This is a genomic window from Plesiomonas sp. PI-19, assembly GCF_021368255.1.
Lineage (GTDB): Bacteria > Pseudomonadota > Gammaproteobacteria > Enterobacterales > CAMTGL01 > Plesiomonas > Plesiomonas shigelloides.
Genome location: NZ_JAJNMQ010000001.1, coordinates 2,166,541 through 2,224,211, shown reverse-complemented (window position 1 = coordinate 2,224,211; position 57,671 = coordinate 2,166,541). Strand labels below are relative to the sequence as shown.

The 57,671-nt window shown below is 47.2% G+C and carries 46 protein-coding genes and 3 pseudogenes (2 of these 49 only partly in view); 15 read left to right on the top strand and 34 right to left on the bottom strand.

The genetic code is table 11. The features are described from left to right. Positions 1-2,674, top strand: the 3' portion of a protein-coding gene (locus LQ901_RS09930; RefSeq protein WP_064977371.1) for an efflux RND transporter permease subunit. It extends 479 nt beyond the left edge of the window; the window shows 2,674 of its 3,153 coding nt (coding positions 480-3,153); its start codon lies beyond the left edge, outside the window; its stop codon occupies positions 2,672-2,674. Positions 2,675-2,842: 168 nt separating this feature from the next. Here LQ901_RS09930 and LQ901_RS09925 read toward each other — a convergent pair whose 3' ends face one another. Both LQ901_RS09925 and LQ901_RS09920 read right to left on the bottom strand, forming a co-directional pair. Then, a complete protein-coding gene (locus tag LQ901_RS09925) occupies positions 2,843-3,808 on the bottom strand; it encodes an acyltransferase (protein ID WP_010862252.1) in 966 nt (321 codons plus the stop codon). 572 nt (positions 3,809-4,380) lie between these two features. Beyond that, positions 4,381-5,274 carry a LysR family transcriptional regulator gene (locus tag LQ901_RS09920; RefSeq protein WP_064977372.1) on the bottom strand — a complete coding sequence of 298 codons (894 nt, stop codon included), beginning with the start codon at positions 5,272-5,274 and terminating at the stop codon, positions 4,381-4,383. 98 nt (positions 5,275-5,372) lie between these two features. On the opposite strand from LQ901_RS09920, the gene LQ901_RS09915 reads away from it, so the two are divergent. Both LQ901_RS09915 and caiF read left to right on the top strand, forming a co-directional pair. Continuing rightward, positions 5,373-5,870: a lactoylglutathione lyase family protein gene (locus tag LQ901_RS09915; RefSeq protein WP_010862250.1), complete on the top strand. Its 498-nt coding sequence runs from the start codon at positions 5,373-5,375 to the stop codon at positions 5,868-5,870. Between the two features lie 507 nt (positions 5,871-6,377). Continuing rightward, positions 6,378-6,767, top strand: a complete 390-nt coding sequence (caiF, locus tag LQ901_RS09910; protein ID WP_152136068.1) for a carnitine metabolism transcriptional regulator CaiF — start codon at positions 6,378-6,380, stop codon at positions 6,765-6,767. Positions 6,768-6,883: 116 nt separating this feature from the next. Here caiF and caiE read toward each other — a convergent pair whose 3' ends face one another. The 6 genes and pseudogenes from caiE to caiT all read right to left on the bottom strand — a co-directional run. Next, positions 6,884-7,480: a carnitine operon protein CaiE gene (caiE, locus tag LQ901_RS09905; protein WP_152136067.1), complete on the bottom strand. Its 597-nt coding sequence runs from the start codon at positions 7,478-7,480 to the stop codon at positions 6,884-6,886. 6 nt (positions 7,481-7,486) lie between these two features. Further along, positions 7,487-8,272 (bottom strand): crotonobetainyl-CoA hydratase, encoded by a 786-nt coding sequence (gene caiD / locus LQ901_RS09900; RefSeq protein ID WP_152136066.1) that lies wholly within the window; start codon positions 8,270-8,272, stop codon positions 7,487-7,489. 75 nt (positions 8,273-8,347) lie between these two features. Beyond that, positions 8,348-9,901 (bottom strand): crotonobetaine/carnitine-CoA ligase, encoded by a 1,554-nt coding sequence (gene caiC, locus LQ901_RS09895; RefSeq protein WP_233672230.1) that lies wholly within the window; start codon positions 9,899-9,901, stop codon positions 8,348-8,350. Between the two features lie 64 nt (positions 9,902-9,965). Further along, entirely contained in the window at positions 9,966-11,186 is a 1,221-nt protein-coding gene (gene caiB / locus LQ901_RS09890; protein ID WP_112866523.1) for an L-carnitine CoA-transferase, read from the bottom strand. A gap of 66 nt (positions 11,187-11,252) precedes the next feature. After that, a complete protein-coding gene (gene caiA, locus LQ901_RS09885; protein ID WP_152136064.1) occupies positions 11,253-12,395 on the bottom strand; it encodes a crotonobetainyl-CoA dehydrogenase in 1,143 nt (380 codons plus the stop codon). A gap of 132 nt (positions 12,396-12,527) precedes the next feature. Further along, positions 12,528-14,039: pseudogene (caiT, locus tag LQ901_RS09880) on the bottom strand (L-carnitine/gamma-butyrobetaine antiporter); the annotation flags it as partial. 425 nt (positions 14,040-14,464) lie between these two features. Between caiT and LQ901_RS09875 the strand changes: the two are divergent. The 6 genes from LQ901_RS09875 to LQ901_RS09850 all read left to right on the top strand — a co-directional run bounded on the left by LQ901_RS09875 (position 14,465) and on the right by LQ901_RS09850 (position 19,673). After that, complete coding sequence (locus LQ901_RS09875; RefSeq protein ID WP_152136063.1) at positions 14,465-15,238, top strand: electron transfer flavoprotein FixA; 774 nt, start codon at positions 14,465-14,467, stop codon at positions 15,236-15,238. A 13-nt stretch (positions 15,239-15,251) separates the two neighbouring features. After that, positions 15,252-16,193, top strand: coding sequence for an electron transfer flavoprotein subunit alpha/FixB family protein (locus LQ901_RS09870; protein ID WP_112866526.1), 942 nt, complete (start codon positions 15,252-15,254; stop codon positions 16,191-16,193). A gap of 53 nt (positions 16,194-16,246) precedes the next feature. After that, complete coding sequence (locus tag LQ901_RS09865; protein ID WP_152136062.1) at positions 16,247-17,533, top strand: FAD-dependent oxidoreductase; 1,287 nt, start codon at positions 16,247-16,249, stop codon at positions 17,531-17,533. Next, positions 17,530-17,817 carry a ferredoxin-like protein FixX gene (gene fixX, locus LQ901_RS09860; protein WP_112866528.1) on the top strand — a complete coding sequence of 96 codons (288 nt, stop codon included), beginning with the start codon at positions 17,530-17,532 and terminating at the stop codon, positions 17,815-17,817. Before LQ901_RS09865 ends, fixX begins: the two co-directional genes overlap by 4 nt. Before the next feature lie 70 nt (positions 17,818-17,887). Further along, the gene (locus LQ901_RS09855) at positions 17,888-19,249 is read left to right on the top strand and encodes an MFS transporter (protein ID WP_152136061.1); all 1,362 of its coding nucleotides are present in this window, start codon (positions 17,888-17,890) and stop codon (positions 19,247-19,249) included. A gap of 109 nt (positions 19,250-19,358) precedes the next feature. Then, positions 19,359-19,673 carry a hypothetical protein gene (locus LQ901_RS09850; RefSeq protein WP_152136060.1) on the top strand — a complete coding sequence of 105 codons (315 nt, stop codon included), beginning with the start codon at positions 19,359-19,361 and terminating at the stop codon, positions 19,671-19,673. 109 nt (positions 19,674-19,782) lie between these two features. Here the strand turns inward: LQ901_RS09850 and LQ901_RS09845 are convergent, their stop codons facing one another. Further along, positions 19,783-20,304 carry a cysteine hydrolase family protein gene (locus LQ901_RS09845; protein ID WP_152136059.1) on the bottom strand — a complete coding sequence of 174 codons (522 nt, stop codon included), beginning with the start codon at positions 20,302-20,304 and terminating at the stop codon, positions 19,783-19,785. A 190-nt stretch (positions 20,305-20,494) separates the two neighbouring features. On the opposite strand from LQ901_RS09845, the gene LQ901_RS09840 reads away from it, so the two are divergent. Further along, positions 20,495-21,400: a GlxA family transcriptional regulator gene (locus tag LQ901_RS09840; RefSeq protein ID WP_152136058.1), complete on the top strand. Its 906-nt coding sequence runs from the start codon at positions 20,495-20,497 to the stop codon at positions 21,398-21,400. 371 nt (positions 21,401-21,771) lie between these two features. After that, entirely contained in the window at positions 21,772-23,037 is a 1,266-nt protein-coding gene (locus tag LQ901_RS09835; RefSeq protein ID WP_233672229.1) for a site-specific integrase, read from the top strand. 170 nt (positions 23,038-23,207) lie between these two features. Here the strand turns inward: LQ901_RS09835 and LQ901_RS09830 are convergent, their stop codons facing one another. From LQ901_RS09830 to ltnD, 5 genes are all read right to left on the bottom strand, one after another. After that, positions 23,208-24,674 carry a GntP family permease gene (locus LQ901_RS09830; RefSeq protein ID WP_152106771.1) on the bottom strand — a complete coding sequence of 489 codons (1,467 nt, stop codon included), beginning with the start codon at positions 24,672-24,674 and terminating at the stop codon, positions 23,208-23,210. Positions 24,675-24,769: 95 nt separating this feature from the next. Then, positions 24,770-25,546 (bottom strand): 2-oxo-tetronate isomerase, encoded by a 777-nt coding sequence (gene otnI / locus LQ901_RS09825; protein WP_233672228.1) that lies wholly within the window; start codon positions 25,544-25,546, stop codon positions 24,770-24,772. 2 nt (positions 25,547-25,548) lie between these two features. Beyond that, entirely contained in the window at positions 25,549-26,181 is a 633-nt protein-coding gene (locus LQ901_RS09820; RefSeq protein WP_233672227.1) for an aldolase, read from the bottom strand. Then, positions 26,174-27,433: a 3-oxo-tetronate kinase gene (gene otnK, locus LQ901_RS09815; RefSeq protein WP_233672226.1), complete on the bottom strand. Its 1,260-nt coding sequence runs from the start codon at positions 27,431-27,433 to the stop codon at positions 26,174-26,176. The genes LQ901_RS09820 and otnK overlap by 8 nt, the downstream gene beginning before the upstream one ends. 2 nt (positions 27,434-27,435) lie before the next feature. Further along, positions 27,436-28,341, bottom strand: coding sequence for an L-threonate dehydrogenase (gene ltnD, locus LQ901_RS09810; protein ID WP_152106767.1), 906 nt, complete (start codon positions 28,339-28,341; stop codon positions 27,436-27,438). 266 nt (positions 28,342-28,607) lie between these two features. On the opposite strand from ltnD, the gene LQ901_RS09805 reads away from it, so the two are divergent. Continuing rightward, on the top strand, positions 28,608-29,372 hold the full coding sequence (locus tag LQ901_RS09805) for a DeoR/GlpR family DNA-binding transcription regulator (protein WP_172534547.1): 765 nt from the start codon (positions 28,608-28,610) through the stop codon (positions 29,370-29,372). A gap of 226 nt (positions 29,373-29,598) precedes the next feature. Here LQ901_RS09805 and LQ901_RS09800 read toward each other — a convergent pair whose 3' ends face one another. The 7 genes and pseudogenes from LQ901_RS09800 to LQ901_RS09770 all read right to left on the bottom strand — a co-directional run. Then, on the bottom strand, positions 29,599-32,040 hold the full coding sequence (locus LQ901_RS09800; RefSeq protein ID WP_233672225.1) for a DEAD/DEAH box helicase family protein: 2,442 nt from the start codon (positions 32,038-32,040) through the stop codon (positions 29,599-29,601). 5 nt (positions 32,041-32,045) lie between these two features. Next, a complete protein-coding gene (locus tag LQ901_RS09795) occupies positions 32,046-32,624 on the bottom strand; it encodes a bifunctional 2-polyprenyl-6-hydroxyphenol methylase/3-demethylubiquinol 3-O-methyltransferase UbiG (RefSeq protein WP_233672224.1) in 579 nt (192 codons plus the stop codon). A 267-nt stretch (positions 32,625-32,891) separates the two neighbouring features. Beyond that, complete coding sequence (locus LQ901_RS09790; protein WP_233672223.1) at positions 32,892-34,253, bottom strand: esterase-like activity of phytase family protein; 1,362 nt, start codon at positions 34,251-34,253, stop codon at positions 32,892-32,894. Positions 34,254-34,480: 227 nt separating this feature from the next. Next, positions 34,481-35,671, bottom strand: a complete 1,191-nt coding sequence (locus tag LQ901_RS09785) for a hypothetical protein (RefSeq protein WP_233672222.1) — start codon at positions 35,669-35,671, stop codon at positions 34,481-34,483. Between the two features lie 810 nt (positions 35,672-36,481). Next, positions 36,482-37,753: a translesion error-prone DNA polymerase V subunit UmuC gene (umuC, locus tag LQ901_RS09780; protein WP_233672221.1), complete on the bottom strand. Its 1,272-nt coding sequence runs from the start codon at positions 37,751-37,753 to the stop codon at positions 36,482-36,484. Positions 37,754-37,756: 3 nt separating this feature from the next. Beyond that, complete coding sequence (umuD, locus tag LQ901_RS09775) at positions 37,757-38,179, bottom strand: translesion error-prone DNA polymerase V autoproteolytic subunit (protein ID WP_233672220.1); 423 nt, start codon at positions 38,177-38,179, stop codon at positions 37,757-37,759. 190 nt (positions 38,180-38,369) lie between these two features. Further along, positions 38,370-38,624: pseudogene (locus tag LQ901_RS09770) on the bottom strand (transposase); the annotation flags it as partial. A 133-nt stretch (positions 38,625-38,757) separates the two neighbouring features. Between LQ901_RS09770 and LQ901_RS09765 the strand changes: the two are divergent. From LQ901_RS09765 to LQ901_RS09755, 3 genes are all read left to right on the top strand, one after another. Then, positions 38,758-39,321 carry a cyclase family protein gene (locus LQ901_RS09765; protein WP_112866549.1) on the top strand — a complete coding sequence of 188 codons (564 nt, stop codon included), beginning with the start codon at positions 38,758-38,760 and terminating at the stop codon, positions 39,319-39,321. Positions 39,322-39,330: 9 nt separating this feature from the next. Continuing rightward, on the top strand, positions 39,331-40,050 hold the full coding sequence (locus tag LQ901_RS09760) for a hypothetical protein (RefSeq protein WP_233672219.1): 720 nt from the start codon (positions 39,331-39,333) through the stop codon (positions 40,048-40,050). A gap of 157 nt (positions 40,051-40,207) precedes the next feature. Next, a complete protein-coding gene (locus LQ901_RS09755; RefSeq protein ID WP_233672218.1) occupies positions 40,208-40,975 on the top strand; it encodes a helix-turn-helix domain-containing protein in 768 nt (255 codons plus the stop codon). Positions 40,976-41,271: 296 nt separating this feature from the next. On the opposite strand, the gene umuD (LQ901_RS09750) is transcribed toward LQ901_RS09755, so the two are convergent. The 13 genes and pseudogenes from umuD (LQ901_RS09750) to LQ901_RS09690 form a co-directional block, all read right to left on the bottom strand. Further along, entirely contained in the window at positions 41,272-41,625 is a 354-nt protein-coding gene (umuD, locus tag LQ901_RS09750; protein ID WP_233672217.1) for a translesion error-prone DNA polymerase V autoproteolytic subunit, read from the bottom strand. 240 nt (positions 41,626-41,865) lie between these two features. Continuing rightward, a complete protein-coding gene (gene dbpA / locus LQ901_RS09745; protein WP_255698317.1) occupies positions 41,866-43,269 on the bottom strand; it encodes an ATP-dependent RNA helicase DbpA in 1,404 nt (467 codons plus the stop codon). Between the two features lie 253 nt (positions 43,270-43,522). Next, entirely contained in the window at positions 43,523-44,263 is a 741-nt protein-coding gene (locus LQ901_RS09740; RefSeq protein ID WP_172534556.1) for an SDR family NAD(P)-dependent oxidoreductase, read from the bottom strand. Then, complete coding sequence (locus LQ901_RS09735; RefSeq protein WP_233672216.1) at positions 44,260-45,138, bottom strand: NAD(P)-dependent oxidoreductase; 879 nt, start codon at positions 45,136-45,138, stop codon at positions 44,260-44,262. The genes LQ901_RS09740 and LQ901_RS09735 overlap by 4 nt, the downstream gene beginning before the upstream one ends. Positions 45,139-45,639: 501 nt before the next feature. Next, positions 45,640-45,961 (bottom strand): annotated as a pseudogene (locus LQ901_RS09730) (IS1 family transposase); the annotation flags it as partial. Positions 45,962-46,216: 255 nt separating this feature from the next. Next, positions 46,217-49,420, bottom strand: a complete 3,204-nt coding sequence (locus LQ901_RS09725) for a hypothetical protein (RefSeq protein ID WP_233672215.1) — start codon at positions 49,418-49,420, stop codon at positions 46,217-46,219. Positions 49,421-49,432: 12 nt separating this feature from the next. Next, positions 49,433-50,257, bottom strand: a complete 825-nt coding sequence (locus LQ901_RS09720; protein ID WP_233672214.1) for an ATP F0F1 synthase synthase — start codon at positions 50,255-50,257, stop codon at positions 49,433-49,435. A gap of 14 nt (positions 50,258-50,271) precedes the next feature. After that, the gene (locus LQ901_RS09715) at positions 50,272-50,832 is read right to left on the bottom strand and encodes a hypothetical protein (protein ID WP_233672213.1); all 561 of its coding nucleotides are present in this window, start codon (positions 50,830-50,832) and stop codon (positions 50,272-50,274) included. Continuing rightward, positions 50,829-52,049 carry a restriction endonuclease subunit S gene (locus LQ901_RS09710; protein WP_233672212.1) on the bottom strand — a complete coding sequence of 407 codons (1,221 nt, stop codon included), beginning with the start codon at positions 52,047-52,049 and terminating at the stop codon, positions 50,829-50,831. The genes LQ901_RS09715 and LQ901_RS09710 overlap by 4 nt, the downstream gene beginning before the upstream one ends. Then, on the bottom strand, positions 52,039-53,676 hold the full coding sequence (locus tag LQ901_RS09705; protein WP_233672211.1) for a class I SAM-dependent DNA methyltransferase: 1,638 nt from the start codon (positions 53,674-53,676) through the stop codon (positions 52,039-52,041). Before LQ901_RS09705 ends, LQ901_RS09710 begins: the two co-directional genes overlap by 11 nt. 20 nt (positions 53,677-53,696) lie before the next feature. Beyond that, a complete protein-coding gene (locus tag LQ901_RS09700) occupies positions 53,697-56,879 on the bottom strand; it encodes a type I restriction endonuclease subunit R (protein ID WP_233672210.1) in 3,183 nt (1,060 codons plus the stop codon). Positions 56,880-56,891: 12 nt separating this feature from the next. Continuing rightward, positions 56,892-57,095, bottom strand: coding sequence for a helix-turn-helix transcriptional regulator (locus LQ901_RS09695; RefSeq protein ID WP_111901748.1), 204 nt, complete (start codon positions 57,093-57,095; stop codon positions 56,892-56,894). A gap of 411 nt (positions 57,096-57,506) precedes the next feature. Beyond that, a protein-coding gene (locus LQ901_RS09690; protein WP_233672209.1) for a hypothetical protein crosses the window boundary here: on the bottom strand, positions 57,507-57,671 show its 3' portion. It continues 54 nt past the right edge of the window; only the last 165 of its 219 coding nucleotides appear in the window; its start codon lies beyond the right edge, outside the window; its stop codon occupies positions 57,507-57,509.

The following is a 57,671-nucleotide window of genomic DNA, read 5'->3' as shown; positions in this document are numbered from 1 at the left end:
AACCTTGCGCCGCGAGCTGGTGGTGATCCCAGGGGTGGGCAAGGTGGTGATCTCTGGGATTATTCCGGAAGAGATCCAAATTGAAGTCTCGCGCGCCAAAATGGCGTCGTTCAATATCACGCCGCAGCGTTTGCATGCCATTTTGAGCCAGCAAAACGTGGTGTCTAATGCCGGTAATGTGCTGGTGGGCAACAAGAAGATCCGCCTCAATCCGACCGGTGAATTTAGCAGTGTGCAGGAGTTGAGCACGGTGGTGATCAGCGAGCCGGGTGCACCAAAAAGTGTGTATTTGCGCGATATTGCCACCATCACGCAAGGGGTAACGCACGCGCCTAACAATATTTACCGCGCTAACGGTATGTCGGCGGTGGTGCTCGGGGTGTCTTTTGCGCCCAATGTCAGCGTGATTAATGTCGGTAATCTGGTTAAGGAAAAACTCAACGAGCTGGAAAGCGAACGTCCTGCCGGGATGGAGATGAGCCTGTTCTACGATCAGGCCTCTGAAGTAGAAACGGCAGTAAATGGCTTTATCGCCAACTTTCTGATTTCGCTATTGATTGTTATCGGGATCTTGCTGCTCTTTATGGGAGCGAAAAGCGGGATTGTGATTGCGTTGTCGCTGGCACTGAACGTGCTGGGGACCTTGTTTATCATGAAAATGCTGGATATTGAGCTGCAGCGGATCTCGCTCGGGGCGCTGGTGATCTCGCTCAGTATGCTGGTTGATAACTCGATAGTGATTGTGGAAGGGGTATTGATTGCCGGTAAGCAGGGTAAATCGTTGCTGGCGGCAATCCGGTATGCGGTGGGCAAAACCATGCTGCCGCTACTGGGGGCGACCATTATCGCCATTCTGGCGTTTGCGCCGATTGGTCTGTCGAATGATTCCACCGGTGAATATTGTAAGTCGCTCTTTCAGGTTCTGCTGATCTCTTTGATGCTGAGTTGGTTTATTGCACTCACGATCACGCCGGTACTGATGAAGTGGATTTTCAAAGATCACGGTGAGGGAACCCTTACAGAGGTCAGTACGGTAGACGAGAAGGCCGCGGATGCGACCGTTAAGCCCGCTGACGTCGCGGCTACAGAAACCTTGACAGAGGACAGCGAGCAGAAAGACGAGGCTATTTACTCGGGGGCAGTGTTCCGTATTTATATGGGCACGCTGGATAAATTGCTGCGCTTTAAAACGCCGACGCTGTTAATCCTCGGTGCCTTACTAGCACTGTCTATCTGGGGATTTGGCTCGGTGCGGCAGAGCTTTTTCCCTCCGTCAAATACGCCAATTTTCTTCGTCGATTTGTGGCTGCCGTTTAACACCGATATCAAGCACACCGAGCGCGTAGCAGCAGAAATTGAGCAGCATATTCGCGAAAAAGAGCCGGTTAAAGGCACGGTGGTGACAACCGGTCAAGGTGCGCTACGCTTTATCCTGACTTACAACGCCCAGCGTTTGTATTCTAACTATGCGCAAATTTTGGTGAAAACCGACGATCTGCAAGTCATCCCTGGCATGGTGAAAGAGATTGAGTCGTATATTCGCGCTCAGTATCCGGATGTGCGGGTGCAGTCAAAACGCATCATGTTTGGCCCATCAAACAGCAGCTCGATTGAGGCTCGCTTCATTGGAGCCGATCCAGAAGTGCTGCGTAATTTGGCTGATCAAACCATCCAGATTTTCAATACTGTGCCGAGCGCCGATGGGGTGATGCATGATTGGCGCGAGCGGGTACAGGTGATCCGTCCACAATACTCTCAGTATCTGGGCTCTGAGTTGGGGGTGGATAAGCGCGAAGTGGATTTGGCATTACGCCTGAACTTTGAGGGCGCGCCGGTCGGTATTTACCGTGACGGCAGCCGTTTGATGCCGATCATGCTGCAAACGCCAGTCGAAGAGCACTTAAATGTCGAGCACCTGAATGATGTGATGGTGTGGAGTAATGCCCAGCGCACCTTTATCCCGATTGATAACGTGGTCAGTGAATTCACCTCAGAGTGGGAAGACCCGCTGATTATGCGCCGCGATCGGAAAAGAACCCTGACCGTGATGGCTGACCCAAGCTCTGTCAGCGGCGAAACCTCGGCAGAGTTGCTGCAGCAGATCAAACCGAAGATGGATTCGTTGGTGCTGCCACAAGGCTATTCGCTGGAGTGGGGCGGGGACTATGAGAGTACCAAGAATGCGCAGTCAGGGCTGTTGCTGAGCTTGCCGGTGGCCTTTGTCATCATGTTTATCATCACGGTGTTGATGTTCAGCTCGTTAAAAAATGCGGTCGCCATTTGGTTGACCGTACCGCTGGCGATGATTGGGGTGACGTTTGGTTTTCTGCTCACCGGGATCCCGTTTGGCTTTATGGCGTTGATTGGGTTGCTCAGTTTGAGCGGGATGTTGATCCGTAACGGGATTGTGCTGGTGGAGGAGATTGGCTTACAGCGCAAAGAGAAACCGTTTAAAGAGGCAGTGATTTATGCCGCCGCATCGCGGATGCGGCCTATCTTGCTGACCGCATTTACCACGGTACTGGGGTTAATCCCGCTGTTAAGTGATGCGTTTTTCCAGAGTATGGCGGTGGTGATCATGTTCGGTCTTGGCTTTGCCACGGTACTGACGTTGCTGATTTTGCCGGTGATTTACAGCTGCTTTAACAAGCCCGATCCGGTGACGGGGCACTGAGTTCGCCGAGTTATAACGCGACACTGATCTCTGAATGAATAAGGCCGGCGCTGTGCAAACACGTCGGCCTTGTTTTTTGCGGTGAGATAACCAGCGAGCTAGCGAGTGATGTGATTTAGCGATGTAATTTTTTATCTCGTTATCGTGCTTTAGTGTTAACCGCGCCTTTTACAAGGTAATGATGGCGCGAGTGGCTTTGTTCGACAGCAGTAGCATTGAGAGCAATACCGAAGACACAAAGGTAGTCAGTAACACCGCGATTTTGATCGCAATCGAGTCGATAACAATTTGCGATGAGAACAGGGCGAAAATCGAATAGTGCAGGATATACACGCCGGTCATCGATTTACTGGTTTTGGTCAGCAAAATTTTAATCACATCACTGTGAATGTATTTACTGAGTTTATTGGACGCAATGATCACCCCGATCACCAAGGTATAGATAGGTGAACCTATCAAGAAAAAGGAGTTATTATCGCGCTCAAACAGTGGATAGAGATACGTCCGCTCAAATAACCAGCTCAGCGCATAGATAATGGGTAATGCGACAATAATAATATTGATGTTACGTTTTCGGGTGACGACATTATAGATCTCGGGATCACTGAGTAGCTGCCCGGTCAAATAAAATAACAGCCAGTTCCATATGCGATATTGCGGCTCAATGCGCAGATTGAGGCCAAAGTGTCCGACCGAGAAAATGAAATCGTACAAAAAGGAAAAGACAAACAGTACTGCCACCAGCGCAATAAAATAACGTCGATTGGCCGATAGCCAAATAATCATTGGATTTAACAGGTATATCGCGGCAAACGAGATGGCAAACCACGTATGGATCAGGTAACCCTTTTGATAAGGGGTAAACAGATAATGGGCGGTGAGCCAGAAGATAAACACCAGCATTAAGCGACGCGTTTTTATGTTGCGCCAGCCCGGTTCACTGCGGGTGCTGGCATCGGTGTAACCGGCCACCACAAAGAACAGCGGCGTGGCGATTGTGGAGATAAAGGTCAGCAGTTCCAGCAGCCAGTGGTAATTGTAGTTATAGTTATCCGACGTACTGTAAATAGAAAAAAAGGTTACGGTTGCCAGACAACCTATGGTTTTCACGATACTGATGGCAATTTCGTTCATCTTATATGGCTAACCGTAATGTCAAAGTGTGCGTGGAATGTACCGGGTTGTACCGCGTAGAGAGAGCTTGGCTATCCGCTGTCGATGTCCATTTATTATAATGCGTGTCATATTTATTTTTATGACAGAACGTTAATTTATTCTGTACAAACAGCTCGCTATAGCCCTTACCTTTATTCTGGATATTGCTGCGATGTTGAAATAAAACGCGGTCACACTTCTTTTAGACAATGCTTTTGTTGAGATGACTCGCGCGGTACTGCGATTCTCAATTAATGGCTACATCTGTTAATCATAGCATTTCTTGCTGTAGGAAAACTATAACGGCAGTGATATTGATACCTATCTTGCAGTGTTATTTATGCTTTGTTTTTTAATCAGTTATTACGCTTTCCTTGCTGTTTGGCCCTGTGGGCTGGGTAGACTGTTGGCGTGGTTTTATCCTTTTATCTTCTTTGGCTTTCTGTTGTTTTATCCCTCTTTGGGATTGGGTTTATCTATTAACTTACTACCTATTAGTTTTTTATATTGCATATATTTAAATATACGGAAAATAACACGGCGCGACGTTTTTATTGTGCACCTTTTGCCTGACTTTGCTCTGTAATGCGCAGTTTAATGTCGCTTAATAATTGCTGATAGCGTGCCGGAAGCGGCCATTCGGCGCGGTGAATGGCCCAGAGGGTATCGATAACCGGCGATTCACTGTGATGTACGCGGATTAATTCAGATTTGGCGAATGCGGTCACCGCAAAGCGCGGAAGTACGGTAAAGCCCAGACCGCGCGCTACCGGCTCAAGGATCAGGCTGATTTGGTTAGTAAAACCGTGCACAGGAATGTCATCTAAACGTTGGCCAGGAAACTGACGGCTAAGTAAACGCAATGCCATCGCGCGACCATCGGGGTGATCAATAAAGCCTAATGTCTGCAATGCTGGCCAGCTAACTTCAGCTAGAGCAGCGGGGACTACCAGACACAGTGGTTCGCGCGCCAAGGGTTCGGCATGCAGACTGGGGTGTTCAGGCGCTTGATCGACCACGCCCAGATCACTGCGACCTTCAAGCACGGCAGAGATGATATCGGTGGTGGGGGCAAAGCGGTGCTGGATACTGAGCGTCGGGTAGGTTTGTTGCAGCTCTAGCAGCCAAGGGTAGATCAGCAGGCCAATACTGCCGGGAGTTGAGAGGCGGATGTTGCCCGCATGCGGGTTATCTTCTGATAGCTCGGCATACAGGCGTTCACTGGCTCGTTGTTGTTCACGGGCGTAAGCCAACACGCGTAAGCCGCGCGGCGTGAGCTCGAGTTGACGCGGTTTACGCAGCAACAGCGGCCCACATTCTGCTTCCAGACGTTGGATATGTTGGCTGACGGCCGCTTGCGTAAGATCGAGTCGCTCCGCAGCGCGCGTGAAGCTGCCGGTTTCTTGTATCGCGATCAGCGTCTTTAACCAGAGTGGATTTAGCATAATAAATATTTATGGCATCCATTATTTTGACCTTATTTTTAATTATGCTCAGTGTTCCTATCATGTCACCTGTTTTCTGACACAACATCAGGTGATTTATGACTTATCCACGTAACTTTTCGCATATCGGCATTACCGTTACTGATTTAGATCGTGCGGTAGAGTTTTACACCCAAGTTATGGGCTGGTATCTGATTATGCCGGCCACCACCATCACTGAAGACGATTCGGCGATTGGAGTGATGTGCAACGATGTGTTTGGCCCAGGTTGGGGTTCGTTTCGGATCGCGCACTTATCTACCGGCGATAAAATCGGGATTGAGCTGTTCGAGTTCCCGAACAGTGAGCAGCGTGAGAACAATTTTGAATTCTGGAAAACGGGCGTGTTTCACTTCAGCGTGCAAGATCCGGATGTCGAAGGTTTGGCGGCACGCATTGTGGCGGCAGGCGGTAAGCAGCGCATGCCAGTGCGTGAATACTATCCGGGTGAAAAACCATACCGTATGGTCTATATGGAAGACCCGTTTGGCAACATCATCGAGATCTATAGCCACAGCTATGAGCTGACGTATTCTGCCGGTGCTTATCAGGAATAAGCGTTGTTGGTGTGATTTTCCTGCATGTGGCGCAACGAAAAGCCACGTGCAGGTTTGTATTACAGAAATTTTGATGATCTCAGGAAATGGCTTATTTGTCAGAGTTACATAAATAAAAGTGATCAATGTATCATTTTGTTCTGCAAGCTTGAGTCAGTGAATTTCAGCAGCAATTGAGCATATAAAGGGGTATGACACTTATCGCACCGTCAATGTGAGCAAATATTTCATCTCAGTTAGTAAGATATATTTTTGGAAATAATCGTCAGCGCAATATCACAAACAGGTGAAAAAAAACTGTAAGCGATTACAGTGCATGCGTACTATGCCTGATGGTATTGAATTCGACATTGGTGTGATAAATGCGAAATAAGTTAATGGGACTTTATGTTTCATTATAGCTATCGCGTTATGGCGTGATTCAATCGTGCCGCTGAATTTAATCGAGACATCATGAAGCGATAACTGAAATCGTAAGGCTCACATTACCAATAGAGGGATTTATTTATGGGTTGCGAAAGTGTAAAGAGACCAATGTATTTGTTAATTGCGGATTGGGTTAAGAATGAAAATCGTTGGGTAACTGCAAAGGAGATAGCTCAATATTTTGATTTAGATCATTGTAAGGTGACAAATATAATTTCATACATTTTGTCCGACGTGAATGAAATTAATTGTGAAACAAAGACGATCCCTAATCAATTAGAAGGCCGTGGATGCCAATGCCAGCGTTTAATTAGAGTCAATACTATTGATTCTCAATTATATGCGCGTTTAGGTACGGTCAAAAATACGGTCAGTACCGGGCGTACGCCGCGTATACCGGCGATTCCACCATCAGAGCTCAATTGCGAACAAAAATGGAAGATGATGCTGTCTAAAAGCATGCGTGGCTAAACGGCGCATTGGATTAGCGCTCGCCTAGCCACTTCAAGAGGGAGTGGATGTCCCCCTTGCTTTTCCGTTGGTAGATAATGCCCGATGCACTTGATTTATCGGGCATTAATGCATTTTTATTGTGTGGATTTCGGTTTGACCTCCGTGGTGCCTTTGAGTCGTGGTCGATGTGGCTCTGCTTGGCTTAATGGCTGGGTTTCATGTAGCCCGGTTTTATAGCGTACAGCTAAGTCTTGGTATTCCTGGGTATTCAGACGCTTCCAATGTAACTCTTGTTCAGTGACATCCCGCAAAACGCGAGCCGGTGAGCCAACGAGCAATTGTCGTGCTGCTCCGGTGAATCCGGCTTTGACAAAGCTCATTGCCGCGACAATGCTTTCTGCGCCGATAGTTGCCCCATCCATGATGACGCTATTCATTCCCACTAATGCATCGCGCCCAACCACGCAACCGTGCAAGATGGCGCCATGCCCGATATGCCCATTTTCATGGATGATGGTATCGGTATCGCAGTAACCGTGCATAATGCAACCGTCTTGCACATTGGCACCTTTCTCAATAATGAGTCGGCCATAATCACCGCGCAGTGAAGCTAAGGGCCCAATATAGACTCCTGCGCCAATGATCACATCGCCAATCACCACTGCGCTTGGGTGGACATAAGCATCGGGATGTACGACAGGAATTAACCCTTCAAAGGCATAGTAGGTCATGGTGACTTAGCGTCCTTTCCAGACAGGATCGCGTTTTTCCGCAAAGGCCTGCGGCCCTTCCAGCGCATCTTCTGAATGCAGTACCGCAGGGTAATGCTGTAACGCTCCACTACGAATATAGCGATAACCGTCTTCGACACTCATTTCACTGGTGGTGCGATAAATTTCTTTCAGTGCCGCGATGGCTAATGGAGCGCTGTTGACTAACTGCTGTGCTAATTCACGTGCGCTATCCATCAACTCTTTTGGATGCACAACGCGGTTGACCACGCCCCAGCGTAAGGCTTCTTCGGCGCTCATGCGTCGGCCAGTCATCACCATTTCATTGACGATAGCGGGAGGTAACAGTTTCGGTAGACGCAGAACACCGCCACTATCGGGAACGATACCTAATTTGGCTTCCGGTAGAGCAAAGCTGGCATTTTCACTGCAGACAATAAAATCGGCCGCCAACGCTAGCTCAAAACCGCCGCCAAATGCGTAGCCATTGACGGCGGCAATGACTGGTTTATTGAGATCGAAGATTTCAGTTAATCCTGCAAAGCCACCAGGTCCAAAATCGGCATCTGGCGCTTCGCCTTCGGCGGCAGCTTTTAAATCCCATCCGGCGGAAAAGAACTTTTCACCGGCACCGGTGATAATGGCAACCCGTAATTCCGGATCGTCGCGGAAATTGAGAAATGCCTCTCCCATAGCAAAACTGGTTTTGGCATCAATCGCATTGGCTTTGGGGCGATTTAATGTGATTTCTAGAATAGGTCCATTGCGAGTTATCTGTAATGAATTACTCATTTTCACTCCTTTGTTTTTTTATGCATGTGCTTGTTTATGCACTCGCCGAGATCACTGGGTCGAAAATGTGGAAATTTACTTAAGGTGTTTTTTGATTATTTTCCCTGAACAGTTGCGTGGCAGATCGGCTTTGATCTCCATGAAAGACGGCACTTTAAATTTCGCCATGTTGCGTTCACAGAATTCGAAAAATTCGGTTTCGCTTAACTCTTCGCCCTCATTAATGACGACAAAGGCTTTAATTGCTTCATCTCGGATTGAGTCTTTGATACCAATAACAACCACATCCTGAATTTTCGGATGTGAGGAGAGGATGTTTTCGATTTCGATGCAGGAAATATTTTCACCGCCGCGCTTGATCATGTTGCAGCGTCTATCGACAAAGTAGAAAAAACCTTCTTCATCACAATAACCGGAGTCTCCAGTATGCAACCAGCCATCAGCCTCTAATGCTTTTTCTGTGGCGTCAGGGCGGTTGTAGTACTCTTTGAAAATGGTTTTACCGGGAATACCTTGAATGCAGATTTCGCCTATTTGTCCTGCGGGAAGAGGGCGATTATTTTCATCGCGAATTTCAGCTTGATAGCCAAAACCGACGCGACCAATGGACGGCCAGCGTCGCTTATCTCCGGGACGATCGCCAATAATGCCGACAATGGTTTCGGTCATGCCATAGGAGGTGAGTAAGCGAACCCCAAATCGCTGCGTAAAGGCGTCTTTTTCTTGTTCTGACAGATTTAAGTAGAACATCACTTCACGCACATGGTGTTGTTTGTCGTCTGCCGTTTCAGGTTGCACCATCAGCGTTCGGATCATCATCGGGATGCACTCGGTGACGGTGGCGCGGTATTTCCGTACTTGTTTCCAAAATGCACGAGCACTGTATTTTTCGATTAAGACGAAAGTGCTACCGGCAGAGAATGCAGGCATAGCCGCAGTGCATTGGCAATCGATATGAAACGCCGGCATCACGGTCAGATAAACATCATCGTCACGCAGGGCACATTGCCAGGCGGAATAGTAGCCAGCGAATCTGAGATTGTAGTGAGTAATTACCACCCCTTTTGGGCGGGATGTGGTGCCGGAGGTGAATAAAATTTCGGCCGTATCACCAGTAGACAGCGGTGGGGCGTAGCACAATGTGGTGGGTTGTTGCGCTTTGAGCGCAGAAAAACTGCTTACGCCCTGATCGTTGGGAATATCGTTGCCAATGAGACAGATGTGATTAATGAGTGCGTTGTTTTCATCGTATATTTGGCGGAACATCGGGTAAAACTGTGGGCTGGTTACCAGTAAGCGTACGTCGCTGTGCGCCAAAATCCACGCACTTTCATCGCGTAGCAAACGGGCGTTAATGGGCACCATGACGGCACCGATTTTGGCGAGTCCAAACCAGCAAAAAATGAATTCAGGGCAATTATCAAGATGTAAGGCAACGTGGTCGCCTTTGCGGATCCCCTGTTCATGGAAGAGGTTGGCCGTGCGGTTGATTTCCTCGTTGAGCGAGCGGTAGCTAAATTGCTGCACATCGCCGGTGGAGGATTCATAAATCAGCGCTGTTTTATCCTCATGCACTCTGGCTAAGTCGTCCCACATCTGACGCAAGTTTTGTTCGCCAACGATATCCATTACACATCGGTCCATTTTAGTTGAGCGAGCGCGCTAACCGGAGAACCGGCTAGCGCGACGCATTTTAGTCCTTCACTTTGGCGAGCCCTTTGCTAACCAAAGCCTCGATTTCTGTTTCGTTGTAGCCAATATTTTTGAGAATATTGGCGGTATCCATGCCGTGTGATGGCATGCCACGCCAGATTTTCCCTGGGTTGTTTTTGAACTTCGGCATGACATTCGGACCTTTGCAGGTTCGGCCATCCATCGTTTTCCATTGGGTGATCGACTCCCGAGCCACATATTGTGGATTGTCTTCGAGCTCAGGAATGGTCAGCACTTTGGCACAGGCGATATTCAGTTCAGCGAAGCGTGCTTGAACCTCTTCAATCGTATGCTGTGCCAGCCACGCATCGAGTTTTTCTTCGACCAGTGGTCCGTAAGGGCATTCGACGCGATGAATCAGCTGGGTGCCTTCTGGCACTTCAGGGGTGCCCAGAATGTGCGCTAAGCCAATGTCATTGAAACACTCAGTGATCTGGGTGATCCCCACCAACTCCATCACGATGTAGCCATCGGCGCATTTGTACAATCCACAGCCGGCATAGTAAGGATCTTTGCCTTTGGTCATGCGCGGGCAAATTTCGCCGCCATTGAAATAGTCCATCATGAAGTATTGGCCCATACGCAGCATCACTTCGTACATGGCGATATCAATACTTTCCCCTTTGCCGGTTTCTCGGACCTTATGCAGCGCCGCCAGTGCGGCGGTGGTGGCGGTCATGCCGGAGAAATAGTCGGCCGTGTACGGGAACGCCGGCATCGGTTGGTCCACATCACCATTTTGAATCAGGTATCCACTGAAAGCTTGCGCGATAGTGTTGTAGGCCGGCAGGTTGGTGTACTCGTCGGTGCCAAATTGACCAAATCCAGACAAATGGGCAATGACCAATTTGGGGTTATGCTGCCAGAGCACTTCATCGGTGATACCACGGCGGGCGAACGCCGGCCCTTTACTGGCCTCGATGAAAATATCTGTGGTTTCCATTAGCTTTAAGAATGCGTCACGTCCTTCGTCTTTGAAAATATTCAATGACAGCGCGTGCAGGTTGCGACGGGACAATTGCGGGTAGTTGGGCTGGACGCGGATGGTATCGGCCCACGCTACGTTTTCAATCCAGATAACTTCGGCGCCCCATTCGGCGAACATTTGTCCGGCAAACGGGCCGGCAATTTCGATCCCGGAGAAGACCACCTTAAGCCCGGCAAGCGGCCCAAAGACAGGCATCGATAAATGATCGGTCATAACGTAATTCCTATTCTGGGATATCAGAAACCCCATCTGTGGCGATGGGGTTTGCTGTGTGATGGCTTAGCGGTACTGCTTCAATACGGAGCGGCCAAGGGTTAGGATCTGCATTTCATCGGAGCCGCCGGAGACGCGATCAACGCGCAGGTCACGCCAGAAGCGGGTGATGCGATGGTTACCGGCGATCCCGACACCGCCTAACACTTGCATGGAGGTATCGACAACCTCAAAGGCAGCATTGGCGCAGAAGTATTTACACATAGCGGCATCACCAGACGTGATGGTGCCGTTGTCGGCTTTCCACGCGGCCTCTAACAGCATGTTTTTCATAGAGTTAAGCTTGATCGCCATGTGGGCGAATTTTTCCTGAATCAGCTGGAAGCGACCGATGGTTTCACCAAATTGAACACGTTGGTTGGCATAGCGCGCGGCATCTTCAAAGGCGCACATGGCGGTGCCGTAGTTGGTGAGGGCCACTAAGAAACGCTCATGGTCGAACTCTTCTTTGACACGGTTAAAGCCGTTGCCTTCGCGACCGAACATGTCCTCTTCGTCCAGCTCGACATCGTCAAAGTTGATTTCACAGCAGCTGTCCATGCGCAGGCCGAGCTTGTCCAACTTGTTAACTTTGATCCCCGCCTTACTCATGTCCACAAACCATTCGGTGTAGATAGCTTTGTCTGGAGACGCACCGTCGCGCGCCATCACCACGATGTACGGGGTGTAGGCACTACTGGTGATAAAGCACTTACTGCCATTGAGGTACACTTTGCCGTTTTTGCGGGAGTAGGTTGTTTTCAAGCTACCTACATCAGAGCCGGCGCCAGGCTCAGTGATCGCAGAGTTCCACATTTGCTTACCGCTACCGCGGAATGACATGATTTTGTCGATTTGGGCAGGTGTTCCTTCGCGCAGGAAGGTGTTAAAGCCGCCTGGCAATTGATACAGCACGTAGGTTGGGGCGCCTAAGCGGCCAAGCTCCATCCAGACCGCAGCCAGCGTGACAAAACCTGCATCCAGACCACCGTGCTCTTCGGGGAGCAACAGGCTGTCGATGCCCATTTCCGCCAGCTCTTTCACAAAGCGCTCAGGGTAGACACTGTCACGGTCACATTCAGCAAAATAGGCTTCCCAGTTCTCACTGGCCATCAGCTCACGAATACCGGCAACAAACAGTTCCTGCTCATCGTTTAAGTTAAAATCCATTTTTCAACCTCTTGATATATTTATGGTTTAATTTGCTTATTTTTCCAATGTACTTTGGCGTTGTTCTGACAATACGGGTGATACGAGATGGGTTTCTGCTAGCTCGTGGTGCGTTTCAGTTACCGGCTCACCCTCTTGCCAATGCACCTTGGCGTCTTTAATGAAAGACCATGTCACCATGATGTTGACGAAGAAGAGTGGGCAGCCTCCGGCGATAATGGCAGTTTGAATTGGCTTTAAACCGCCCAGTGCCAGCAAGACAATCCCGATAATGCCAACCAGTACTGACCAGCCAATACGGACCAGCAATGGCGGCTCTTCCCCTTCGCGAATTTCGCGGCAGGTTGACATGGCAAGGGTGTACGAACAGGCATTAATCAAGGTGACGGTGGCCAGGAAACAGAGGATAAAGAATCCCCACATGGTGACCGTGCTCAGCGGCAGTGCGGCCCAAGTCTCGATGATGGCGCGTGCCACACCGTATTGTTCAATCAGCTCTGGGATGTTGACGATATTGTTGTTCATCAGCAGTAAGGTGTTACTGCCCAGTACGGTCCACAAGATCCAGGTGGAAGCGGTCAGACCCATCACCATACCGAAGCACAGTTCGCGCACAGTCCGGCCACGAGAGATTCGAGCCAAGAAAATGCTCATTTGGATGGCGTAAATAATCCACCAAGCCCAGTAGAAGACCGTCCAGCTTTGTGGAAAGCCGCTTTGGCTAATGGAGTCGGTATAAAAGAGCATGCGTGGCAGATACATCAACAACATACCTACCGAGTCGGTAAAGTAGTTCATGATGAAGCTAGCGCCACTGACGATGAATACCCAACCCAGCATTAAGAAGCTCAGGTAGCTACGGATATCACTGGCCAGACGAACCCCTTTTTGCAGACCAAACGCCACGCAGATGGCATTGAGAATGATCCAGCAAGTGATGATGATGGCATCCAATTCCAGAGTTCGCTGGATCCCAAACAGGTATTGCATACATTCGGTGACCAGCGGGGTTGCCAGACCGAGGCTGGTTCCCATGGCGAAGATCAGGGCAACCAAATAGAAGTTATCGATGATAGTGCCGAACAAGCCTTTGGCGTGTTTTTCACCCACCAACGGGGTCAGGGTTGAGCTGGGGCGAATCACATCCATTTTGCGCACAAAGAAGAAGTAGGCGAACGCAACAGAAAGGAAGCTATAGGTTGCCCAAGGCAGCGGACCCCAGTGGAATAAACTGTAAGCGAGGCCAAGCTCTTTGGCGTTGGCGGAGAACGGTTCAAAACCAAAGGGGGGGGTCGAGATATAGTAGTAAATCTCAATGGAGCCCCAGAACAGAACGGCCGCCGATGTACAGGAGGCAAACATCATGAAAATCCAGCTGGCGGTACTGAACTCAGGTGGCTCATCACCCAATTTCTTTTTCGCATACGGGCCAAAGACTAACCAGAACCAGCCGATCAGCATAACGACCATGTACCATTCAAATGCCCAGCCCCACACATTGGTGACATAACTAAATACGGAGTTAATCACAATATTGGCTGCATCCAGATCCCTGACGGTTAGCCAACAGAGAAATCCGACAATTATTAAGGGCGGAAAGAATACTTTCTTGTCAATTCCTGACTTTCTGTTTTCATCTTTCATGGTTGATTTCCATTATCAAGGCGAAATTAATAATTCGGTCTAGGTGATTTATTTTGTCTCATGTTTGTTAATTTAATGTTGAGTGTTGTTCAATAACGAAATACATTAACAAGTAACTTATAATGGGTATTCATCCTGCTGCGCTCTACGATATTAATCACACTTTCCCATTAAGTTTTTTATCTATTTCATTAGATTAATTTTCTTTTAAAACAGTGTGTTAATTGTGTTTTTGAGCGTTTTTATCGATGTGTATGTTCAATATTGGTGAGTTGAGTAGCAATATTGAACGTTAGCTTTATTCATCTCGCTTATTTTCAGTATTGGTGATTGGGGTTTCATTTCATAATTAATTGGCGTGATATCTGTATTTAACAACGCCAATATTGGTGACGTTTCCTTCATCATTTCTGGAGATGCGATTAATGAAGATCATCACTTGCTATAAGTGTGTACCTGATGAGCAGGATATTGTGATCAATAATGCTGATGGCTCATTAGATATCAGCAAAGCCAATGTCAAAATCAGTCAATACGATCTCAATGCAATTGAGGCTGCTTGTCAGTTAAAGCAACAAATTGCGGATGTGCAAGTTATTGCGCTGAGTGTGGGCGGTAAAGCATTAACGAATGCGAAAGGGCGTAAAGACGTTCTGTCACGCGGACCGGATGAATTATTGGTTGTGATTGATGACCAATTTGAACAGGCATTACCACAGCAGACGGCGGCGGCATTGGCTGCAGCGGCACAAAAATCAGGATTTGACCTGATTGTGTGTGGCGATGGCTCCGCTGATTTATATGCTCAACAGGTGGGTTTGTTAGTCGGCGAAATGCTGAATATTCCCGCTATCAACGGTGTCAGCAAGATTATCGCTCTGACAGAGAGCACGCTGACGGTTGAGCGTGAGTTAGAAGATGAAATTGAAACACTGAGCATTCCTCTACCTGCCGTAGTAGCGGTGTCTACGGATATTAATTCCCCCCAAATTCCTTCCATGAAAGCCATCCTCGGGGCTGCCAAAAAGCCAGTTCAAGTGTGGCAGCCTGCTGATATTGGGTTAGATGCGCAGGATGCGTACTCCGTACAACAGGTTGCTGCACCTAAGCAACGTGAGCGCCAGCGTATTGTGATTGAAGGGGATGGCGAAGACCAAATCGCTGCGTTTGCTGATCATTTGCGCAAAGTCGTTAATTAATAAGGGGGATGTCATGAGCAAGTTTTCCAATGTTTGGGTATTTAGCGATACACCGGCTCGTCTGCCTGAATTGATGAGCGGTGCGCAGGCATGTGCTGAACATGTGCATGTGTTTGTGTTGAATGAATCTGAGATTGCGCCGGCGTTTCATTTGGGGGCCGAACATGTTTGGCAGCTGACTGGGAAACCGGAAGACGGCATGCTGGAAGATTATGCTACTGCAATGGCGGCCACCATCCGCGAGCAGAGCGCACAGGGGTTAGTGCTGTTGCCAAATACCCGCCGTGGCAAATTGATTGCGGCCAAGTTGGGTTTCCGTTTGTCAGGGGCTGTCTCTAATGATGTGAGTGCTCTGGCTTTGCAAGAGGGACAGGCGACTGCCAAACATATGGTTTATGGTGGCTTAGCGATAGGTGAAGAGAGCATTACATCACCGTTTGCCATTTTAACCGTCAGCAGTGGCACTTTTGAGCCCGCGCAAGCAGATACCGCACGGACTGGCGAATCACATCTTGTGCCATGGCAAGCGCCAGCGGTGACGGTATCTCGCATTGCGACGCAAGCGCGTCAGAGCAATAGCGTTGATCTTGACAAAGCGCGCTTGGTCGTGAGTGTTGGCCGAGGAATTGGCAGTAAAGAGAATATCTCCTTTGCTGAGGCCCTGTGTCAGAGCATTGGCGCGGAGTTAGCCTGCTCACGCCCTGTGGCTGAAAATGAAAAATGGATGGAGCATGAGCGTTATGTGGGCATTTCCAATCTGATGATCAAACCGGATCTGTATCTGGCCGTGGGGATTTCAGGTCAGATCCAGCACATGGTCGGTGCCAACGGCGCAGCGACGATTTTTGCCATCAATAAAGATAAAAACGCCCCGATTTTCCAGTATGCCGATTACGGCATTGTCGGTGATGCACTGAAAATCCTGCCCGCCCTGACCTCTGCGTTAGCACGTTGATTGATTGAGGCAGGGCGAATCACACCCTGCCACAGACAGGTAATGGAGTTCGTATGTCTGACGATATCTTTGATGCCATCATCGTAGGAGCGGGGTTAGCTGGCTCCGTTGCTGCGTTGGTGTTAGCCCGGGAAGGGGCGCAAGTATTAGTGATTGAGCGCGGCAATGCTGCCGGCTCGAAAAATGTAACGGGTGGACGTATCTACGCGCACAGTTTGGAGCGTATTCTGCCTGGTTTTGCTGAGCATGCTCCGATTGAGCGGGTGATCACCCACGAAAAACTGGCATTCATGACTGAAAACGGTGCGATGTCAGTAAATTACCAAAATGGTGAGCCAACCGAGCCTGGGCAGGTTTCGTATTCGGTATTACGCAGCAAGTTGGATGCGTGGTTGATGGAACAAGCTGAAGAGGCGGGGGCACAACTGATCACCGGTATTCGCGTGGATAACGTGGTACAGCGTGATGGCAAAGTGGTAGGCGTCGAAGCCGATGGTGATGTGATCGAATCAAAAGTGGTCATCTTGGCCGATGGCGTTAACTCTTTGTTAGCCGAAAAACTGGGGATGGCTAAGCGTGTTGAACCGGAGCATGTCGCGGTTGGGGTGAAAGAGCTGATTGAGTTACCTAAATCAGTGATTGAAGACCGTTTTCAGCTACAAGGCAATGAAGGGGCGGCATGTTTGTTTGCCGGCTCACCGACCGATGGTTTGATGGGCGGTGGTTTTCTGTATACCAATGAGAGCACACTTTCACTTGGCCTAGTGTGTGGCTTGCATCACGTGAAAGAGTCGAAAAAATCAGTCCCGCAGATGTTGGAAGATTTTAAGCAGCATCCTGCCATTGCGCCACTGATTGCCGGTGGCAAGCTGGTTGAATACGCCGCACATGTGGTGCCGGAAGCCGGTATCAATATGCAGCCTGAGTTAGTGGGTGAAGGTGTTCTGATTGCCGGTGATGCGGCAGGTATGTGCATGAATTTGGGCTTTACCATTCGCGGTATGGATTTGGCGGTTTCTGCTGGTGAGGCAGCGGCGAAAACCGTGCTATCAGCCATGAAACGCAATGATTTTAGTAAAGAAGGGCTGGCCGAGTACCAACAGCATTTGGATAACGGGCCAATGCGCGATATGCGGATGTACCAACGTATGCCAGCATTTTTGGATAACCCGCGCATGTTTACTTATTACCCTGAAATGGTGGTCGGTATTGCGCGTGATCTCTTCACTATTGATGGCCAAGCGCCAGTGCCGATGCGTAAAAAAATCCTGAGTCATTGCAAGAAGGTTGGTTTTATCAACCTGATGAAAGATGGCATTAGAGGAGTAACAGCATTATGACTTCGCCCGTCAACGTAGACGTCAAATTAGGCGTGAATAAATTTAATGTCGATGAAGAAAATCCACACATTATTTTGAAAACCGCGCCAGATAAACACGCGCTCGATGTAGTAATGAAAGCCTGTCCAGCTGGTTTATATAAACGGCAAGACGACGGAAGTGTGCGCTTTGACTATGCCGGATGTCTGGAATGTGGCACCTGTCGAATTCTGGGTCTTGAGACAGCATTAGAGAAATGGGAATATCCGCGCGGCACTTTTGGCGTGGAGTTTCGCTACGGCTGATATCCGCGGTGATGTTAACGCGTGATAAACACGGTGATCCCTTCTTTTGTCGATAACACAGGAAATAACCATGCAGCAGCCAAGGAACTTTGATGATATCAAATTCTCATCCATTCACCGCAGAATCATGCTATGGGGAAGTGGGGGGCCGTTTCTGGATGGTTATGTGTTGGTTATTATTGGTGTTGCACTTGAGCAATTAACACCAGTATTACATCTTGATGCTGAATGGATAGGGTTGCTAGGTGCAGCAACCCTGGCCGGATTATTTATTGGTACGACATTATTTGGCTATATTTCAGATAAAGTCGGCCGGCGTAAAATGTTTCTCATCGATATTGTGGCCATTGGTGTGATATCAGTGGCAACCATGTTTGTCACCAGTCCTTTTGAACTCCTAATCATGCGGCTACTGATTGGCATCGTTATCGGTGCAGATTATCCCATTGCCACTTCTATGGTCACGGAGTTTTCTAATACACATCAACGCGCGTTCTCGATGGGATTTATTGCCGCAATGTGGTACGTCGGTGCGACCTGTGCCAATTTAGTGGGCTATTGCTTGTATGAGATAGAAGGCGGCTGGCGTTGGATGCTTGGTAGTGCGTTTATTCCTTGCCTGATTATTCTGATTGGCCGTTTTGACTTGCCGGAGTCACCGCGTTGGTTATTGCGTAAAGGCCGGGTTGAAGAGTGTGATCAAATGATGATTAAGCTCTTCGGTGAAAGGGTGGTTTTTGAGGAAGAGCCACCAAAAGAAACGCGATTTTCACAGCTGTTTACACGTCGTCATTTCCCCTTTGTATTATTCATTGCTGCGATTTGGACCTGTCAGGTCATTCCGATGTTTGCCATTTATACCTTTGGGCCGCAGATCGTCGGGTTACTCGGTTTAGAGCAAGGGCGCAGTGCAACGCTGGGAAATATGATTATTAGCCTATTCTTTATGCTGGGTTGTATTCCCGCCATGTTTTGGTTAGATAGCATCGGCCGGCGGCCACTTTTAATCGGCAGCTTCGCCATGATGACGCTAGCGTTGGCAGCATTAGGCTTTTTCCCAGGCTTGGGCATTGGACTCGTTGTGATGATGTTTGCTATTTATGCGTTTTTCTCTGGCGGACCAGGGATATTGCAGTGGCTGTACCCAAATGAGCTTTTCCCAACCGATATTCGTGCTTCTGCCGTTGGCGTAATTATGTCATTAAGCCGGATTGGTACGATTGTGTCTGTATGGGGCTTGCCGATTTTTATTGCCAACCATGGCATCAGCAATGTCATGTTGATTGGTGCTGCGATATCGTTGGTTGGACTGCTCATTTCCATGGTGTTTGCACCAGAGACACGTGGGTTAAATTTGATGCAAACTGGAAGTTTATCGCTTCGACGTACGGCTAAAACCGAATATGTGCCAGTGCCAAAATCTGTAAAATGATTCTGGCTGATAATGGGTAAACGTTTTTGTGCATGGCCTTCCGGTTTTAGTCTCCTAACGCCATTAACCGATGCCTCTTTGTTAGTATTGACTAGCAAGGAGGCTGCTTATGTTTGACCCCAACGATATTTATCATCCCCGAGAGTTTCGCGATGGAGAGCGTTCTGATCTTGGTTATTCCGCAGGAGAAAGGCCGTCTTATCACGAACAGAAAAGAAGAGAGAGCTACGATAGCTATGCCCGTGAAAAACAGGCATCTCGCCATTGGTTATTTCCCGCGTGGTTTTTCTTTTTAGGCTTCATGACGGCTATGTTCATCGCCTATCGTTGGCCGCTGTTGTTCGTGCATGTTCTCACCGAGTTTGGTCATTTCTTCATGCGCATTGGTGGGGCTATTTCGGCGCTATTTTCTTCTTCATTATGAAGTTTCGGTTATGACATATTGGTGATGAAATAAAGCGGCGTTCGGTAATGATGAATACCGCTTACATTGCTATTTCTACGATTAATAACCGATTCCTTTTGCTTGGTTATTATGGCAATAGTGTAGCGCTTGGTGTTAATGCCATTCGTGTGGAAACCGCATGTAAAGCAATCAGATGCAGCATCTCAGAAACAGTCGTGCATAAGTCGAGCAAAATAGCGACATCATACTTTTCTGCTGAGCGTGAGATTGCCGTATGGGTAACGCAGTTTTGCGTCATCATGCCGGCCACCCACAAACGGCTAACGCCTCTTTCTGACAACACTTGTTCTAATGTGGTTTTCACAAAACCATCGGCAAAAGTTTTAACCACTATCGGTGCATTAGGGGCTGCGGCCAAAACATCCGGGTGAATTTCCGCGCCGGGTGTGCCTTGATTAAAAAATGGCGCTAAGCCTAACGCAGGATCGGCAATATGTTGCACGTGAATAATCTCTACGCCTGCCGCTTGCGCTTTATGCATGAAGGCTACAATGCGGTCTTTGGTCTCTTCGGCTTGCCACAGCGGAAAGGCTCCGGCAGCGAAGTAATCATTTTGTAGATCAATAATCAGTAATGCAGTCTTTTCCATTTGGCGCACTCCTACCAGTACAAGATCATTGTATTAACAGCGCTAGGGTTGAACGAGATAGTGGTAATACATCGAGTAAAGCGTGTAAGGAGTATGACGCTGACGTGGCATTTGCTGTAGTGTCTAAAATGACATAAAACAGTCCAATACCGACAATTATCACGTGAATAAGATGCGCATTGAGGCGGCGATGACGAAGATTACACTTGGCATTTATCACTATCCTCAGGCACTAAAATCGGCAGTTTATGGGCTGGAAGAGATGTTTGAGCTGGCCAATACGCAGTGCCGCCAGCAGGGGCTCAAGGTACAGTTTTCGCCTGCTATTTTTACCGATCCGTTTGGTGTTAATACTCATTTTGATGTGGTGATTCTACCGCCGGGAACTGCGCCCTTTATGGCTATGGAGGTGCTGGCGTGGTTACGCAAAGCCCATCAGCGCGGTAGCGTGATAGCCTCAGCCTGTACGGGCAGTTTTATGCTGGCTGGCGCCGGAGTATTGCATCAACGTCCGGTAACCACCCACTGGGGATTGGCTGAGAGTTTTACGCAGCAGTTTCCCGAACAACCGCTCAAAACAGATGCCATCTTGATTGATCATGGTGATGTGATCAGTGCCGGAGGGTTAATGTCATGGGTGGATTTAGGTTTGGAGTTGGTCGCGCGCTACGCATCAGCGCAGGTGATGCGTAATTTGGGTAAGCTGTTGGTGGTCGATACCGCCGAGCGCGAGCAGCGCTTTTATCAGCAGTTTATGCCATCGTTTTTGCACGGCGATAGCATGATAGAGAAATTACAGCGTTGGTTAGCGGCGCATCTGGCGCAACCTATAACGCTTAAACAATTAAGTCAGCAAGGTGCGGTGACAGAGCGCACCTTGCTACGCCGTTTTGCCAAAGCCACCGGCCACACCCCTTACGAATACCTACAGCGCCTGCGCATCCAACGGGCATGTGAACTGCTGGAAACAACCACCGATTCATTTACGCTGATTGCCAATCAGGTGGGGTATGACGATAGCGGAGCTTGTCGGAAAGCCTTTATCCGCATCATGGGGTTAACACCCAGCGCATTTCGTCAACGTTTTGGTCGTTAAAGTTGTCGTGCTGCCGTTTGTTGATATTGGTATTCGATAGAATGTTCAATGGGTCAATACACAATATCGGAGAGATCTCGAGGGGGTTCGAGCAAATATTGTTGCTGGTTTAGCACAGGTTTTAGCGAGGAAATGTGCTGGTTATTTTGGCCGAATTTTATCCTGTGACCTTCCCCTTAGGAGAGCAGACAGGGTGTGTTTTATTGCGTCCTGTAGCATCTGAATCTTCGAGTTAAATCGCTTTTTTATCAACTTGTTATGGCAGAAAACCGTCCAAAGAGATTCAATGTTGTTTTGGGCTATCACGTGCTAAACAAGTACGCCGGTAAGTACGCCAAACAGCCAAAAAAGAGCGTTTTCTAGGAGATAGTATGCTGAATCAGGACCGTGAAGTTGCTGTACTCACACCCCCTGCGGGCAAAGACCGAATTGTTAGTGCGGTGAAGTCACGTCATGGTCCGGGCCTTGCTATTGAAGCGCGCGCCGGTCGACCCAGTAAGAGTTGGCTTTATCGCTACTATATTGCGGGTAAACAGCAAAAAATGACCCTAGGCAGCTATCCTGCTATGAGTTTAGCGGAAGCAAGGGTTGCACACAAAGAGGCGGTGGCGCTGGTGCAGCGAGGTATTGATCCTCGAATGCAAAAAGCGCAAGAGAAAGCCAGTAATGAGGCTATGTGTACCGTGGGGATGGCGGTTGAACGTTGGCTTGAGTTTCGTGAGCAAACCAGTGAGCTAAAGCCAACAACCTTAGCTGGGCACCGTAGCCGCTGGAATCTACATTTAAAGCGTCATTTAGACAAAATCCGGCTAGATGAGTTGACCACCGCGCATCTGGCGAACGCACTTGAGTCGGCCCGACGAACATCACGCTCCTCATCGAAAAATCAAAAAAGTCGTGGCGAGGAAGTTCGCAAGTCGCTGACGACTATCAGTATGGCGCTCGATTACGCCCGTATTCGACACATGATCATGATTAACCCTGCACGTCTTCTGCGCCCGAAAGACTTCAATATCACGACACGCCCACGCGAGCGTTGGCTGACACTACCTGAGTTACGCCAGTTATGGTTGGCGTTAGATGTCGAAGTGGCTAAATACGAAAATCACGATGCAAAGCCGCGCTTTAACGTTATTTCACCACCGGCATGCGCGGTGATTAAATTATTGATCCTCACGGGTGCTCGGCGTAGCGAAGTGACGCAAATGAAACGCTCTCAGATTAATGGCGATGTTTGGGTGATCCCTGAAACTAAAAATGGCAAGCCGCATACCATCTACCTAAGCGCATTAGCGCAGCAAATCATTGCCGAACAAAAGTCAGGGGAGTTTGTGTTCGAATCTGTCCGCTCGGCAGACCAACCGATTTTACCGAGCTCGATTACGCGCGCGTTGAATCGCTTACAAGAGCGAGCGTTGCCCGATCTCGAGCCTTTTACGGTGCACGATTTGCGGCGCAGCGCGGCAACCAACTGGGCAGAGCACCTAGGGGCAGAAGAGCGGGTTATCGAGATTTGCTTAAACCACCAACCCATGAACAAACTGATTCGCATTTATCACCGTTCAAAGCACGAAGATAAAACTCGAGCGTTATGGCAAGCATGGGGCGAGATGGTGGAGGAGCAGGTCGCAAGATAAGTTTATTTTTTAATATATTTTGATGGTCTAAATGAAGTTTAGGACAACATTGATTTTGAATGAGGTAATTGAGGAGGTTTTCCCATGAAAACGATTGAAAGTAATTAAGTGCTGGCAAAGAGTTATTCTGACCAGCACTTAATATTATATTGCAGATTAAAGTTGTGTTATTAGTTTGCCTGAGTTTCTGCGTCTACCTCAATTTTTGACATTTTTTCTCTGGATTTTACCCAGATCATAATTGCAGCCAATACGGCAAAAGGTACGATAGGATCAACCAGTGTGCCACCTTTGCCAAATATAAAATTCAGCGTCATTACAATACTGGCACCAATTGCCCAAGCAATGGTGGTTGTTACAGTCCAAATCTTTAGTTGGTCACCGAGTTCGGTAATACCAAGTGTACGGCTAATAATGTGGAAGTAGGAGTCATTGAGGTGAGAGAATCCTACGGGACCTACAGCACATGCTAATGCTACGAATACAGGATCTAATCCAAGTGTTTCAACTAAAGGCAGCGTCATTGTTGCGGCTACCATCATGGCTGCTGTCGCAGAACCTTGGATCAGGCGCAGTAGTGAGGCAATGGCAAGGGGAACTAAAAGAGGAGGTATCCCACTGCTCGCAATTGCTTCCGCTACTTGTGGCCCCGCGCCTGAGGCTTTAAGAACCGCACCCATCGCTCCACCACAACCAGTGACCACAAGGATTAAGCCCGTTGTTGCCAGAGAATCATCCATTGAACCAATGATATCTTTACGGTCAATGTGACGAGTCAGACCGTACAGGGCCAGTAGAACACCGATACCTACTGCAACGACTGGATTCCCAATCAGTGATAGCAGAGTTTGAATAGCAGAATCACCTTTACCCAATAAGGTATTAGCGAGAATTAGCACAATAGGGATGAGAATGGGGCCAAATGAGAGGAAGTTACTTGGCAGCGCTTTTTCATCAGCTTCTTGTACTTTTTCCAAGTTAGCCCAATCAGCTTGAGAGGTGATCCATGTTTGTCCTTCCGGTACTCGGTAATACTCATCTCCGACTTTACGGATGTACAGTAAGGACAGTAGCATCATTGGAATGGAAACCATCAGTCCCCATAGCATGTAAACCCCAAGGTCAACCTGAAGAATACCAGCGACGGCTACAGGACCTGGTGTAGGCGGAACAAGTGCGTGGGTAATGAGAAGACCAAGTGCAAGGGTAACACCCAGCCCTACAGCTGATTTGCCGGTATTACGAGAAATTGCGCGCACCAATGAGTGTAGAATGATGTACGCAGAGTCACAGAAAACAGGAATAGCGACTAGAACTCCTGTTAAACCAAGAGCAATGTCTTCTCGACCTTTACCACAAAGTTTAACAAATGTTTTTGCCATGCGAACTGCGGCACCTGAGCGTTCAAAGCAAGCCCCCATGATTACACCGAACGCAATAATGAGACCGATGCCGCCAAGCACGCCACCAAAACCGGCTTGAATTGCATTGATGAGTTCGGTTGGCGCCATACCGGCAAATAATCCCATAATGATACTTGCCAGTACCATCGCAAGAGCAACAGGGATTCGTGTTTTTATGATCATCCCCATCATGGCGATAATCCCCACAATTATTCCTATTAATGCTGTATTCATTATGTTTCCTGCCTTTCAGATTTAGTTTTCACGTAAAGATTGCCTTCGAAAAGAAGGCAATAAAATCGACGTATACTTACGTTCTATTTTTAAATTTAGATATATTTTTGTAGCCAAACTAACCCTTCAAACGTGGTTTTTCTTGGCTTATATTCGCAACCAATCCATCCTTGGTAACCGGTGATATCAAATTGGTCGAAAATGTGTTGGTAATTAACTTCGCCTTCTGAAGGTTCATGTCTATCAGGAATAGACGCTATTTGTACATGTCCAATATAGCTAGCTAAATCACGGATCAGTACGGTTAGGTCCCCATCCATAATTTGTGCATGATAGACATCAAATTGCAGTTTTACGTTCGGTCGATTCACTAACTTTATTAGTTCTACCGCATCTCGTTGGTGAGCGATGAAATAACCTGGAACATCGCGTGAGTTGAGTGGTTCAATAAGCAGGTCGATACTGTGTTCGGCAAATTTATCTGCTGCATAGCGGATATTATTGATAAAGGTTTCAACGTGTTGTTCGTAACTATATCTGTTATCTACGAGGCCTGACATTGCATGGACTTTTTTACATTTCAACGCTTTTGCGTAAGTTAGAGCGATATCCACGCTACGCTGAAATTCATCTTCGCGTCCAGGAATAGCTGCGAAGCCACGTTCACCTGAATCCCAATCACCAGGCGGCATGTTAAACAGAGCTTGCTCTAAATTGAATTGGCTCAGTTTCTCAGCCAGAACTTGAGGTTCATAGGCATATGGGAACAGAAACTCAACAGCCTGAAATCCTACTTGATGAGCTTTTGCAAAGCGATCAAGGAATTCCACTTCATTGAACAGCATAGTGAGGTTTGCTGCAAATCGAGCCATTATTATTTTCCTCTTCCTTGGAGATCCGATACTTCAGTATCAGTCAGATATCTAGTTGTTTGATTTTTTAGCAAAAAAAACAGCTTTGCGGTTTCTTCAAGCTCTTCTGCATTATCAACGGCATCAATCAGATCTGAACCCGTTACCACTGGGCCATGGTTAGCGAGCAGAAAGGCGCGATAATCGCCAGCTCGCTTGGCAAGCTCTTCTGCAATTTGAGGGTGACCTGGACGGAAGTATGGGATCACCGGTAGTTTACCTATACGCATCACGTAGTAAGGTGTAAACGGTTTAATGGCGTTGTCATGATCTAAGTTTTCAAGGCATGACAGAGCGGTAAGGTATGTGGAGTGCAAATGCACAATAGCATTGCAGGCTGGATTGTTACGGTAAATCGCTAGGTGAAAAGCGACTTCTTTCGATGCTTTTTTGCCGGAGATAAGCGTCCCATCAATATCTACGACTGATAGTTCTTCAGCGACTAAGCGTCCAAATGATGAGCCGGTTGGTGTGGCAAGAAAATGCCCGTTTGGTTGCCTGACAGAGAGATTACCCGCGCCGCCAGTTGCATAACCTCGCTCAAACATTGATCGCGCTAGAGTTACTACTTGTTGCCGCAGTTTCATATCACTCATAAAAAAACTCCTGCGCTCTTTCAAAGAAGAGTTCATCACCAAAATTGCCGGATTTAAGCGCTAGCGATAGCTCTCCATCGAGTGATTTCACCCAAGGCACGCCGGGTGCGATTTGTGGACCGATATGGAAGCCTTCAACGCCAAGACTTTGAGTGACGGTCCCAGAGGTTTCACCTCCTGCAACAATGAAATTTTTAACACCGAGTTCTTTGAGTTGTGAGGCAAGTAAACTAAAGAATTTTTCAACGGCATGGCTGGATTTAGCAGCGCCAAACTTACTTTGAATGGCTTTTAATTTTTCAGGTTCGGCAGTAGCAAAGACGATGGGTGCATAACCAGCATCTAGATTTGCTAGGACCCATTTGCAGACTTGCGTACTGTAAGTTTCATCGGTTAGGCAGGCTTCTACTTCGATTGCATAGTGCGGTGCTTTTGTTTGATATACGGAGACCTGTTTATTGGTCATGATTGAACAAGAGCCGGAAAGAATGACGGTTTTGGCCTTGATTGGATAACCGGCTTTTTTTACTGAGTTTTGCTCTGTAAGGAAGGATGCCCAATTTTTTGCTAACCCAGCGGCTAGCCCAGAACCACCCGTAACTAGCTTCAGCTGTTTTGCGGCTTCCCCCAGCGTGTCCAGGTGCTTTGGCTCAAAAGCATCGACTACAGCATAGCGACAGCCTTTAGTGCGTAGCTCTTCAAATTTAGAACAGACTTGCTCACTACCGGTTTCGATAGTTTGATAGTTCACTAGTCCAACTTCACCTTTTGATTGTGCTTTCATTAGGCGAACAACGCTTGAATCTGTCATCGGAGTAACAGGATGATGACGCATTCCTGATTCATTGAGGGGCTCTCCGAGAACAAACAAATGGCCGTTAAATACGGTACGGCCATTTACCGGCAATGCTGGGCACACGATAGTGAAATTTTCATTTAAAGCGTCTAGCAGTGCATCGGTGACGGGACCAATGTTGCCTTTTTCTGTACTGTCAAAGGTAGAGCAATATTTGAAATAAAATTGCTGGCATTGCTGCTTTTGCAACCAAGATAGAGCAGAAAGAGAGTCAGCAATGGCTTCGTCAACAGGACAGGAGCGTGATTTGAGGCTGATCACTACTGCATCTGCATCAACGTGTGTCTCATTTGACGGTATGCCATTGAGTTGTACTGTCCGCATGCCATTTTCGACTAAAAAGCCTGCAATATCAGTTGCGCCGGTAAAATCATCAGCGATAACACCTAATAACATAGTTACTTCTCCACACCTGGCAGATTGATGCCATGAAAAATCTTGATTACCGCGCTATCGTCTTCTTTTCCGTAACCAGCATTGCTTGCTGAGGTGAACATGTTGAGTGCGGCACTGGCCAGAGGCAGGGGGAAGCGTAGATCTTGGGCGGTATCAGTGACCAAATTGAGATCTTTCACAAAAATATCGACCATGGATTTTGGTGAGTAGTCGCCATCGACTACGTGTTTCATCCGGTTCTCAAACATCCAAGAGTTGCCTGCAGCATTGGTGACCACGTCATACATCAGATCAAGAGGGATGTTAGCGCGAGCTGCTAGTGCCATTGCTTCCGCACCGGCTGCAATATGAACACCTGCTAATAACTGGTGGATAATTTTTACTGTCGCACCAAGACCAATCTCTTTGCCTATGTTGTAAACCTTGCTTGCTGTTGCATCCAGTACAGGCTTTAACATGTCAAATGCTTGCTGGGGACCTGAAGCCATGATGGTCATTTCTCCGGCATTAGCTTTTAGTGCACCGCCTGATACCGGTGCATCCAGCATCAAGAGATTGTAGGTTTTAAGCATTGCCTCAATTTCTTTGGCGTCTTGTGCAGAGATAGTCGCTGACACCATCACCGGAGTAAGCGGTTTTAGGTTTGCCGCTAAACCAGAGTCAAACAGTACTGATTTGACTTGCTTAGCGTTGATGACTAGTAACAACACGGCATCCAGATTTTGAGCAAACTGATTGGCATCAGTAGATACGCCTTTTGCTCCAGCATTTCCTAAGTCTTCAAGTGCTACAGGATTGAGATCAATGCCATATACATCCAACCCCGCTCGAATACAGGATTTAGCCGCTCCCATTCCCATGGAACCTAAGCCAATGACTGCTACTGATTTCACTGAATTCTGACCCATCATCTACTCCCACATCGTGTGAAGCGCTGAGCGCTATGTGTTAATATTTGTTCTTTGATGTGAGTATGTGTGAATTTGTGGTGTGCGTCCGTGATTAAACTCTCAACTTGAAACGGTAGGATAGTTCTGTTCTATCCCTATATTTAGAAGGATTGTTGTTTGCCAAAGCTCAGTACGGAGTATTGAAATTCACAATAACGAACAGATGTTCACATGTGCTATTCATTGATGTTAATATGAATGTAAGGAACAACTTGAGATGAATTATGATTCCCGCAGAACGACAGAAGACGATCCTGACTCTGCTTTCAAAACAGGAAGTGATCAGTATCAATGAGTTGGTTGAGCATATTAATGTTTCTCATATGACCATTCGACGTGATATTGCCAAGCTTGAACAGCAAGGTAAGGTGATATCGGTATCTGGAGGAGTGCAGCTTACGCAGTTAATCCATAGAGAAGCGCCACATAATACAAAAGCAGCACAGCGTGCGGACAAAAAACAGAGTATCGGTCAACTAGCCAGTTCACTTATTCCTCAGCATTGCACTGTTTATCTCGATGCTGGTACCACGACGTTGGAGATAGCACATGCTATTGCTCATAGACAGGATTTGTTGATCATCACTAATGACTTTGTGATAGCAAATCATCTAATGCACAACGGTAGTAGCGAGATATATCATACTGGAGGACGGATTGATCGTGATAATCAGTCTTCGGTTGGTGGGAAAGTTGCTGATTTTTTAGCTGGAATGAACATTGATCTTGCGTTTATTTCTACCTCTTCATGGAATCTAAAAGGTATCTCCACCCCAAGTGAGCCAAAGGTAATTGTTAAGCAAGCGGTCGCGAAAGCTGCTCAACAATTGGTTTTAGTCTCAGATTCTTCGAAGTATGGAAAAATTGGGACATTTCATGCATTGGCATTAGAACAATTCAGCACGATAGTCACTGATGATGAGTTTCCAGATAGCATTGCCAGAGAGATCACTGATCGCGGTATCAAGGTAATAGCGGTAAAAAGCTAAATTTGGACCCTGTGTAGGTAATTACTGATGTCTTGTTTTTGTCTCCCGTAGATGAATGTTTCTCGTTAGCGAAAGCCATTCAGGAGTCAGACTCCTGAACAACCTATTCATTGGCGTGATTATGCTATCAGCAGTTATGTAATAAAAGCATAATGATTGCGGTATCCAAACTGTTCAAATACCGCATTCATCTAATCAGCAAAATCAGCGTGTTCCCCAAACTCTGCTATGCGTCCACGCGCCTTTCCACATATTGCGCCAATCGTAAATCCACCAGCTCTTGCACCAGTTGATGAAAGCGTTCGATATGCTGCGGTTCAACGGAGAAGATCGGTACAAAGCGATCATCTTGAACAGTAAACCACTGCTCACCGGAGGCATTGGCATGTGTAAACGCTTTAATCGGATTGCCTTTCCAATAAGTAAGCCATGCACTGTCTTTTGCCTCTACTGAGCGCATTTTCTCCGGTAACTCAGTGGCTTTCAGATCGGGGTGACGAGATAACACGCGGTGACTTCGAATAGCCAATGCACTCAGTGTAGGTGGTGCATTGAAGCCATCAAGCTCCAGTAACGCTTGCAACAAGATCGCTTTAAAGCACTTACTCATGGCGGTCATTTCGATACCTTTGAGTAAGAAGTCATGATGCTGCGCCTGTATTTGGTGCAGTTCATCATCGCTGTTTTCTTGCTGTGCGACGAGATCGAACCAACTGCGATATTGTTGGCGTATTTTACTGAAGGGGTACTCGCTTTGGTAAAACTCCGTGGCGGTAGGGCGATGGCCTAATTGTTCGGTAAGCTCTGCGTAATGTTCGCTCGCGGTAAATCCCTTTGCTTCTATCAAGGCTAACCACAACTTAATTACAACTGGGTCAAAATTGACAAAGCAACCCGGCGCGAGTGTCGGCTCACGCAGGGCTTTTTTCAGTTGCTGGAAATTACGAGTACCCAGTAATGCCGCAGGCCGATTCAAGAACGCAGTGTGGTTACCGACAAAATCAATCACGATGAGCTGGGTTTTATTGGATGCTGGCGATAGACGCAGCCCCCGACCTAATTGCTGTAAGAATAAGATCTTGGACTCCGTCGGGCGGATCATGAGTACCGTATCTATAGCAGGTAGATCGGTGCCCTCATTAAAAAGATCGACCGAAAAGATAATGTCCAGTTCACCGTTATTCAGGCGTTGTAAGGCCTCATTACGCCTCGTTTTCGAGTCCGTGTATACCGCGCACGAGCGAATGCCATGACGTTTAAAATACGCATCCATATAGTTGGCATGCGATTTTGACACGCAAAAGGCAAGTGTGCGTTGCTGCTTTTGGGCTTGCCAGTGGTTGAAGATGTGTTTCGCGCGCCGTTCGGTTGCAAACTGGTTTTCTAACTTAACCGGATCAAATTTGCCGTTGCGCCATGGGATCTCTTGATAATCCACGCTCTCATCTCTGATCCCATAATAGGTAAAGGGCACCAGAATACCGGCATTAATGCCGAATTGCAGATCTCGGCTGTATACCAGATTGTTATCGCACAGCGATAAAATATCGGCGCGATCAGTTCGCTCAGGCGTCGCAGTTAACCCTAATAAAAATGTCGGGGTAAAATAGGCCAGCAATGCTTGGTAGGTTTGTGCACTGGCGTGATGGAACTCATCCACAACGATGTAATCGAAGTGATCAGGCGCAAAGCGTTGCAGGTGGACATCTTGACCTAGCGTGCTTACCGAAGCAAAAAGATAATCCGCATCCCCATTTTTCTGATTACCGTTATACAAACCCGTATGGGCATGTGGGTTTAGGCGTAAAAAGGTTTCTTCCGCTTGTAGCAAAATCTCTTCGCGGTGCGCAACGAACAAAACGCGCTTGGCGTGCATCTGGTGAGCATCGAAGGCGGCGAGCCATGTTTTGCCCATACCGGTGGCAAGTACCACTAACCCACGTTTAAAGCCTGCTTTTCGGGTATTGGCAAGTGCGGCTAATGCCAGTTCTTGAATGCTGTTCGGGGTTGGGGTGTCACTGATGTCATCATCTTTCCAGATAGCTTTTAGCAGCGGGGCGTGAATTTTCGTCTGCTCATGTTGGATCTGGTAGCCGTCAATCCACGTATGGCTGAGTGATTGAGTATACGGATGCTGAAAAATGGCTAAAAACTGGGCTTGAATATGGGTGAAGTCTTGCGCTGCCGGTGAGTTTGCAGGAGGCATGTAGTCGTGGCGTAATGTCCATTCATGGCCATCAAGCAAGGCGGATCGACTGATGTTGTTGGAGCCAATAAAGGCGCAGCCTTCCGCTATTTCCCCATGATGCATCCGCACAAATATATAGGATTTCATGTGGAAGCTATTGCCGTCTTGGCATTCAAAAATCCGGCACTGAGCGCCGCGCTCTTGCAATTGCATCAGCCGGCGCAGTGCAAAAGGGCTCGTAATAGCCAAATAATCAGACGTCAGAATATTAATGGTGACATCACGCTCTAGGGCATCGAGCAGTGGGGTAAAGAGTAACTCAAGCCCAGAAGGCTGGATAAACGAAACCGCAATATCAATCTGAGTGGCATGATTGATGGCTTGTATCAACTGCGGGAGTAGGGGATCGGAGCCTCCACCCGTGATCAGTTTATGCTCTGACTGTGTGAGTGATGGTGCGGCCAAATCCAAATGAGTCATTATTCTTATTCTTTAATTAAGAGGGCATTGAGCCAATATTCATTTTCACGACCAGGACGTAGATCGGTGGTCTTCCATGTTTCACGCAGCACTAATCCAGAATGCGCAATAAAGCGCTGTAGCCGTTCCTCGTCACAATGCGTAAACGAGCGCCCATCACGCACCTCATCGTGCGTTCCATATTTGAACGAGCAATAAAACAGGCCTTGCGGTTTTAGCAGGGAAGCTAAGTGCGCAAAGGTGTGCGGTAGTTGGTTGGCTGGCACGTGCAGTAATGAGGCACACGCCCAGATCCCATCAAAAGGCTGTGTGTGAGTAAACTCGGTGAAAGTACATACCTGAACAGGTTGGCCGATGTAGTTGGCCGCAACCGCAGCCAGTTCATGACTGGCATCAAAAGAGGTCACCGCAAAGCCCATGGCAAGAAAAGCCTTGCTATCACGTCCTGAGCCACAACCTGCATCTAAAATATGGGCTTGTGGGGGAAGGTCTGGCGTAAAGCGCGCCATCAGTGAAGAGACATCAACATCTTTAGTGGCAGCAAAGAATGCTTGGGCATTTTGGTTATAGTAATTAACAGACATGACAACCCCTTATTTAATAAGGACATTGTATCGGCGGAAAAAATGTACCTCAATGGGTTTGCCTGTGGGGATAGCCAGAAGATGACTGATGTTCCAATTCAGGGAAAATACATCCTGCAGCAATGTGACCTATACACAGAAAGCCTCATGAGCGGATGGCCGAGGTATGCCAGTGAATTTATGCATAAAGGCACTTGGAAAAACCAAGCGCCTTTATGTTTAGCTGAGTGTCGCCGTATTTCACATGTGAGAGGTCGGCGATAGCGATTAACGTAATGCGTCGGGCAAGGTGATCACCCACAGCTCACTCAACGATTCTGGTTGCTCCAGTGGGTGGAGTTCTAACGTGGTGGCAACGGGCTTTCCATCTATGTTGAGTTTGCCTTGCTCATTGACCTGATAGTCGTTGATTTTCTTGGTGTTTGCTTCGGCATTCATCAATTTAGGCTGTAGGCCAAAATCATTGTCATTCAGTATGGCGATACGATGATTATCAATGAGCGCGAGGCCTTCGACTTTTTCATGTTGCCAGCCGAGTTTACGCAGATCGGCAATTTCGCGTTTTTGCGCCAGTTTTATCCCACGTTTGGCCAATGTTTTTGCATCATCAAACTCAGGGGCGGTGCCACTGCTATCAAAGGCCGCAAGATCGCTGGCGTCTGTGAGGTCGACAAGATAGATCTTGTTGATCATCTGCTTGTCTTTATCACTACCTTGTTCCACTAGCAAAATATGCTGGTTATCTAGCGCCACAATGTCACCAATTTTGGCATCTTTAGCTTTTTTATAGCTATCGACATCAATCGGATAGCCGTACATGGCTGTCTTACCCGTTGTTGGGTCAAAGCTCATGAGGCGCGTAAATTGAGCTGTATTTTTACTTTTTCCTTCAATATCCAGCGTACTTTGTACGGCAACTACCAACTGGCCATTAGGAAGGCGCGTCACCCCTTCAAAGCCACGGTTCGGCTGACGCCATTTGAGGATGTTAGGTAAACCCGTGGCCACCCCTTGTTCGCCGGCCGCCGGTGTTGGGGCATATTTTTCCAGAATTTTTCCCTGCTGATCGACGTGAATCAGAAATGGCCCATATTCATCACTGAGCCAAAATCCGCCTTTACCATCCGGCGTGATCCCTTCGGTATCTAAGCCTCGTGGGTCACTGGATACCGGTTGTAAGGTATCGCTTAAGGCCGCTTCGTTAGTCGAGCCAATCAGCGTGCTTGGCAAAGGCAATCCACTCACAGGGCCATCTTTATCATGCAAAGGGCGAGCATCAGTTGCGATGGCCTGATTTTTACTGATGCGGATATCCATCAAGAGCGGGACAAACGCAGGATTAGCGAAAATCTTCGCCTCTTGTTTGCCAACTAAAGGTGCATCAGCATTCGGGCCGCGATCGGTGACGGTGGTGAACAGCAGATCACCGTTTTCTACGCCGTTAAATACGAGTCCTGAGCCAATGCCAACGGGTAAGCCTTGCGGGAAGTTCTTTGCAAATGCTCCGGTATAGCTGACGCGATCCCCTGCGGGGAAAGAGACGGTATAACGTTCTACGCTAAGGTCTGCAGCCTGAGACAGTAGAGGGAGTGCTGAGGCAAAAAAAAGAAAAAGCGGCTTTAATTTCATGGCATTAGCTCGTCATTAAAAGAGGTTAGAGCCAATAAACCTAGTGAAGAAGGATGACATTTTAATGACATGACAACAGTGGTCATGAGTGGGGGTAATCACAAGCTATTCGTAGTTAGCAGACGGGTATGTGTGATATGGGCATGGTGGTTGAGCCGAGCCTTGGTGCGCTGACAGCGTTTTTATAAGGGGCATAAAGCCCCTTTAGTGTGGCTCTCAGCGCACAATTACTGATTACACAAAGCAAAAAGATGTTGCGCCTCTTGTTCGGCTTCAATGGCTAACTGAGGCGCTAGAGGTGCGAGAGTGATACCTTTACTGCCATCGATAAACATGGTGCCGTCGATGTCATCGTCGTATGCTTCCCCATATTCATTAATTGCGCGGAAATCATCTTGAGTGAGATCTGTGCCGAATAATTGAGCTAGCAGTAACCATACCCAAGATTGATAGAGGTTGGGGTTGTCGTACTGTTCTATCAGTACACGCATGGCATTTATATTGCCGCGCAGCGCTGCTTGAGTATACCAGTAGTGTGCTGCAGCTTCGTTGTCGAGTTCATTCGCAAGCTGGCCTATGGCCGCGGGATTGCTCACTAGTGCAGGATTTGCGTCAAAAATACTGTTATCTAGGTTGTGCTCTGCAAGTGCGTAACTGGCTTCAATATTGCCGCCTTGTGCTGCTTTGAGTGCATGGTGACGCCACTGCGCTTGCTTGTGGAGAATCGTTGCGAATTCATTGGCAAATTCAAGCTCAGGGCCTTTTAGCTCCATGCCTTCTTGCTGTTTTTGATACCAGTAGCCAGTGCCAATATCTGTCTTTTCAAGATATTCCTCGTCATTCCAGTCATCCCAATACAGTTGTGCTAGCTTCCAGTGTATTTCTGGGTGCCCTCGTTCTGCGAATGCTTCTAATTGCTGCAGTGCTTGTTGAACGATTGATGTATCCAGTGGACCATCGAGTAGCTGGGACAGTGCTTGAGCGGTTTGTGTTGCGATAGATAGCGGTTTTCGTTCATCATGTTTTGGCCAATCATCGCCCCATGAATCCCCCTCATCATCTTGCCAATCATGCTCCCACACAATGTGGTTCATAAGATTGATTTCATCACTGAATCCGAGCATTTCGACACGAATACATACGACCCCAGCTGATAACAAACATTGTTCCAAAAGAGGTGATATTGCTTGAGGTTCAACTAAGCCTAACTCGCGTGCTCGTTGTGCAAGTTGGGCAGATTGCAGCAGGCAAGGCCAAGGGGTTTGATGCAGTAGTATGGCGTCTGCTTGTAGAGCCGCATAACTGTTATAACCAAAAGCCGCAGCGATTAATTCGTAGATGTGCGTAGTTTTTAGGGAAGATGCCAATGTGGCGTTGAATTGCTGACGTACGTTGTGAACAAACTGTTTGATGGTCATGATCCAATCTCCGAATCCACGTTTCGGGTCATGAGCACACGTTTAAGCAACCGAAATGTGGATGCTGAATACCAGATCAAAAAGAGAAGAAGAGTTTCAACGCCGGTTTGACTCATGTGCAAGTCGTGCGGGCAGCGAAACCAGACTATCTGAGTTCTTTCAGTGATGCAAGTCGGTTGTAACTACAACTCAGTAAGACATCATCTCGCCATCAATATATCAGCTACTTTAGGCCTATTTGTGCTTCTTGATGAAAAATGAATCTTATTATGGTCAATAATAGCCAATTATCATTGGCTATTATCACGGTCAGTTATGACACAGGTTTATAGCGAAATCCCTGGCCTTGCATGCATAGACCGAGAAGTTCTTGTTGCTGGCTTAGCTCTGTTTTGTTGAGCAGAATATTGTATTTACATTCCGATAGTACAGATTCTTTCTCGTGTGAGCTAACGCCCTCTTTTACCCAGTCATATTGTTGTGGGGATGCACAACCGGTTAGTACCAATGTAGTAGTAACCAAACTTAACAGCATAAATTTATTCAACAAAACAATATCTCCCTGAACTAATGCAAGCACTTATGCATTTCATTTCATTGTGTGGATCCACTCTCGCCAGTAAGCGAAAGAAAAATCAACACTCACTATAATCTCGAGATTTTTTTAGCCAGGGATTTAATTTTTATTTGCTGCTTTTTTGGGAAGAGGTAAACATATTCTGTGTTTTCTTCTGCATCATATAATCTTGAATGTCAGGCGTATTTATCCTGACATCTGTTTTAGTCCGCACTCAAACGCCGTAATATATCTCAGTCTACCACCAAAATATCCGCCAGCGACGTGGTATAGCGCGGGCTCAGATGTTCGCGCTTCATCATCCATTCCGAGGTATCGGTGCCTCTCGAAGCAAAATGAATCTTTCCTCGATGGCAGTGGTTAATGCGGTCGATGACCTGCATTAATGCTTCGCTGCGCTGGTGGCATTGCGGGCTGGTAAACAGATCGCCTTGCTGGCAGTTGAGGGGGGTGAAATCCGCCAGCATGACGCCACCTTTTAAATAGCGATAGCCCTCTCGCCACATACGTTCAAGTAGGGGTGGGATAAGCGCTAGCAGCTGACGCGTATCTGCCGTGGCGGCAGACAGCTGGGTGCTGACTTTATTGCCATAGTAAGGCTCTTTACCACTAAACGGGTTAGTGCGGATAAAAAGGGTGACATGGCGACAGCACATACCTTCTTGACGCAGCTTTTCTGCGGCACGCTCCATATAAGCTGCGAGCGCCTGATGCATGATGGCTCGCTCGGTGATGTGTTCGCCAAAGGAGCGTGAGCATACAATGTGTTGTTTAGCCGCAGGGGACACATCCAGCTCAGTACACGGGCAGCCTTGCAGCTCTAACAGCGTTCGCTCAAGGGTTACGCTATAGGCTTGGCGTAATGATTTACTGTCTACGCGCAGCAAATCTGCCGCCGTATGGATACCTTTCGCATTTAGGCTGGTGCGCAATTGCCGACCAATGCCCCAGATCTCTTCCACCGGAGTGATGGCGAGAAGTTTTTGACGGCGCACCGGATCGCGCAGGTCAACGACCCCACCGGTTGCAGGCCAACGCTTGGCGGCATAGTTAGCCAGCTTGGCTAAGGTTTTGGTGGGGCCAATGCCAACACCGACTTGTAGCCCAGTCCACTGAGAGACACGGCTTTTCATCTGCTTGGCGTATTCACTGAGAGAGCCGGCCCACGTTTCACTGAGTTCAATGAAGGCCTCATCAATGCTGTAGATCTCGATAGACGGTACCATGCTTTCCAGTGTGCTCATCACCCGCTGCGACATATCGGCATACAAGGCATAATTGGAGCTAAACCAGACCCCGCCTTGTGCTTCGTAGGCTTTTCGTATCTTGAAAAATGGCTCCGCCATACGCACGCCCAACGCTTTAGCTTCAGGGCTACGCGCCACCACGCAACCATCATTGTTGGACAGCACCACAATAGGGCGACCTTTTAAATCCGGTCGGAACAAGCGTTCGCACGAGGCATAAAAGTTGTTCACATCCACGAGGGCGATGGCACGGCTCATTGCTTACCCCAGCTTGGTTTTATGCAAAACGTAGGTCACGACACCAAACACCTCTAACTCTTGCCCTTGGTTGAGATAGATGACCGGAAAGTCAGGATTAGCGGGAACTAACGCAGGGCGAGGGTGGGTCTGTAGATATTTAACAGTGAACTCACCATCAAGGCAGGCCAGAACGATGGCACCTTGTGTCGCGGTAACGGCGCGATCAACCACCAGCAAATCACCGGAGTGGATCCCCGCTTGCAGCATGCTATCGCCACTGGCTCGCACATAGAACGTTGCCGCAGGGTGTTCAATGCAGAGTTGGTTAAGATCGATAGTCTGTTCGACGTAGTCTTGCGCGGGGCTAGGAAAACCACATGCGGCTGGCGATAAGAACAGCGGAAGCGCGAGCTCATCGGGAGTTGATTGAGGAATAGCAAACATGGCGGTACACCATTAACTGTGAATATATACAGTATAACTATATCGAGTCTTTCAGGTACAGGGACGTGTGCGAGTTTTTGAGTGAGAAGTAGGTATCAATGTGCTGTAGCGAATTTCAGGTTGGTGCATGTGCTAAGCAAGAACAGATGGCTGGACGAAATCTGTTTTTTGCATCGTTCCATTCTGGCGAGACCTGATCCTCCCACTCTAGCCGAACAATACGTGCTTCAAGCTCCTGGATACGCTGCTTTTCTGGGGTTAGCGCTATGGTTTGTGGCGTAAGCCCTGACTTCTCTTGTTTGGGCTGGTTAACCCAGCGTCGCATTGCGGTTTCGCCAACGCCCATCGCGTCGCAAGCCTATACAACCGCATAGCCTTTTTCAACGACTAGGGCGGCGGCTTCCATTTTGAATTCGGGGGTAAAAGTTCTACGACTCGGCTCCATCAAACACCTCGTTAACGGTGGTGATAACGCATATTGTTATGACCTTATTTTGATATTAATTGTCTTAATGTTTGTAATGGAATGTGTATATTGGCGCTAGAATTATCGCTATTAGATTAGAGGATAAATAAACATGAATCGAGAGAACATTAGTATTGAAATTTCAGCAGATCATCCTGCTTATCAGTGGGCGAAACGTCAGTCTGATTCTGTAAATGCAATGGGTCATATTGGTACTCACATAGATTGTTACACCAAAATTCCACTAGAAACAGCATATAAAACACCAGTTCACATAATTGACTGTTCGAAAGCAATGCCAACGTTAGCTCAGGTTGAGTCTCTTCAGTTATCAGGTAAATCATTGGTTCTATATACCGGGAACGTTGAAGAGAATGGTTACGGAAATCCGAACTATGGTGCGAAATCTACCGTGCTGAAGAGTGATGTATTAGTTTCGATCCTGAAAAGTTCACCAATGTTTATAGTGATTGATAGTTATGGGATTGGTGCACATGGTGATGAACACATTTCGTTCGATAAGCGTTGTGAAGAGAATAATTGTTTCGTTATAGAGAATGTCTACCTAACTAAATCGATGCTTGATACCTTAGATTCGCTGGAGATTAGTTTTGATTCAACCTCATCCTCCACTGGTAAGCGCTGTGATGTTATTGCACTGAGTAGTAAGCAGTAAGGAAAAATAGTGTCTATAAACTGTAAGATAATTAATCTGAGATACCTAAACAAAAAGACATTAAGCATTTCCTTGTCGGCCGAAGGTGGCTTCTATTTTCTTGCCGGCCAATATGTACAACTTGAATTAGGTGATAGGGGAAAATTACCATTTTCAATTGCCAGCTTACCAAAGGCTAACGGAAGTTTTGAACTACATTTTGGAGGTGTTTCAGAGGCGAGCTCTTTAGCAAGCAGTGTAATGTACCTGCAACAGTGTTTTAAAAACGGAGAAACGGTGGTTGTTGAAGAGGCAAAGGGAGATGCTTGGCTACGTTCTACTGATAGGCCGATTGTACTGGTAGCTGGGGGATCAGGTTACACTTATACTCGTAGCATATTACAGGAAGCATTAAAACGTAATCCTGAGTGTGAAATTACTCTCTATTGGGGGGGATATAGTGAGGATGATCTCTATGAGCATGGTTATCTCGTTGAATTAGAAGCATCATACTCCGGGTTTACTTACATTCCCGTGACTGAGGTTAGCTCTAAAAGTATTATGGCACGTAATGGAAGATTACTCGATATAGTGTATGATGATTTCGACTTCAATACTCAGCCAGATATTTATATCTGCGGGCGCTATGAAATGGTTCAGGATGCATATTTACACCTGAGTAATGAGTTTGATAGCCGAGTCAATATTTACTCTGATGCATTACGAGCAGAGCAAATGAGAAATAGATAGCCTAGCTCAAGGTAACAATAGCTCTAGTATTTTGGGGACATCTCAGTGATTAAAGAATAAGTGATGTGATATTGTGCACTTAACACATTCCATAGCCTTTTTGCTGAGGTAAGACTAAAATTAATATTTACTAAATCTATTGCAGGTGGAGTTGTTTATGGCAGTTATCGACGAATCTACACAATTTGATGCAGATAGTATAGCTAATGATGTAGTCGGTATAGCTGCAATAATTGGAGCACACGACTCAGGTATGCACCAGCATCAAAAAAATCAGCTTCTGTTCGCTGCGTCGGGCTGCATGTCTATTTCTTTGGATGGTGCTACATGCATATTACCGCCAACACGTGCGGCGTGGATCCCTGCCGGGGTCAATCATTTTGCCAAGATGAACAATGTGGTTGCTTACCGTTCTCTTTATTTTGATCCTGGACTATGTTTAGATTTGCCTGACTCTCTTACTGTATTTTCAATTAACCCTTTATTGCGTGAGTTGATAGAAAGGATGGCCTTTTGGGAATGGGATAAACCGCGAGAAGAGCAAAAAAATACGATTGCACTTTTTTGCGAAGAGCTTAAAGTTGCACCTCAAGTATCTATGGCGTTACCTTTACCTAAAGATAGAAGGTTACAGAAATGGCTTAAGGGAGTAGTCGAAGAACGATATTTACCACAGCCTCTTAATCAAATTGCTTTGTCTGTGGGGGCTAGTACTAAAACTGTTACTCGTATATTTGTTAAGGAAACAGGAATGCCGTATCAATCGTGGCGTCAGCAATGGCGATTGTTTATGGCTATAAAATATTTGTCTGAAGGGAAAAGTGTTGCAGATGTAGGATCTGAGTTGGGATTTTCTAGTGATAGTGCTTTTGTTTCCTTTTTTCGTCAACAGACGGGGGATACTCCGGGAAAATATATGGTGTAAAATACGTCGCACAGTTTCAAAAGTGTTAATCGACGCCATGTGTCATGGAGTTTGGCGGTTATGCTCCGCAATTTTTATTAAAATCCATTCTGTTACTTCACCTCTCCTCAGAAATCGTTCTCTTTCTCATAAAACAGTGAATGATTGAACGCCTTAGCTTTAAGAAAAGGGCATTTCAATTGGGTATAAGCATGTGACGAACGTATTGAAAGCAGAGGAAAATATCCAAACTTACCGCCAAATCCGCTAACGATGTGGTATAGCGCGAACTCAGTTGTTCGTGCTTCATCATTCATTTAGAGGTATCTGTGTCTATCGAAGCAAAATGAATCTAACGCAGGGTGAGGGTGGGTCTGTAGATATTTAACGGTGAACTCACCATCAAGGCAGGCCAGAACGATGGCTCCTTGTGTCGCGGTAACCGCGCGGTCGACCACCAGCAAATCACCGGAGTGGATCCCCGCTTGCAGCATGCTATCGCCACTGGCTCGCACATAGAACGTTGCCGCAGGGTGTTCAATGCAGAGCTGGTTAAGATCGATAGTTTGTTCGACGTAGTCTTGCGCGGGGCTAGGAAAACCACATGCGGCTGGCGATAAGAACAGCGGAAGCGCGAGTTCATCGGGCGTTGATTGAGGAATAGCAAACATAGCGGCACACCAATAACTGTGAATATATACAGTATAACTATGTCGAGTCTTTCAGGTACAGGGGCGGTTTTAGTTTTTGCGTGGGCAGTGGGGATGTGCGTGCTGTAGCGAGTTTCAGATGAGTGCGGTGGTGGAACCGATGCTGTAATGCCTACGACAAGACACTGTTCTCGGCACCCGAATGGATGCCGAGGACAGAGTTGTAAGCAACGCGCTCTGTGTAGAGAGGTGCGCAGTAACTTACTTCATCAGACGAGCGCGGTATGACTTACCTTTAATACGGCCACTGGTGATTTTGCTCAGTGCCTGTTTTGCCACACTGCGGCTAACCGCGACATAGGCGCGGTAATCGGTGACTAAAATCTTGCCCACCGCGGCAGCGTCGATGCCGTTTTGGCCGGTTAACGCACCGAGAATATCGCCGGGGCGCAGCTTATCCTTTTTACCGCCATCGATGAGTAAGGTGCTCATGGCTGGCGCTGTCGGGGTTTGCCCCAGCAGGCTGGCTGATGGCAGCGGCTCGTCGTGAATTTCGTGCCCCAGGTAATCTTCCAACAGGGCCATCTTGTAGCCATCTTCGTGGCTAAAGAAGGTAAAGGCTGCGCCCTTGCTACCCGCGCGGCCAGTACGGCCAATGCGGTGAATGTGCACTTCGGTGTCGTGGGCCATATGGTAGTTAAACACAGCATCGAGGGCATCAATATCCAGTCCACGGGCCGCTACGTCGGTCGCCACCAGCACGCGAGCACTCTTGTTGGCAAATTGCAGCAGGGTTTCGTCGCGATCGCGCTGCTCCAAATCACCGTGCAGTGCCAGCACGCTAAAGCCAGAAGCGGCGAGCTCATCGGCCACGTTCTGGGTTTCGCGCTTGGTGTTACAGAACACCACAGCGCTTTCAGGTTTATGTTCGAGCAGCAATAAACGTAGTGCCTGCATCCGCGCACTGTCCTCTTCCAAATGGAAGAAGTGCTGGGCGATAGTGCTCTTTTCGTGGGTTACTGCGACTTTCACCATCACAGGGTTATGCATTACCTTCTGGGTAATGGTCTGAATTTTCTCAGGGAAGGTTGCGCTAAACAGCAGCGTCTGGCGTTCGCGAGGGGCGCTGGCAATAATCGCTTCCAGTTGCGGCTGAAAGCCCATCTCCAGCATGCAGTCAGCTTCATCGAGCACCAACATAGAGAGGTTGCTCAAATCTAAGCGGTTACGCTCTAGGTGATCCACAATCCGGCCTGGCGTACCCACGATAATGTGCGCGCCGTGCTCAAGTGAGCCTATCTGTGGTCCCATCGGCACACCACCGCACAGGGTGAGCACTTTTACGTTGTGGATCCCACGTGCGAGGGTGCGGATCTCCTGCGCGACCTGATCGGCCAGCTCACGAGTCGGGCACAGCACCAAGGTTTGAATCCGAAAGCGTTTCACATCTAACTTATTGAGTAACCCAAGGCCGAAGGCCGCCGTTTTACCCGAGCCGGTCTTGCCCTGACCAATCACATCCTCACCCGCTAAAATGGCAGGTAAACTCTGGGCCTGAATGGGCGTCATCGCGTGGTAGCCCATGGAGGAAAGGTTATCAAGCAGTTCGGGTTTCAGCTTAAGAGTCGAAAACGCGTGTGCAGGCTGGGTATCTGAATTACTCAAGGAAAGTATCCTGTGGTGATTAACCCCGCTTGAGCAGGGCTACTGAAAAGGTGTTGTGTACGGGGTTGCTTCTCGGTGTGAGCGTAATTTTACCGGTCAACTCATTCGACTGACGCTGCATCAAGCGAACCCCGAAGCCAGCCATTGTAGCAACAAAGCGCAGCGTTTGCTCGTAGTGGTGAGACAAGGAGGCCAGACCGTCATTGGGATGGTACGGAATGCTGCGCTACATTGTTGACTGAGCCTGCTTGGCTTAGTTTTCCCAGAATGACGCGGATGTGTGATAGATCATCTTCTTGCTCATTCCTCCATCGACAACCAGATTGGCACCATTAATAAAGTCGTTCCGCGAGTCGGCTAAAAAGAGGCAAGCACGCGTGATGTCATCGGGGCGACCGACGCGGCCACTTGGATGCTGGCGGTGATCGGCTTCAGTCAGGGTGTGGTAATCCTCCGTCTGGATCCAGCCAGGACTGATGGCATTGACGGTGATCGGATACTCGGCCAATGAGTTGGCAAGGGACTGAGTGAGGGCAACCAACGCGCCCTTCGACGCGCCGTAGGCATCCCAACCGGGTTCGTTCTGCTGCCAGCGGGTGGAGGCAATATTGATGATGCGGCCATAGGGCAGACCGCGGTTAGCCTGAACGAAAGCGCGGGCGCACAGCATAGCGCCGCGCACATTAACCGCCATCACGTGATCGAACTGCTCAGTGCCAAGCTCTTCGAAGCGGGTGTGGAACTTGCTGATGGCGCCGTTGTTGATCAGCAGATGAATACCACCGTGTTGTGCGCGCACTTCAGCAAAGAGCTGTGCAATGGCCTGCTCGTCACGCAAATCGAGAGGGTGAAAATGGATCTCGGGGTGGTCGAAAGAGTAAGCGGTTAGATCGGTAGCTATTACCCGATAGCCCGCGTTGGCCAAGCCAAGGCAGAGCTCGCGGCCAATCCCGCCAGCGGCGCCAGTAACGAGAGCAATTTGTTTATCGTTCATTGTGCTGCTCCATTGCGAGCCCGCAGTACCTTGAGCAGGGCCGATACCTCTTGCTGACCCAATCCTTGCGCTACCCCTTCTTCAAACAAATCGGCGGCAAAACGCGGGAAACGGCTGTCGATCCCCGCATCGGTGGCGTGACCGGTCAGCCGGCTAATGGCGGCACTCCACGTTTTCAGGCTGGCATAGGGGTGAGTGAAGTCGCCGCTGGCCAGTGTTTTGCCAAGGTGAGCCACATCGCCTCCTAAAATTGGCGACAACTCGCTGAATTGAGCACATACCTTGTCGACAGGGAGACCCTCGGCTTCACAGATGAGTGCTCCGTGTAGCGCGCCGAGTAGGCCGCCAGCAAAGTAGGCCGCAACAGCACAATCCTGTGCGGCGGCAGCGCCCACGGCTTCCGCGACATGCTCAAGCGTGGGAGCGAGCAGGCGCAGAACTGGCTCGGCCTCCCTAAAGGCGGCGTTGGCTCCTGAGCAGATGATACTGGCATCAGTAGTGCCAATCTGATCGGGGAAGCAGAGGATAGCGCCATCCAGATAGCAGGCTCCGCGGGCATGGCACCAGCCCTCTAGCGTTCTGGCTCCCTGCGGACTGCCTGTTGATAGCTGCACCACGACTTTGCCGGTTACCGTTTTACTCGCTTCGTCCAGCAACTGCTGGCTGACGGCGTAGTTATCGACGCAGATTAGGGTGATATCGCCCGCAGCGACAGCCTCACTCACTGAAAGCGCGAGTGTCGCTCCTAGCGCGATTAATGGTGTTGCCTTGGCTGCACTGCGATTCCAGACGGTGACCGGATGGCCTGCCTTGAGCAAGGTGGTGGCAAGAGCAGAGCCCATGGCGCCGAGGCCGATGACAGAAATAGGACGCAAGTTGACTCCTTGTTATGCGAGTTGAGCAAGAGACAGCAATGAAAACAGATCTACTGGTATAGAAAATGGAAATACCTTGCGGCAAGTAAAACACTATAGTTGCGCTTTTACGCTGTTAGAAATGGCTTTTTTGATTGGCAGGCATAAGAGATTTTTATGGATTGTGGCGCTTTGCGAGCTTTTTCAAAGCATTGATGGTCCGCGTAAAAAAACTCATGGATTGCAATGCGCTGCATTAGAGGGGTATAGGGAGGGGTATGGATGTGGCCGTGCATGTTGAAAGGATCTCTGTGCCACAGGCGCGTTTATCCTCTTAGCGGCCTGATGAATACCACAGCATCAAGCCGGACGTTAATGGCATACCGAGCTTTCCGTATCAGGTTCATATTTCACTGTGCGACGTTACCTGACCCAAAATATGCGCCAGATAGCTGGCGCTGATCCCCAATTGTTTACTTAGGTTGTGACTCCAATTTAGTGGTAACGATTGATTGTCAGATACTAACCGATAACCTTATCGTGCATTTCTTCTGATTTTGAGAAGCAAATAGTCCTTCGAGTAAACCGTTTCAGATGAGTCCGCAAATTCAGGTTATACCGCTCTATTCGTTGGGTATATTTCTTGTTGTTGACATAATTGATCGAATCTAGCTTCGTTCGGTATACCGGCTAGTCATCGGCTATGTAGAAAACAGTATTAAATTTGCTCACTAACGCCATAATTCATTGTAAATTCGACATATTTCGAGAGCTCAAAGAAGTGAGCAAGAACCCTCTTTCGGATACGTGCATAAGAATAAAATAGCCGGCGAGTATTCATCTTTGATGGTCAGTGTAAAAAAATAAAAGCTACTAATGGGTTTGAATACTCTGCATTAGAGGAGCTACCTATTGGGATGTAACTCTAAGTAATGTTCGCGCTTAAGATCATTCATTACCGATTAAATAGCGGCTTGCTAATCCGTTATTTCTTACTCAAGTGATATTTTTAGCCCCATCGTAGATGGGGCTGTGGAGTAAAGTTCAGACTTCGTTGTTGAATATTGTTAGTCAGAGGAAATGAAAATAGGCGAGTCCGCTACCTTGGAGGTGATTTTTTTCTGCTGCTTAGCAACCTAAAACCTTCTGGTACTGGCTTGAATTTATCATTCTCTTCAGGCCAGCGTTTTGCTCGACTTTGGAATGCTCTGAGTGCGCCAATATCCAAGGTAGCAGCTACTACGAAGTCATTGTCTCCACCCCTTACTCTGGCAATATCTCGAAGAAAGCTTTCTTTAGCTGGAGAGCGAACGCGGCTATCGCCATACTTGCGATTGTTTACCAATATGGTATACGCGTGAACGTCCAATGCCGCAGACTCGATCAGAGAGGCAAATGTTTCAAGATCCCTGTTCCAGCTCAGCACCATCAGAGCATCAACGGCTCCCTGGAAACGAATTCGTGCCTTGCTGTTTTGCAGTTCCGAACAAACCATAACACCAAAGTTAACGCCATTGTGGATATAAATCGGCTTTGGTGTTTTCTTAGGTGTATCCCACTCCTTACCATATTTCACTGTCAGCTCTTTATCCTCGCCAACTGCAGGTTCAAGCTTTGGTTGCCATATTTTTACAAATGTCGGATAACCAAGTCGGTTATCTGCCAGAACCAGAGCCGCTTCACTTAGGATTTTGTTGTCACCGCTGTGCCGATACTCGGTTCCTGCGATCAGGCTGATACCCGCAGCACTTAGTCTGGTCGCGATACTGTTCAGCCAGCGCAGAGGAATTGAAAGTTCTGGAAAGAGGGCATAATCTGGCCGCGGATTCAGTTTCAGTACATCGTTTACCAATTTGGATATTCTTTGATAACGCTTACGGCTTAAATTCGGCTTACCACAGGCGGTAGCAGCCCAGTCACTATCTTCGGTGCGTAAATTGGTTAAGGCCACGACCACCTTCTCTTTGCTTTCTGTCCCGATTCTCAAATACTTTTTCGGTTGCGTTGATGCTTTTTCATTAGAGTCTTGTTCAGCTGCCAGTAGGGTGGGCTTAATCCATACCCCGCGCAGAACCTGGGTGTATTTAGCCCAGGTAACTGCTGGACCATAAATTGGCGGCTTACCTGATGCCGAAGGCAAGCCTACACACTCAGGAGCTAATTCTGAAATTTCTGCCGGAGACAGTGGCCGGGTTGGAAAAAGATAAGGCAGATAGCTGTCATTTTTCTTTTGCCCCTTGGTGACCTTACCCAACCTTGTTTTCCGGGTAGAGCTGATAAACCGCTCAAATGTATCCACATCGATCAGTCCTGAATTGCCAAGCAATGTCAGGATCTGCTTTTCTTTCTTGTTATTACGCTTACCAACTAACTCTTCAGCAGACTGACTATTCAGAATGTATTTATAGGCTTCTTTGGCTAGATCTGCCGAAGCAACGAGAGGCGCTTTTGTCGCGAAATCGGCTACATCAAAGTGCAGATTGAGTAGAGACTTCACATCAAAAAGGTTGGTCACTATTTGATTCAAAAATAGGTCTGCTAAGCGTTTTTTCTTACTCGAACGCTCACCCAGGAATAGCTTGCTCGGGTCATGGTAACGGGTTGCAGCATCGATAAATAGCCATGTTAGGGTTCCTTTGATATATCCCCAAAGATCTTTCAGAACTTTGGCATCGCTACCATTAATTCGAACTTGCTTACCCCTACCAACTTCGGTGGCTAAGGCGTCAATAGCTCGATAGGACTTCAAGGCTATCTTTTCAGCTTGCTCCCACTCATTCAAACTAATTGCAAAGCCGAGCAACCTTGGCAAGTAATTGAAATGAGCAAAGAGATTATCCGACCGTAAAATATGGCTATGGGCAAACTGGTAAAACTCTTCACGCTGATCTTTCCATTGATTCGGTGGCAAATCTCGAGCAAGGGTTTCTACGTGGCGCAATTGCAGTGACCAGCCTAAACGGCGAATGGTAAGGCCATCTGCTTTACGCAATGTATCCGCATTTTCACCTACGCTGCCGGCAGCGGAAAGCACTTTGGCTGCCGTTGAATGTTCCAGTTGGTCTGGCGACGGCATAAGGCGGTGTTCACTGGAAAGCTCGTATATATCTTTTTCAATACTATCCAGCAGATCTAGCCCCGCTCGTCCCTGCAATATAAATAGCTTTTGCTTGTCAGACTGCAGCGATATTTTTGAATCGCCTTGGATGTTCGCCCCCTGGTTTATCTCCCAAATCTTTTTGTTCTTGGCGTTCTGAGAAATGACATTTTCACCCATTCTGGCTTGAATCATGTTCATCAGATCTTGGCTATTGGAGATCGTACCGGTATCTCGTAACACCAGAAACATGTCATCTACATAGCGTCCGTAATGTATCGGCGACAGCTTCTCCAGAACAAGCCTGTCCCACTTATGCAGTAAGGCATTGGAAATAATGCGGCTGCACGTTAGTCCAATTACCAATCCGCCGCTGATCTTGGCTCTCTTGCCGCCTACAATTTTGCTAAATTCCTCAGCTCCTTCTGCCCAGTTGCAGAGAAATTGCGAGAGTTGTGCGGTGAATGCTTGTTCTTCATCTGTCAGTTGCAGATCAAGAGCTTCAAGCAAAGCTTTGCTAGAGATCGCCAGAGGATCAATAAAGTGGTAATAACATTTCAGATCGAGGGACACAGCAATAACATCGCGGTCTTTCTCTAGTTCATCCCGGATGGCGTTAAGGCCATCGCTGCGCCATTTTTGATAAGGCTGAAAATAGGGAACAAACGAACCGATTGAGCTGATATGAAATGGTTTGTCATTCTCTTCCGTGAATAACTCATCGTTACAGATACGTTTTAGTCTAGCGCCGTAGCAGCTATCATCGAGTTTGGTGTCAAACTGGTGACCAATCATATTGATCCACAGTGCAGAAATAATGTGGGTATCTACAGGGAAGTCGCCCACAATCCGGAACTCAGGGACTATATCGTAGTTATTGAACAGGTTTTCTACCGCTCTCTCTGGCTTGGAGAAGTGCACGTGGCCGTTTTCAGTAGCATCTGATTTTTTAACTGTAGAGAGTTTCTTTGGCAGTAATCGAAAATCCCCGAGCAGTGCTGCATTGTTTTCAAAGCGAGCATTACTCTTTAATTGCGTTAATAGCGCTTTGAGGTTGATCAATAGGTCTTGTTCGTACTCCGCAAACTTTATCGCTGTTGGGAAGGTATTTTCGAAAAAACAGTCGGCTTTGGCCTTTCGGTAGGCGACAAGTAGATCTTCTATGGTGAGCGAATCCCATCCTGAAAATTTTGCATCATACGACATGATAGATCTTCCTCAATCTATGGGTTGTACCGAGTTGGCAATTCTTTTTTCATGGCTAAAAGGTGTCGTATAAAAACGCTGCTCAATGCCGTATAGTAAAATTTTCAACTCATCATCATTTGATATTTCAAATTTCTTCTTTTCTCTGTCGAGTTTTAGCATCTGCTCGCCACAATAGCCGTCGATGTAATCGAGCATATTGGCTTTATCATCGGCTGACATGGCCTCAAGCGTTGCCATGGCAAGACCAATACGTTTGCGATTTGGTTTTGAAACCTTATCCAGGCTGTAGTCATCACTCAATTCGATGAATGGCTCATCTAAAAACTGCTCCACTTCCTCGTTGGTCGCTTCTTTATACAGCTCGTCAATTCCAGTGAAGATACTTGAAATGGTTGCAAGATTTCTAAAAATTAAGGTATCTGCCGCTTTAAAATATACAGCATCAGGAAGTGAATTTATTACTAACCGTGTTTGGCTTTGCTCAAGCTTTGCAATTTCGCCAAAAATCAGTGTTTTACGTTTAACAAAAAGGCTTGGTGTGATTTTTTGAAAATAAAAATCATCACCTTGAACAGCAAACAAGAAGGCAATTTTAGAGAAATTATCTTTGGTCAGGTCATTATAGTCTTTGGAGTCGAAATCTTGCTTTAGAAGATCAAGACAAAAACCTTGGTGACTGAAACCTTCAATTTTAAACCATGCATCCTCATCCAGATTGTGGTCTGGGTTGTAAGGTATGCAAGCATCCAAATTGATGACTGCAATATCAAATAGCGATTGATCAGAGACCATTTTGAAATATGGTTTTTTGCGTAACCCTTTAACTCTGGCCAATATGTGGTCCATTTCTACCTTCGCTCTATAAATGTGTAGTTATTAATGCGATAAGCCACTTCTATCTGAATGTTGTCTGGTTTTTTGTACTTTTGACGACTAATCAGAAAAATTGCAGTGCCATTCTTGGTTGTTATGTTGTAAAACTCGTAACCAAACAATAAAAACAATGGGTTAAAGTAGAGTGCTTGAGATAGGAAGGTAAACACAAACAGAACTCCATACACAAACCACAAGGTTTCCCAGTTACCAATACTCAGTGCCACAAAAAAGTAGCCCAAGTAGCTGGGCAAAAAACTATTATTTGCATGCTCGATGCTTCCCACCTCACCAGCTTTAAATTCATCCTTCCCTAGTTTATTGCTTAGCAAAATGCTAACCCCAGTAGATAAAATAGGGATCAGCAAATAAACCATGTAAGACACTACGTTCGGGAGTATTGTTGTCCAACTGAGCCAGGAAACACTGTTGACAAAGTGACTCAATACATAGCCTTTCTGTACCAAGAAAATTATCACTAGTAGTGACGTGGCATTGAAGGTCAGCAAGACTCGGAACGCAGTGTTTAAGATCATTTGACTGTAACCTGGCCGTTCATTAGCATAGGCAGAAGCCAATCACGAAGCCTAATTAGCTCTCTATTTTCCAGGCTTCTATCAAATATCATCTTGTTGTAATTCGTGACTAGTTCATCATACTTCTCAAGCAAATCAGGTGTTGGATATGCCAGTGTCAGGGAGTACAAATCATTTTTCGTGATAGATCCGAATGTAGTACCTTCAGCGTTTCGACGATCAAAAATTTGTTTGAAATACTTCATTACATAAAACAAAAATCCATCAAATCCTGTTTTACAGTTCAGTGCAGCCAAACCTCGGCCGATACAACAATCTGTGTTTGCAATATTCATATCACCAACAGGCGCGCGGACACTCAAAAGAATGTCTCCTTTCTTCGCCATACGGCTCGGTTCTGTCGTGTATTGCCGAGTGCAGGGAAATAGCCACCCGAAATCTGTGGAACCTTGATAAAAAACCGTTCCTACACCTTCATCGTTATAGGAGCTACCTTCTGGAGATTGACCCATCGTAATATTAGCGATCTGTGAGAGAGTCCTATCGCTCCATCCCTTAGGTATTTCCCGCTTTAGGGTTGGGTTGTAGACCATTTTCCCACCAGAGGTTTTGTAGGGCTTGCCGTTGGCATCGGGGAAGTCGAACTGTACAAACCAATAGTCGTATAGAGTTTTGGCCATGGCTTCCAGCTCGGCGTTGATGCGGTTATTGAGTTCGATCTTATCATCAAAAGCTTTTAATACTTTCGAGATACTCTTCTGAGTATCTATATTATCAGGCAAACGAATTGGATAAGTTTTGATATCATTCGAGTTTAAGTTTTTACGGACACCAGATGAAAGGTTTCTAAGTCCATCGTACTGAGTCTTTAAAAAATAGTAAACATACTCGTAATCTGCCTTATCAGGATCAATGACAACATTACAACAAGCCTGATTGGTAGCCATGGCCTTTTTCAGGATAGAAATATTTCCTCGTGTCTTCCCTTCGCCATACATTGCGATTGAAAGTGCGTTTTCAGGAACGATTTTTATACTTGTCTTCTCTAGCGCAGTATTTGATATATGCTCGTTGGTTTCATAAATATACTTTTCACCAAGTTGCTCAGTCTTTAGCCATGGAATAGTTCCGTTGTCCCAGAACTCAGGATTGCTGCGCAGTGGAGTCAAACCACTTGATATATTTTTTGAAATATCAGCGAGAGATTTAGACTGCATATTTCAACCCTGCCAACTGCTTTTTAATCTCAGCTTCCAACTTATGCGACTCATTAAAAAAACTATCTAGATTGCTGGTAAAGCTCTGCATTCTTTCAGTAAACTGCTCTGAGGTGATATCCATATATTCGATTTTCACATCAAAATACTGGCCTGCACTAAATGAATAATTTTTCCCTTTGATGTCGTCATAACTCACTACAACAGAAAAATCTTCTTCGACTTCTTTGAAGTTAAATACATCGATAATGCGCTGTTCTTCATCAAGGTTCAGCACAGTTCGTTGGTTTTTGCCGTCTTTGATTTTTTCGCCTAGGTTAGAAGCGTCAATCAACACCACCTTGTCTTTATTTCTGCCATCTATAAACAGGATGGAGACATTGGTACCTGTAGTGGCAAAAATATTGGAGGGCATGGAAATGACGCCAGCCAGCATTTTGCGCTTCACCAGATATTCGCGGATGCCCTTATCAATGCCAGATTGCTTCGTAATAAAGCCGGTCGGCACGACTACCGCAGCTTTACCACCCGGTTTAAGAGAGTAGATGATGTGCTGCAAGAACAATTGGTAAATTTCCATCTTGTCCTTGGCTTTGGCTTTAATCTTGGGAATTCCGGCAAAGAAGCGTTCTTTGTTTTCTTTGTTGTCCAGCTCATCGCGAAAATCGCTGAAATCCATCTTGAACGGTGGATTAGAGACGATGTAGTCAAATTTTTTCAGGTCCTTGCCGTCTTTGTGATAGGGATGCAGCATGGTATTGCCCTGAATTACATTCGGGATTGAGTGCACCAGGTTGTTCAGGATCAGGTTAAGACGCAGCAGGTTGGAGGATTTTTGAGATATGTCCTGAGTATAAATGCTGCACTTATCTTCGCCAATGGCATGGGCGACATTCATTAATAAGGTGCCGGAACCTGCGGAGGGATCGTAGCAACTAACGTTCCTAACTTTGCCTTGCTGCGATTTTGGTACCAAGATCGCTGCCATAATGCGGGCTACAGCATGGGGCGTGTAATACTCAGCATATTTACCACCCGCATTACTGTTGTAGTCTTTGATCAGGTATTCAAAGATGGTGGCGTAAAAATCGAATTTTTGGGTAAAGATACGCTCGAAGCTGAACTCGACCAGCTTGTTGATGATGGCACGGCAGAAAGCATCACGCTTGGATTCATCGGCAATATATTCACTCACGCGATCAAACAGCACCACCTTGGCACCACCGTCGGTCTTGACTGCAAATACGTCGTTGTTGTTTTGGGCAATGTCGCGCAGTGTGTCGTCGAACAGCTTGCCAAAATCTGGCGCGTTCTGCTCACTAAAGAGATAGCTGATAAAGTGATGAGGCTTTAAACGAGCGGTGTCCCCTCCCATTTGCAACTGAAGCATTTCCAGTTCGTCTTCGCTCATGGCGCTCAAGACTTCTTCCCATTTCTCGGCGTGGGCTACCTTTACGTCGATCTTCTTCGCTTCATAGGCGAATTTATCGTTGAGAAACTTGTAGAGAAAAGTCTGGGTAATGATTTTGAATTCATTACCATCGTTACCCAAGCCATAGTGAGCGCAGATATTTTTGAGGCTGTCGATCAGCTCTTTGGTTTTTTGTTGAAACTCTAGTTCTACCATGTGTTTACTGCTCTTTATGTTTACCAGGCTCTACTGCCGGTATTAAATTCTTTCAGGTATTCGGCGACCACCAAATGATTGATAAATCTGGATGCATCGGGGTTGAGCTTGATGTTTTGCTGCTTCATAAAACGATTGATGACCTTGGGCATCATCTGACGTTCGAAGTAGCCTTCGTTATCCAATATCTGGCTATTGTTCAGTACCTGCTCGTCTGCGTCCTGTTTGACACCAGTCAAGGCCTCAAAAATCTTGCGCTCGTTTTCAGAGATATCACCACGCTCCAGTAGGCGTTTGTGAATTCGGGTGTATTTGGCATCGCCTAGGTACTTCTGACGAAGTTGGTTGTTCTGGCGGTTTAACTCTTTAACTCGCTCATAGATTTTGTTGAGTGCATAGATATTGGCCACCATTTCATCCTGGGTGACTTCGCTGAGGTTCTTTTTCTTGAAGAGCCTTTCCAGCTCTTCTCTGAGGCCAACAAACTTAGGGTCTTGTTGGTCGAAGTTGCTGGCAAGGGCTTCGCGAGTTTGCCGCAAGGTATTCTTTAACTGATCGGCAAGAACCAGCTCCTCTTCACCTACTTTGATAAAGCGGAAGATCACATCCTCAAGGGCAACATTCAGCAGGTTGGTGGTGTCGGAGCCATTCTCGATGCTCTCTTTAAGGTTGAGCATATCGAGGTGATTGCAAGTTTCCCGATAGAGGATATTGAGTTTGGCGAAGTCCAACTGTTCCAGTAACTCGTAGTCGCCTTGCAAACGGATAAGGTTGTATAAGCTCTTGGCATTTTCTAGGGCCTTTTTCAGAGCCAATACAGTCTCTCGGTCCTGGATCAGACTGACCTGGTCGGCGAATATTTCGGCATTTTCGGTATTAAAGCGGAACAGCACATCCTTGATATGATCGATTTCTTGCGCGATCTCTTCCTGTGATTTGAACAGGTTGGAGTAGTGCTCCATTTCATCGCCCAGCTCTGCCTGAAGCTCGTCGAAGTAGGCTCTGTTGGTTGCATCAAACTCTTTACGAATATCGGCAAAATCCACCACATAACCGTAGCGGAAGCCTTTATAGGTGCGGTTGACCCGTGTTAGCGCCTGTAACAGGTTGTGCTTGCGGATCACTCGGCCCAGATAGAGCTTTTTCAGGCGCTTGGCATCGAACCCTGTCAACAGCATATTGTACACAAACAGGAAGTCGATCTTGCCCGCTTTAAAATCTTCTACCCACTCTTTTCGCTCATCCTTGGTGCCAATGTCATGCAAGATCAATACGGCACTCTTTACTTTGTTATGCGCTGAGCTTGGTAGTTTTGAATGAGGCTTTTTATTAGATGAAACACTTGGATTTTCATACTCTGGCGACTCTTCGGCCACCATAGGAAGATCGTAAGCTTGCTGATTGGCTTCTTTCACACTCGCATCTAGCGGCTCTTGTTCGGCATATTTCTCGCCGAAGAGCTTGAACATCTCCTTGGCTTGATCTGAGCTGTCACAAATGACCATGCCGCCGATACTGGTATCATTAAGCGCCCCACGACTTTTCTCAAAGTCGGTAACGATGTAATCCAGCATGGGTTCAACAAAACTCGGGTGTGCGTAAATGAGCTTTCGATCTATGTCGCCCATTTTCACTTCCACATCTTCTAACGCTTGTTGCAGCACCAATTTGTAGTTGGTGGCGATCTCTTCGCGGATCAGGCGCAAGGTGTAACCATCGGCGATAGAGGCGTTGTAGTAGTACTTGTGGATGTAGTCGCCAAAGATCTGTTTAGAGCTGATGGCTTTGGAATCCGGGTTCTTCTTGGCTTTATCTTCATCCACAATCAGCGGTGTGCCTGTTAGCGCAATCTTGATGGCGTTGGGATCGGACTGATAAAGGTTGGCCAGAAAACTACCTTTCGGATTGTAGCTGCGATGAGCTTCGTCCAGAACGAATATACGCTGGATATTAATGTCGTAGTCTTTGGTGGACAGGACATCCGGGTCATCCTGAAACTTCTGAATATTCACCACCGTGATTTCCGGCTTGCCGGAATGGTTGTGAATCACCTGTGTTGCTTTGATATCTTTGGCAAAGGCATCACGGGAGTTAATAGTGTGTACCGTCAAACCGCGGGCGGTGAATTCCCGCTGGGATTGTTGCAGCAGATCAAGCCTATCCACAATGAAGTAGAACTTGGGAATGACCCGCAGCTTCTGAAAGTAATCCGTCAGAAAACGCACATTGAAGTAGGTCAGTGCCGTTTTACCGCTACCCTGCGTGTGCCAGATGATGCCCTTTTTCATGCCTTCATTCAGCTTGCGCTCGATGGCTTTCGTCGCGAACAGCTGAGGATAACGCATGATGTGCTTTTGCAATCCGTCGGTTTCGGACACATATGCAAGTGCATAGCGCAGGATGAACGCCAGACGGTCACGACTTACCAAGGAGGTGCAGATACGGTTAGTTGGGCGTTCGGGGTGTTTATTAGTCTGAAACTCAGGGTTACTGCGGATCACTTCCAGATTGTTGTCTTTGAGTACCCGCAGCTCTTCTGCATCTGATACAGATTTCAGCAGGGCTGTCAGGTTAAGTATTTCTTCTTCACGGAAGTAGTTGAACACGGGGTTGTGATAGGAACTGCTGGCATAGAACGCACCTTGCACTGGTTCAGGATCGCCGTCGTCATACTCCATATTGTTGGAGAAAATCATGAACTGGGTAATATTGACGAAGCGCTTGAATTTGGGGTTCTGGAAGCGTTTATTTATACGATCGCGCTCGGCCAGTATGCCTTCCCGATTGTTCGGCTTTTTCACCTCGATGAAAACCAGCGGCATCCCGTTGATCAGGAGGGTGATGTCAGGACGGAATTCTTCATCTCCGTTTTGGCAAGTCAGTTCGGTGACTACGTGAAAACTGTTGTTATTAAAGTTCTCAAAGTCGATCAGCTTGGTGTTGGAACGATCAGTTAGTCGTTCAAAAAAGGCTCGCCCAAGATCTTCGTAATCCAGCTCTAGCTTGATGTCTTCAAGCAAGCGGCTTACATCATCAGGCTCGATACCCGGATTGATTTTGAGAATAGCCTTGTTAAAAAGCTCAGGGAAGATATTTGTATCCAGGTCCCAGCATTGACCCTTAAGCGACAGATACTGATAGCCCAACCTCATCAGGTGAAGAATGGCAGGGAGCTTTACGCGAGTGTCTTCGTTAAACTTCATAGCGTATTCCGTTTATTGGTGGATCAGCTCTAGCAGGTCACCGATCTGGCACTCAAACAGCAGACACAACTTTTCAATGGCTTCCAGATCCACTTTCTGCGCCGTCTCTTTGTAGAGTAAGGTCAAGGTAGCTCTGCTGAGCCCAGTCTCTCTGGCAACGTCGGCAATACGCATTTTACGTTCACCCATCATGCGGGCGAGATGGCAGCGGATCATGGCGGTGCTTCTTATAGATAGTTTTGAGGGTAGTGATCGATATACCATGCTTTTTATTTTAAAGTAACATTTTGCGAGTTAAAATATAAAAATGTATTTTAAAAATGCGAAAAGCATCAATTTAAGGTTATTTTCACGCTTTTTCTTTTTATGTGATAGTAAGTACTTTAGCGTGTTAGACAAGTTTTGAACTTCCCATTATCGTTAAGTACAGAAGGCAGGAATACTGTCAGCATGGAAAAATAAAACACTGATGGGTTACAACGCTCCGCATTAGAGGGGTACGGATGTGGTCGTGCATGTTGAAACGCTCTCTGTGCCACAGGCGCGTTTATCCTTTTAGCGGCCTGATGAATACCACCACAGCATCAAGCCGCACGTTAATGGTGCACTGCATTTTCCGTATCAGGTTCATATTCCACTGTGCGATGTTACCTGAGCAAAAATATGCGCCAAATAGCTGGCGCTGATCCCCAATTGTTCACTTAAGTCATCACCCATCAGTTGATATAAGTCGGTAATGTCTGCACTGATTTTCTTGGCCATTCCCGTTATCTCATCAGCGGACAAGGTTGA

Bases quoted from the DNA above. Each gene is read 5' to 3' on its own strand.
- LQ901_RS09925 (WP_010862252.1), bottom strand. From the start codon at position 3,808: ATGAACGAAATTGCCATCAGTATCGTGAAAACCATAGGTTGTCTGGCA.
- LQ901_RS09920 (WP_064977372.1), bottom strand. From the start codon at position 5,274: ATGCTAAATCCACTCTGGTTAAAGACGCTGATCGCGATACAAGAAACC.
- LQ901_RS09915 (WP_010862250.1), top strand. From the start codon at position 5,373: ATGACTTATCCACGTAACTTTTCGCATATCGGCATTACCGTTACTGAT.
- caiF (WP_152136068.1), top strand. From the start codon at position 6,378: ATGGGTTGCGAAAGTGTAAAGAGACCAATGTATTTGTTAATTGCGGAT.
- caiE (WP_152136067.1), bottom strand. From the start codon at position 7,480: ATGACCTACTATGCCTTTGAAGGGTTAATTCCTGTCGTACATCCCGAT.
- caiD (WP_152136066.1), bottom strand. From the start codon at position 8,272: ATGAGTAATTCATTACAGATAACTCGCAATGGACCTATTCTAGAAATC.
- caiC (WP_233672230.1), bottom strand. From the start codon at position 9,901: ATGGATATCGTTGGCGAACAAAACTTGCGTCAGATGTGGGACGACTTA.
- caiB (WP_112866523.1), bottom strand. From the start codon at position 11,186: ATGACCGATCATTTATCGATGCCTGTCTTTGGGCCGCTTGCCGGGCTT.
- caiA (WP_152136064.1), bottom strand. From the start codon at position 12,395: ATGGATTTTAACTTAAACGATGAGCAGGAACTGTTTGTTGCCGGTATT.
- LQ901_RS09875 (WP_152136063.1), top strand. From the start codon at position 14,465: ATGAAGATCATCACTTGCTATAAGTGTGTACCTGATGAGCAGGATATT.
- LQ901_RS09870 (WP_112866526.1), top strand. From the start codon at position 15,252: ATGAGCAAGTTTTCCAATGTTTGGGTATTTAGCGATACACCGGCTCGT.
- LQ901_RS09865 (WP_152136062.1), top strand. From the start codon at position 16,247: ATGTCTGACGATATCTTTGATGCCATCATCGTAGGAGCGGGGTTAGCT.
- fixX (WP_112866528.1), top strand. From the start codon at position 17,530: ATGACTTCGCCCGTCAACGTAGACGTCAAATTAGGCGTGAATAAATTT.
- LQ901_RS09855 (WP_152136061.1), top strand. From the start codon at position 17,888: ATGCAGCAGCCAAGGAACTTTGATGATATCAAATTCTCATCCATTCAC.
- LQ901_RS09850 (WP_152136060.1), top strand. From the start codon at position 19,359: ATGTTTGACCCCAACGATATTTATCATCCCCGAGAGTTTCGCGATGGA.
- LQ901_RS09845 (WP_152136059.1), bottom strand. From the start codon at position 20,304: ATGGAAAAGACTGCATTACTGATTATTGATCTACAAAATGATTACTTC.
- LQ901_RS09840 (WP_152136058.1), top strand. From the start codon at position 20,495: ATGACGAAGATTACACTTGGCATTTATCACTATCCTCAGGCACTAAAA.
- LQ901_RS09835 (WP_233672229.1), top strand. From the start codon at position 21,772: ATGCTGAATCAGGACCGTGAAGTTGCTGTACTCACACCCCCTGCGGGC.
- LQ901_RS09830 (WP_152106771.1), bottom strand. From the start codon at position 24,674: ATGAATACAGCATTAATAGGAATAATTGTGGGGATTATCGCCATGATG.
- otnI (WP_233672228.1), bottom strand. From the start codon at position 25,546: ATGGCTCGATTTGCAGCAAACCTCACTATGCTGTTCAATGAAGTGGAA.
- LQ901_RS09820 (WP_233672227.1), bottom strand. From the start codon at position 26,181: ATGAGTGATATGAAACTGCGGCAACAAGTAGTAACTCTAGCGCGATCA.
- otnK (WP_233672226.1), bottom strand. From the start codon at position 27,433: ATGTTATTAGGTGTTATCGCTGATGATTTTACCGGCGCAACTGATATT.
- ltnD (WP_152106767.1), bottom strand. From the start codon at position 28,341: ATGGGTCAGAATTCAGTGAAATCAGTAGCAGTCATTGGCTTAGGTTCC.
- LQ901_RS09805 (WP_172534547.1), top strand. From the start codon at position 28,608: ATGATTCCCGCAGAACGACAGAAGACGATCCTGACTCTGCTTTCAAAA.
- LQ901_RS09800 (WP_233672225.1), bottom strand. From the start codon at position 32,040: ATGACTCATTTGGATTTGGCCGCACCATCACTCACACAGTCAGAGCAT.
- LQ901_RS09795 (WP_233672224.1), bottom strand. From the start codon at position 32,624: ATGTCTGTTAATTACTATAACCAAAATGCCCAAGCATTCTTTGCTGCC.
- LQ901_RS09790 (WP_233672223.1), bottom strand. From the start codon at position 34,253: ATGAAATTAAAGCCGCTTTTTCTTTTTTTTGCCTCAGCACTCCCTCTA.
- LQ901_RS09785 (WP_233672222.1), bottom strand. From the start codon at position 35,671: ATGACCATCAAACAGTTTGTTCACAACGTACGTCAGCAATTCAACGCC.
- umuC (WP_233672221.1), bottom strand. From the start codon at position 37,753: ATGAGCCGTGCCATCGCCCTCGTGGATGTGAACAACTTTTATGCCTCG.
- umuD (WP_233672220.1), bottom strand. From the start codon at position 38,179: ATGTTTGCTATTCCTCAATCAACTCCCGATGAGCTCGCGCTTCCGCTG.
- LQ901_RS09765 (WP_112866549.1), top strand. From the start codon at position 38,758: ATGAATCGAGAGAACATTAGTATTGAAATTTCAGCAGATCATCCTGCT.
- LQ901_RS09755 (WP_233672218.1), top strand. From the start codon at position 40,208: ATGGCAGTTATCGACGAATCTACACAATTTGATGCAGATAGTATAGCT.
- umuD (WP_233672217.1), bottom strand. From the start codon at position 41,625: ATGTTTGCTATTCCTCAATCAACGCCCGATGAACTCGCGCTTCCGCTG.
- LQ901_RS09740 (WP_172534556.1), bottom strand. From the start codon at position 44,263: ATGAACGATAAACAAATTGCTCTCGTTACTGGCGCCGCTGGCGGGATT.
- LQ901_RS09725 (WP_233672215.1), bottom strand. From the start codon at position 49,420: ATGTCGTATGATGCAAAATTTTCAGGATGGGATTCGCTCACCATAGAA.
- LQ901_RS09715 (WP_233672213.1), bottom strand. From the start codon at position 50,832: ATGATCTTAAACACTGCGTTCCGAGTCTTGCTGACCTTCAATGCCACG.
- LQ901_RS09710 (WP_233672212.1), bottom strand. From the start codon at position 52,049: ATGCAGTCTAAATCTCTCGCTGATATTTCAAAAAATATATCAAGTGGT.
- LQ901_RS09705 (WP_233672211.1), bottom strand. From the start codon at position 53,676: ATGGTAGAACTAGAGTTTCAACAAAAAACCAAAGAGCTGATCGACAGC.
- LQ901_RS09700 (WP_233672210.1), bottom strand. From the start codon at position 56,879: ATGAAGTTTAACGAAGACACTCGCGTAAAGCTCCCTGCCATTCTTCAC.
- LQ901_RS09695 (WP_111901748.1), bottom strand. From the start codon at position 57,095: ATGATCCGCTGCCATCTCGCCCGCATGATGGGTGAACGTAAAATGCGT.